This window comes from Janthinobacterium sp. FT14W (assembly GCF_009208755.1).
Classification (GTDB): domain Bacteria; phylum Pseudomonadota; class Gammaproteobacteria; order Burkholderiales; family Burkholderiaceae_D; genus Janthinobacterium; species Janthinobacterium violaceinigrum.
Genome location: NZ_WFLL01000032.1, coordinates 1 through 57,271 on the forward strand (window position 1 = coordinate 1; position 57,271 = coordinate 57,271).

General features: G+C 65.3%; 48 protein-coding genes (1 of these 48 cut by a window edge). 26 read left to right on the forward strand and 22 right to left on the reverse strand.

Annotated elements, in window-relative coordinates; translation table 11 throughout:
• Together GCN74_RS19880 and GCN74_RS19885 are read right to left on the reverse strand one after the other, a co-directional pair.
• The coding region (locus tag GCN74_RS19880) for a DUF6600 domain-containing protein (RefSeq protein ID WP_152258267.1) at window positions 1-1,558 on the reverse strand (1,558 nt) is incomplete at its 3' end.
• Between the two features lie 104 nt (window positions 1,559-1,662).
• Window positions 1,663-2,304 (reverse strand): LysE family transporter, encoded by a 642-nt coding sequence (locus tag GCN74_RS19885; RefSeq protein ID WP_152258268.1) that lies wholly within the window; start codon window positions 2,302-2,304, stop codon window positions 1,663-1,665.
• Between the two features lie 191 nt (window positions 2,305-2,495).
• Here GCN74_RS19885 and GCN74_RS19890 point away from each other — a divergent pair, with 191 nt between their 5' ends.
• The 8 genes from GCN74_RS19890 (at window position 2,496) to ccoS (ending at window position 12,866) form a co-directional block, all read left to right on the forward strand.
• The gene (locus tag GCN74_RS19890) at window positions 2,496-3,443 is read left to right on the forward strand and encodes a DUF808 domain-containing protein (protein WP_152258269.1); all 948 of its coding nucleotides are present in this window, start codon (window positions 2,496-2,498) and stop codon (window positions 3,441-3,443) included.
• 84 nt (window positions 3,444-3,527) lie between these two features.
• Window positions 3,528-3,959, forward strand: a complete 432-nt coding sequence (gene yiaA / locus GCN74_RS19895; RefSeq protein ID WP_152258270.1) for an inner membrane protein YiaA — start codon at window positions 3,528-3,530, stop codon at window positions 3,957-3,959.
• Window positions 3,960-4,004: 45 nt separating this feature from the next.
• Window positions 4,005-6,113 carry an EAL domain-containing protein gene (locus GCN74_RS19900; RefSeq protein ID WP_152258321.1) on the forward strand — a complete coding sequence of 703 codons (2,109 nt, stop codon included), beginning with the start codon at window positions 4,005-4,007 and terminating at the stop codon, window positions 6,111-6,113.
• A 195-nt stretch (window positions 6,114-6,308) separates the two neighbouring features.
• On the forward strand, window positions 6,309-7,970 hold the full coding sequence (locus GCN74_RS19905) for a PAS domain-containing methyl-accepting chemotaxis protein (protein WP_152258271.1): 1,662 nt from the start codon (window positions 6,309-6,311) through the stop codon (window positions 7,968-7,970).
• 24 nt (window positions 7,971-7,994) lie between these two features.
• Entirely contained in the window at window positions 7,995-9,443 is a 1,449-nt protein-coding gene (gene hemN / locus GCN74_RS19910) for an oxygen-independent coproporphyrinogen III oxidase (RefSeq protein ID WP_152258272.1), read from the forward strand.
• A gap of 9 nt (window positions 9,444-9,452) precedes the next feature.
• Complete coding sequence (locus GCN74_RS19915; protein WP_152258273.1) at window positions 9,453-10,220, forward strand: sulfite exporter TauE/SafE family protein; 768 nt, start codon at window positions 9,453-9,455, stop codon at window positions 10,218-10,220.
• A 22-nt stretch (window positions 10,221-10,242) separates the two neighbouring features.
• On the forward strand, window positions 10,243-12,684 hold the full coding sequence (locus GCN74_RS19920) for a heavy metal translocating P-type ATPase (protein WP_152258274.1): 2,442 nt from the start codon (window positions 10,243-10,245) through the stop codon (window positions 12,682-12,684).
• On the forward strand, window positions 12,684-12,866 hold the full coding sequence (ccoS, locus tag GCN74_RS19925; protein WP_100875003.1) for a cbb3-type cytochrome oxidase assembly protein CcoS: 183 nt from the start codon (window positions 12,684-12,686) through the stop codon (window positions 12,864-12,866). The genes GCN74_RS19920 and ccoS overlap by 1 nt, the downstream gene beginning before the upstream one ends.
• Here ccoS and GCN74_RS19930 read toward each other — a convergent pair.
• Together GCN74_RS19930 and GCN74_RS19935 are read right to left on the reverse strand one after the other, a co-directional pair.
• A complete protein-coding gene (locus GCN74_RS19930) occupies window positions 12,854-14,191 on the reverse strand; it encodes a hypothetical protein (RefSeq protein ID WP_319633477.1) in 1,338 nt (445 codons plus the stop codon). The two genes, ccoS and GCN74_RS19930, sit on opposite strands and share 13 nt — an antisense overlap.
• A 134-nt stretch (window positions 14,192-14,325) precedes the next feature.
• Window positions 14,326-16,410 carry a DUF3274 domain-containing protein gene (locus tag GCN74_RS19935; protein WP_193317170.1) on the reverse strand — a complete coding sequence of 695 codons (2,085 nt, stop codon included), beginning with the start codon at window positions 16,408-16,410 and terminating at the stop codon, window positions 14,326-14,328.
• 297 nt (window positions 16,411-16,707) lie between these two features.
• Here GCN74_RS19935 and ccoN point away from each other — a divergent pair, with 297 nt between their 5' ends.
• Genes ccoN through GCN74_RS19965 form a run of 6 tightly spaced genes read left to right on the forward strand, consistent with a single transcriptional unit; the run spans window position 16,708 to window position 21,849 of the window.
• Complete coding sequence (gene ccoN / locus GCN74_RS19940) at window positions 16,708-18,135, forward strand: cytochrome-c oxidase, cbb3-type subunit I (RefSeq protein ID WP_034752511.1); 1,428 nt, start codon at window positions 16,708-16,710, stop codon at window positions 18,133-18,135.
• 15 nt (window positions 18,136-18,150) lie between these two features.
• On the forward strand, window positions 18,151-18,765 hold the full coding sequence (gene ccoO, locus GCN74_RS19945; protein WP_152258276.1) for a cytochrome-c oxidase, cbb3-type subunit II: 615 nt from the start codon (window positions 18,151-18,153) through the stop codon (window positions 18,763-18,765).
• A gap of 1 nt (window position 18,766) precedes the next feature.
• Window positions 18,767-18,970: a cbb3-type cytochrome oxidase subunit 3 gene (locus GCN74_RS19950; protein ID WP_152258277.1), complete on the forward strand. Its 204-nt coding sequence runs from the start codon at window positions 18,767-18,769 to the stop codon at window positions 18,968-18,970.
• Entirely contained in the window at window positions 18,963-19,883 is a 921-nt protein-coding gene (gene ccoP, locus GCN74_RS19955) for a cytochrome-c oxidase, cbb3-type subunit III (RefSeq protein ID WP_152258278.1), read from the forward strand. Before GCN74_RS19950 ends, ccoP begins: the two co-directional genes overlap by 8 nt.
• A gap of 4 nt (window positions 19,884-19,887) precedes the next feature.
• Complete coding sequence (gene ccoG / locus GCN74_RS19960; RefSeq protein WP_152258279.1) at window positions 19,888-21,270, forward strand: cytochrome c oxidase accessory protein CcoG; 1,383 nt, start codon at window positions 19,888-19,890, stop codon at window positions 21,268-21,270.
• A 54-nt stretch (window positions 21,271-21,324) separates the two neighbouring features.
• Entirely contained in the window at window positions 21,325-21,849 is a 525-nt protein-coding gene (locus tag GCN74_RS19965; protein WP_152258280.1) for a FixH family protein, read from the forward strand.
• Between the two features lie 3 nt (window positions 21,850-21,852).
• Here the strand turns inward: GCN74_RS19965 and fnr are convergent, their stop codons facing one another.
• Window positions 21,853-22,611 (reverse strand): fumarate/nitrate reduction transcriptional regulator Fnr, encoded by a 759-nt coding sequence (fnr, locus tag GCN74_RS19970; protein ID WP_152258281.1) that lies wholly within the window; start codon window positions 22,609-22,611, stop codon window positions 21,853-21,855.
• A gap of 240 nt (window positions 22,612-22,851) precedes the next feature.
• Between fnr and GCN74_RS19975 the strand changes: the two genes are divergently transcribed.
• Window positions 22,852-25,926, forward strand: a complete 3,075-nt coding sequence (locus GCN74_RS19975) for a response regulator (protein WP_152258282.1) — start codon at window positions 22,852-22,854, stop codon at window positions 25,924-25,926.
• A 67-nt stretch (window positions 25,927-25,993) separates the two neighbouring features.
• On the opposite strand, the gene GCN74_RS19980 is transcribed toward GCN74_RS19975, so the two are convergent.
• From GCN74_RS19980 to GCN74_RS20020, 9 genes are all read right to left on the reverse strand, one after another.
• Window positions 25,994-26,761, reverse strand: a complete 768-nt coding sequence (locus tag GCN74_RS19980; RefSeq protein WP_152258323.1) for a TOBE domain-containing protein — start codon at window positions 26,759-26,761, stop codon at window positions 25,994-25,996.
• Window positions 26,762-26,801: 40 nt separating this feature from the next.
• Window positions 26,802-27,503 carry a sulfate/molybdate ABC transporter ATP-binding protein gene (locus GCN74_RS19985; RefSeq protein ID WP_152258283.1) on the reverse strand — a complete coding sequence of 234 codons (702 nt, stop codon included), beginning with the start codon at window positions 27,501-27,503 and terminating at the stop codon, window positions 26,802-26,804.
• Between the two features lie 4 nt (window positions 27,504-27,507).
• Window positions 27,508-28,179, reverse strand: coding sequence for a molybdate ABC transporter permease subunit (modB, locus tag GCN74_RS19990; protein ID WP_152258284.1), 672 nt, complete (start codon window positions 28,177-28,179; stop codon window positions 27,508-27,510).
• Window positions 28,180-28,196: 17 nt separating this feature from the next.
• Entirely contained in the window at window positions 28,197-28,955 is a 759-nt protein-coding gene (modA, locus tag GCN74_RS19995; protein WP_152258285.1) for a molybdate ABC transporter substrate-binding protein, read from the reverse strand.
• Window positions 28,956-29,074: 119 nt separating this feature from the next.
• Complete coding sequence (locus GCN74_RS20000) at window positions 29,075-30,088, reverse strand: bile acid:sodium symporter family protein (RefSeq protein WP_152258286.1); 1,014 nt, start codon at window positions 30,086-30,088, stop codon at window positions 29,075-29,077.
• A 214-nt stretch (window positions 30,089-30,302) separates the two neighbouring features.
• Entirely contained in the window at window positions 30,303-30,665 is a 363-nt protein-coding gene (locus tag GCN74_RS20005; RefSeq protein ID WP_034752546.1) for a BON domain-containing protein, read from the reverse strand.
• Between the two features lie 267 nt (window positions 30,666-30,932).
• Window positions 30,933-32,300 carry a sigma 54-interacting transcriptional regulator gene (locus tag GCN74_RS20010; RefSeq protein ID WP_152258287.1) on the reverse strand — a complete coding sequence of 456 codons (1,368 nt, stop codon included), beginning with the start codon at window positions 32,298-32,300 and terminating at the stop codon, window positions 30,933-30,935.
• Window positions 32,297-32,839: a SlyX family protein gene (locus GCN74_RS20015; protein ID WP_226939127.1), complete on the reverse strand. Its 543-nt coding sequence runs from the start codon at window positions 32,837-32,839 to the stop codon at window positions 32,297-32,299. Before GCN74_RS20015 ends, GCN74_RS20010 begins: the two co-directional genes overlap by 4 nt.
• Window positions 32,836-34,248 carry an ATP-binding protein gene (locus tag GCN74_RS20020; RefSeq protein ID WP_152258288.1) on the reverse strand — a complete coding sequence of 471 codons (1,413 nt, stop codon included), beginning with the start codon at window positions 34,246-34,248 and terminating at the stop codon, window positions 32,836-32,838. Before GCN74_RS20020 ends, GCN74_RS20015 begins: the two co-directional genes overlap by 4 nt.
• 294 nt (window positions 34,249-34,542) lie before the next feature.
• On the opposite strand from GCN74_RS20020, the gene GCN74_RS20025 reads away from it, so the two are divergent.
• Window positions 34,543-37,413 (forward strand): insulinase family protein, encoded by a 2,871-nt coding sequence (locus tag GCN74_RS20025; RefSeq protein WP_152258289.1) that lies wholly within the window; start codon window positions 34,543-34,545, stop codon window positions 37,411-37,413.
• A 76-nt stretch (window positions 37,414-37,489) separates the two neighbouring features.
• On the opposite strand, the gene GCN74_RS20030 is transcribed toward GCN74_RS20025, so the two are convergent.
• Together GCN74_RS20030 and GCN74_RS20035 are read right to left on the reverse strand one after the other, a co-directional pair.
• The gene (locus GCN74_RS20030) at window positions 37,490-37,894 is read right to left on the reverse strand and encodes a VOC family protein (RefSeq protein ID WP_152258325.1); all 405 of its coding nucleotides are present in this window, start codon (window positions 37,892-37,894) and stop codon (window positions 37,490-37,492) included.
• A gap of 57 nt (window positions 37,895-37,951) precedes the next feature.
• Window positions 37,952-38,839, reverse strand: coding sequence for a helix-turn-helix transcriptional regulator (locus tag GCN74_RS20035; protein ID WP_152258290.1), 888 nt, complete (start codon window positions 38,837-38,839; stop codon window positions 37,952-37,954).
• Window positions 38,840-38,981: 142 nt separating this feature from the next.
• Here GCN74_RS20035 and GCN74_RS20040 point away from each other — a divergent pair, with 142 nt between their 5' ends.
• Window positions 38,982-40,025: a methyltransferase gene (locus tag GCN74_RS20040; RefSeq protein WP_152258291.1), complete on the forward strand. Its 1,044-nt coding sequence runs from the start codon at window positions 38,982-38,984 to the stop codon at window positions 40,023-40,025.
• Window positions 40,026-40,157: 132 nt separating this feature from the next.
• On the forward strand, window positions 40,158-40,910 hold the full coding sequence (locus GCN74_RS20045) for an SDR family oxidoreductase (RefSeq protein ID WP_152258292.1): 753 nt from the start codon (window positions 40,158-40,160) through the stop codon (window positions 40,908-40,910).
• Here GCN74_RS20045 and GCN74_RS20050 read toward each other — a convergent pair.
• Complete coding sequence (locus GCN74_RS20050; RefSeq protein ID WP_152258293.1) at window positions 40,907-41,806, reverse strand: LysR substrate-binding domain-containing protein; 900 nt, start codon at window positions 41,804-41,806, stop codon at window positions 40,907-40,909. The two genes, GCN74_RS20045 and GCN74_RS20050, sit on opposite strands and share 4 nt — an antisense overlap.
• Before the next feature lie 112 nt (window positions 41,807-41,918).
• Here GCN74_RS20050 and GCN74_RS20055 point away from each other — a divergent pair, with 112 nt between their 5' ends.
• Window positions 41,919-43,196 carry an MFS transporter gene (locus tag GCN74_RS20055; RefSeq protein ID WP_226939128.1) on the forward strand — a complete coding sequence of 426 codons (1,278 nt, stop codon included), beginning with the start codon at window positions 41,919-41,921 and terminating at the stop codon, window positions 43,194-43,196.
• Here GCN74_RS20055 and GCN74_RS20060 read toward each other — a convergent pair.
• Window positions 43,193-43,852, reverse strand: coding sequence for a helix-turn-helix transcriptional regulator (locus GCN74_RS20060; protein ID WP_152258295.1), 660 nt, complete (start codon window positions 43,850-43,852; stop codon window positions 43,193-43,195). The genes GCN74_RS20055 and GCN74_RS20060 overlap by 4 nt on opposite strands.
• Before the next feature lie 125 nt (window positions 43,853-43,977).
• Between GCN74_RS20060 and GCN74_RS20065 the strand changes: the two genes are divergently transcribed.
• The 5 genes from GCN74_RS20065 to GCN74_RS20085 all read left to right on the forward strand — a co-directional run bounded on the left by GCN74_RS20065 (window position 43,978) and on the right by GCN74_RS20085 (window position 50,755).
• Entirely contained in the window at window positions 43,978-44,457 is a 480-nt protein-coding gene (locus GCN74_RS20065) for a DUF2165 family protein (protein WP_152258296.1), read from the forward strand.
• A 75-nt stretch (window positions 44,458-44,532) separates the two neighbouring features.
• Window positions 44,533-45,633, forward strand: a complete 1,101-nt coding sequence (locus tag GCN74_RS20070) for an efflux RND transporter periplasmic adaptor subunit (protein WP_152258297.1) — start codon at window positions 44,533-44,535, stop codon at window positions 45,631-45,633.
• A gap of 15 nt (window positions 45,634-45,648) precedes the next feature.
• Window positions 45,649-48,756, forward strand: a complete 3,108-nt coding sequence (locus GCN74_RS20075) for a MexW/MexI family multidrug efflux RND transporter permease subunit (RefSeq protein ID WP_152258298.1) — start codon at window positions 45,649-45,651, stop codon at window positions 48,754-48,756.
• A gap of 9 nt (window positions 48,757-48,765) precedes the next feature.
• Window positions 48,766-50,154, forward strand: coding sequence for an efflux transporter outer membrane subunit (locus tag GCN74_RS20080; RefSeq protein WP_193317171.1), 1,389 nt, complete (start codon window positions 48,766-48,768; stop codon window positions 50,152-50,154).
• Window positions 50,155-50,179: 25 nt separating this feature from the next.
• Window positions 50,180-50,755: a DUF1349 domain-containing protein gene (locus GCN74_RS20085; protein ID WP_152258300.1), complete on the forward strand. Its 576-nt coding sequence runs from the start codon at window positions 50,180-50,182 to the stop codon at window positions 50,753-50,755.
• Window position 50,756: 1 nt separating this feature from the next.
• Here the strand turns inward: GCN74_RS20085 and GCN74_RS20090 are convergent, their stop codons facing one another.
• Complete coding sequence (locus tag GCN74_RS20090; RefSeq protein WP_152258301.1) at window positions 50,757-51,155, reverse strand: DUF4440 domain-containing protein; 399 nt, start codon at window positions 51,153-51,155, stop codon at window positions 50,757-50,759.
• Entirely contained in the window at window positions 51,152-52,573 is a 1,422-nt protein-coding gene (locus tag GCN74_RS20095) for an MFS transporter (RefSeq protein WP_152258302.1), read from the reverse strand. Before GCN74_RS20095 ends, GCN74_RS20090 begins: the two co-directional genes overlap by 4 nt.
• Before the next feature lie 127 nt (window positions 52,574-52,700).
• On the opposite strand from GCN74_RS20095, the gene GCN74_RS20100 reads away from it, so the two are divergent.
• On the forward strand, window positions 52,701-53,603 hold the full coding sequence (locus GCN74_RS20100; protein ID WP_152258303.1) for a LysR family transcriptional regulator: 903 nt from the start codon (window positions 52,701-52,703) through the stop codon (window positions 53,601-53,603).
• A gap of 139 nt (window positions 53,604-53,742) precedes the next feature.
• Window positions 53,743-54,576 (forward strand): hypothetical protein, encoded by an 834-nt coding sequence (locus tag GCN74_RS20105; RefSeq protein WP_152258304.1) that lies wholly within the window; start codon window positions 53,743-53,745, stop codon window positions 54,574-54,576.
• 36 nt (window positions 54,577-54,612) lie between these two features.
• Here the strand turns inward: GCN74_RS20105 and GCN74_RS20110 are convergent, their stop codons facing one another.
• Together GCN74_RS20110 and GCN74_RS20115 are read right to left on the reverse strand one after the other, a co-directional pair.
• The gene (locus GCN74_RS20110; RefSeq protein ID WP_152258305.1) at window positions 54,613-55,668 is read right to left on the reverse strand and encodes a bifunctional nicotinamide-nucleotide adenylyltransferase/Nudix hydroxylase; all 1,056 of its coding nucleotides are present in this window, start codon (window positions 55,666-55,668) and stop codon (window positions 54,613-54,615) included.
• Window positions 55,665-57,271, reverse strand: the 3' portion of a protein-coding gene (locus GCN74_RS20115) for an NAD+ synthase (protein WP_152258306.1). It continues 109 nt past the right edge of the window; only the last 1,607 of its 1,716 coding nucleotides appear in the window; its start codon lies off the right edge, out of view; its stop codon occupies window positions 55,665-55,667. The genes GCN74_RS20110 and GCN74_RS20115 overlap by 4 nt, the downstream gene beginning before the upstream one ends.

The window sequence follows — 57,271 nt, forward strand, 5'->3', positions numbered from 1 at the left end:
GCTCGGCGCGGGGCCAGTCGGCGCGGGGCCGCTGCTCGGCACGCCAGCCGGGATGCGCCACCGGATCTTGCACGGGCGGCAAGGCCGGCGCCGCCGGCATCACGGGCTGTTGCGGTATCGGCGGCCGTTGCGGTATCGGTGGCTGAAGCGGCTGCAGCGGCTGCAGCGGCTGTTGCGGCACGGGCGGCCGGTTCGGCTGCATGGGGCGCGGCGCCATGTGCGCCTGGCCATCGTCCGTCTGCAAGCGGCCGGGACGGTTGACCCAGTCGCGCCGGAACCCGGTGTCGCCGCGCGGTGCATCGGCGGGACGCTGCCAGTTGCCCGCCGGCGCAGGCGCCGTGCTCAAGGGCAAGCTTTGCATGACGGGCGGCGGCATGCTGGTGCGGTTGCGGCGCGGCACGTCGATCGTGCGCTGCTGGCCAAAACGCTCGCCCGGCAGCATGCTCATGCCTTCGCGGCGTTCGCGCTCGCCCGCCACGGAACGGCGCCCTTCGGCCACGCGGTTGATGCGGCGTTCATAGTCGGCGCTGGCGCGGTAGCCGGGCACGTAGCGGTCGTGCGGCGACAGGGGAAACCAGCCGACGCCGGGCGCGGGCCGCTGGCCATGCTGCTGCCATTGGTTGCCGCCCACCCAGCCCACCAGCGCGGGCGCCCATGGCACGCGGCCGCGTTCGCGGCCCGGCGCCCAGCCCCAGCGGTGGCCCAGCAGCACCCAGCGGCCGTAATGCGAGGGCGCGTAGCCCCACGGCGCATTGTCGATCCAGGTCCAGCCCCACGGCGCGATCCACGTCCAGCGTCCGTCGCTGTACGGCACCCAGCCGGCCGGCACGGCGCTGGGCAGCCACAAGGGGCCGTATTCCGCATCGTCCTGCCAGGCGCCGTAGCGGTCCAGCTCTTCATAGCCGGTGGTATCGTCCGTGACATAGCGCAAGGCCGGCGCGGCGGCGGGCAAGGCTACGGGCCAGTTGTCGAAAGCGACTCTCTGCAGGGCGCCCGTGCGCAATTCCTCGTCCGTCAGCTCGGCGCGCTTGCCGGCACGCAAGGTGACGCTGCCCGTGGCGCCATCCACGTCGGCCGCGCCTTCGAGCACGCTGACGACGCTGGTGCCGGGCTGGCGCCCCGCCTCGATGCGCACCCAGCCCGGCTGGGTGAGGATCACGCGCGCCTGGGCCGTGGTCAGCTCGAAGCCGCGCAGCGCATCGGGATTGCGCACGCGCACGCTGGCCGTGCCATAACTGAGATGCAAGGTGAAACTGTCGTCATCGAGCGCGTTCACTTCCAGCTCGGAATCGCCGTCGAGGCGCACGGCGGCCGCGCCCACGCGAAATTCCGCCAGCGCGCCGCGCAGGGTGGTCAGGCGGTTGTCCGTGGTGACGGGCCAGTTCAGCAAGGCATTTTGCGCCTCGCCGTCGCCCGCGCGCACCAGCACTTGTCCTTCGACGGTGGAAATGCGCCCCACGCGGGCGGGCGGGTCCTGCGCCAGGGCCAGGGTGCACGCCGACGACAGCAGCACGGCGCACACGGCGTTCAACAGGGGGAGAGACAGGATAGGACGCATGGCAGCGCTCCAGGCAGGACTTACAAGGATGACATGCTATCGATTACATCCGCATCGGGCGGGCATCGCAAGCGGGCTTACAAATGTTTGCATGTTGACCTGGCTCAGGATGCCGCCTGGCCACCCCGCTTGACAAAGAACAGGGCCGCGCCGACGGCCATCAGCAAGCCGCCAAAGAAGCGGTTCTGCTTTTTCACGGCGCTGGCGTCGCGGAAGAACCGCTGCATCGAGGATGCGAGGAAGGCGTAGCTGTGCATGACGACCAGGTCGATCGTGCACATGGTGACGGCCAGTATCAGCAGCTGCGGCAGCAGGGGCGACGCAGGGCTGATGAATTGCGGCAATACCGCCACCATAAAAATGATGCCTTTCGGATTCGTCACGTTGGTGAGAAAACCCGTCAGCACGCGCCGGCGGCCCGTCGGCAGCACGGCGGCCGCATGCAGGTCGCCCGTCACGGCCACCCTGGCGCGCCACTGCGACAGGCCCAGGTAGATCAGGTACAGCGCGCCCACCGTCTTGACGATATTGAAGGCTACTTCGGAAGCGAGCAGCAGGGAACCCACGCCGGCGCCCGCGATGCCCAGCACCACCAGCAACCCCAGCTGCAGGCCGAGGATGGTGGCGCTGGCCTTTTTCACCCCGTACGACAGGCCATGCGACATCGACAGCACGGCGCCCGAGCCGGGCGAGACGGCGATGATGGAGGCGGCGATGACAAAGGTGATCCAGGTGGCAAAGTGCATGCGGTGTCCCAAAATGGTGATGAGAGGCAATTTTAACCCGCCCCGTGCGGCCCTGCCGGCCCCGCCTGAGGTAAGATCGGGGTCTAGCCTTAGCCCTATCGTCCCTTGCCGTACAACCAAGAATAACATCATGAAGAAGAACACTTGCCTCGCCCCACGCTTCCCTGCCACCACTGCGGGAGTACGCTGAGATGGCCGGCTCCAGCCTGCTGGCCCTGCTCGACGACATCGCCAGCATCCTCGACGACGTTTCCCTGATGACCAAGGTGGCGGCCAAGAAGACGGCCGGCGTGCTCGGTGACGACCTGGCCCTGAACGCGCAGCAGGTGGCCGGCGTGCGCGCCGAGCGCGAGCTGCCCGTCGTCTGGGCCGTCGCCGTCGGCTCGCTGAAGAACAAGGCCATCCTCGTGCCCGCCGCACTGGCCATCAGCGCGTTCGCGCCGTGGGCCATCACGCCGCTGCTGATGGTGGGCGGCGCCTACCTGTGCTTCGAGGGCTTTGAAAAGATCGCGCACACATATCTGCACCCGGACGACAGCCACAAGGCCGAGCTGGCGCAGGCGCTGCGCGACCCGCAGGTGGACCTGGTGGCGCTGGAAAAGGACAAGATCAAGGGCGCCATCCGCACGGATTTCATCTTGTCGGCAGAAATCATCGTCATCGCCCTGGGCACGGTGGCCGCGGCCACCTTTGCCGAGCAGGTGGCGGTGGTGGTCGGCATCGCCATCATCATGACGGTGGGCGTGTATGGCCTGGTGGCCGGCATCGTCAAGCTCGATGACGCGGGGTTTTATCTGTCCGCGCGCAAGGGCGCGGGCGCGCTGATGCAGGGCGTGCGGGCGTGTGGCCGCATGCTGGTGTCGGCGGCGCCAAAGCTGATGAAATTCCTCTCCGTGGTGGGCACCCTGGCCATGTTCATGGTGGGCGGCGGCATTTTGACGCACGGCTGGCCCTGGGCCAGCGGCATGCTGCACCACGTCGAGGAAGCGGTGGGCAGCGTGGCCGGCATCGGCCCCGTGCTGGCCGCCGTCACGCCCAGCCTGATCAATGCGGTGGCCGGCGTCATCGCCGGCGGCCTGGTGCTGGCCGGCGTCACGGCCGTGTCGGCTTTGTTGCGCATGCTCAAATCGCGCACATGAACTTTCTGGTCTGATGGGGCGGCAGGCGCATCCGTGCCTGCCGCCGCGGCCATGCCGGCGGCGCCCGCTGCCCATGGAGACCTCATGCAGACGTCCCCCGCCCCACGCCCCAGCAGCGCCTTTATCGGCGCGTCCTGGGCGGCCTTGCTGATCGGCATCGTCACTTACCTGTCCGGCCTGTGGAATGCCGGCATGGCCCTCAACGAAAAGGGCTATTACTTCACCATCCTCATGTACGGCCTGTTCGCCGCCATCTCGCTGCAGAAATCCGTGCGCGACCGCAGCGAGGGCATCGCCGTGACGGGCATCTATTTCGGCCTGTGCTGGATTTCCGTGCTGCTGGCCTTGCTGCTGCTCACCGTCGGCCTGTGGAATGCCACTCTGCAAAACAGCGAGAAGGGTTTCTATGCCATGGCATTCCTGCTCAGCCTGTTTGCGGCCGTGGCCGTGCAAAAGAATGTGCGCGACGTGGCGCGCGCCTCGGCCACCGCCCCCGCCGAGCTGCCGGGAACTTAAACACCGGCAGCGCATCTATCCCAGTATCCAAGTCGGGAGAGGATGATGGGCGACCAGCAGAAACGTTTACAGATGGCCCTGGAAGCGGCGCACATGGCGATCTGGGATTCGCGCATCGTCGCAGGCCAGGTCATCGACGGCACGGTCAGCTGGTCGGCCAAGGGCGCCACCTTGCTGGGCCTGGAAGAGCGCGCGCTGACGCAGCCGTTCCGCAGCTTTCTCGACTGCGTGCACGCCAGCGACCGCGACAAGGTGCTTGGCGTGCTGCAGGACGGCGTGCGCCGGCGCGCCGGCTACGCCCTGCAATACCGCGTCGTCTGGCCCGACGGCAGCGAACACTGGCTGGCGGCCAAGGCGCAGGTCTTCATGGACGGCGGCGGCCATCCCGAACGCACCTTGGGCATCATCTGGGATATCACCGAGCACATGGCGCGCGAAATCATGATCGCCGAGCGCAAGGAACTGGCCGAAGTGACGCTCAGCTCCATCGGCGACGGCGTCATCACCACCGATCCGCAGGGCAAGACGCGCTACCTGAACCGCGTGGCCGAGCAATTGACGGGCTGGACCAACGACATGGCGCAGGGCCTGGACATCGGACTGACCCTGCCGCTGGCCGATGAATGCACGGGCGAAGCACGCGAGCACGTGGCCATGCGCTGCCTGCAACAGCGCCAGGCCATCGGCATCTCGCCCCGCTCGCAGCTGATCACGCGCGAAGGGCGGCGCATCGCCGTCGAGGATTCCGCCGCGCCCATCTGGTCGCGCGACGGCGACATCCTCGGCGCCGTCGTCGTCTTCCGCGACGTCAGCCACGAACGCAAGCTGAGCCAGCAACTGTCGTGGCAAGCCACGCACGACACCCTGACGGGCCTGATCAACCGGCGCGAATTCGAGCACCTGGTGGCCAACGCCCTGCGCACGGCCAAACAGGACGGCCACGCGCATGCGCTGCTGTACCTGGACCTGGACCAGTTCAAGGTCATCAACGACACCTGCGGCCACGGCGCCGGCGACGTGCTGCTGCAACTGCTGGCCAAGATGCTGCAGGGGCAGATGCGCGACAGCGACATCCTGGCGCGCCTCGGCGGCGACGAGCTGGGCGTGCTGCTGCCCCACTGTCCCATCGAGCATGCGCGCCTGATCGGGGAACAGCTGCGCCGGTCCGTGCGCGAATTCCATTTCGCCTGGGACGAACGCAGCTTCGAACTGGGCGTGAGCATCGGCATCGTGGAAATCAACCAGGACAGCAAGTCCATGAGCGAGTTGCTGAGCGCCGCCGACCAGGCGTGCTACCTGGCCAAGGAGCAGGGCCGCAACCGCCTGCACGTGTACCAGGAGTCCGACGTCATGCTGGCGCAGCGGCATGGCGAAATGCTGTGGATTTCGCGCCTGAACGAAGCGTTCACGCACGATTACTTCCGCCTGTACGCCATGCCCATCGTGCACCTGCACGACAGCCCGGAACACCACGACGAAGTGCTGATCCGCATCCGCAACAGCCAGGGCGACCTGATCCTGCCCGGCGCCTTCATCCCCGCCGCCGAACGCTACGACATGATGCTGTCCATCGACCGCTGGGTCATCCGCGCCGTCTGCCACCATATCCAGAGCGTGCGCGACAGCCTGCCGCCTTTGGCCGCGCTGGCGGAAAGCCGGCGCCGCGCACCGGCCCTGTATTCCGTCAACCTGTCGGGCATGTCGCTGGCCGACACGGGCTTGCAGGACTACATCACCGAGCAGTTCGTGCAATACGCGATTGCACCCGAGCAAATCTGCTTTGAAATCACGGAAACGGCCGTCATCGCCAACCTGCCCAAGGCGCAAGTGTTCGTGCGCCAGCTCAAGGCCCTGGGCTGCCGCTTTTCGCTCGACGACTTCGGCAGCGGCTTTTCCTCGTTCGGCTACCTGAAGGCGCTGCCCGTCGACTACCTGAAAATCGACGGCGTCTTCGTGCGCGACATCGCCAGCAATGCCATCAACCGCGCCATGGTCAAGGCCATCAATGAAGTGGGCCACGTGATGGGCCTGCAAACGGTGGCCGAGTACGTGGAAAACGCGGAAACCCTGGCCATCATCCGCGAACTGGGCATCGACTACGCGCAAGGCTACGCCGTGGGCAGCTTGCGGCCGCTGACGGCGGGCGTCGATTAGACATCCCCGGCAACCAATACCTTTAAAACAATGCCGCATTGCTATCGCTAAATGCGTCTAAGCACGACCAATCTGGAGGATTTTGATCTACATCAATAAATTTGCGTAGGCGACTCCTTACACTGATCTCCATTCTTGCAATCGTGCAAGTCTTACTCACCAATTACTTATTTAACCGATCAGGAAGCCGCGACCATGCGCCAAAATTTGCCAGTGACTAACCGTGAAGTCCTCGTCTTGGACGATCAGGCCATCGTGTCGAAAACGGATATGAACGGCAATATCGTGTATGTGAATCCGTACTTCAGCCAGGTCAGCGGCTTCAGCGAGGCAGAGCTGCTCGGTTCGCCACAGAACATCGTGCGCCACCCGGACATGCCGGCCGAAGCGTTTGCCGACCTGTGGGCCTCGATTCAGGCGGGCACGCCCTGGACGGGCCTGGTCAAGAACCGCTGCAAGAACGGCGACTTCTACTGGGTGCGCGCCAACGTCACGCCCATCCGCGAAGCGGGCAAGACCATCGGCTACATGTCCGTGCGCGTCAAGGCCGACAAGGACCAGGTGAAAGCGGCCGAGGAAGCGTATGCGGCCATCCGCAACAAGGAAGGCGGCAACATCGTCATCAAGAACGGGCAGATCGTGCGCCCGGGCCTGGCGCACCTGCTGCACAACCTGACGCACATGTCGCTCAACCTGCGCATCTGGGCCGCCACTTCCATCGTCAACTGCCTGCAGCTGCTGGTGTGCGTCATCAGCCTGTTCGCCAGCGGCGGCCAGATCACCAATTACGCCATCTTCGGCGCCACCCTGTTCGGCTTCCTGATCAACGTCTTCCTCTGGTACACCTTGCGCATGTCCGTGCTCAAGCCGCTGGGCAAGGCCCTGAACGGCGCGCGGGCGATTGCCGCCGGCGACCTGTCGGGCAGTTTTGAGACGGAAAGCACGGATGAAGTGGGGCAATTGCTGCGCGCGCTGCAACAGATGAACAGCAACCTGATCGCCACCATCCGCGACGTGCGCATCAACGTGGAAACCATGGCCGTGGCCACCAAGCAAATCGCCGTCGGCAATATGGACTTGTCGGGCCGCACGGAATCGCAGGCGGCCAGCCTGGAAGAGACGGCCTCGAGCATCGAGGAATTCTCGTCGACCGTGAAACAGAACGCGGACAACTCCGTGCAGGCAAACGAACTGGCCGTGGCCGCCTCGAAAGTGGCCGTGCAGGGCGGCGAGATCGTTTCCGACGTGATCACCACCATGGATGAAATCAACACCTCGTCGAAGAAGATCGTCGACATCATCGGCCTGATCGAGGGCATTGCCTTCCAGACCAACATCCTGGCCCTGAACGCGGCCGTGGAAGCGGCCCGCGCGGGCGAGCAGGGCCGCGGCTTTGCCGTGGTGGCGGGCGAAGTGCGCAACCTGGCGCAGCGCTCGTCCGTGGCGGCCAAGGACATCAAGCAACTGATTGAAATTTCCGTCGGCAAGGTGGGCGCCGGCATGCTGCAGGTGAACCGCGCCGGCGCCACCATGGAACAGGTGGTCAGCTCCGTCAAGCAGGTGACGGCAATCATGCAGGAAATTTCCATCGCCTCGCGCGAACAGAGCATCGGCGTCGACCAGGTCAACCAGGCCATCGCCCACATGGACCAGGTGACGCAGCAGAACGCGGCCCTGGTGGAGGAAGCCGCCGCGGCCGCCACGCGCCTGGCGGAAGAAGCCGCCAGCCTGTCGCAAGCCGTGAGCCTGTTCAATTTCGGCAAGATGCCGCCACCGCGCCGCGTCGCCATGCCTGGCGGCAAGAGCGGCGCCGCGAACGCGGGCAAACCCGCCGGCCTGAAACGCCTGGCCGCCTAAACCTTTCAAGACTTTACACACATCATGCCTACACTACTCAGCAGTGCTTCCGCCGACCTGGACGCCGTCGTCGAATTCGACCCGGTCATCATCGGCAAGATGAGCCAGTCCGGCCCCCGCTACACGTCTTACCCGACCGCCGACCGTTTCAATGGAGAATTTGGCTACGGTAACTTCCTCGAAGCGCTGGCCGCCCTGCGCATGCGCGGCGGCCGCCGTCCCCTGTCGCTGTACGTGCACGTGCCGTTCTGCGACACCCTGTGCTACTACTGCGCCTGCAACAAGATCATCACGAAAGACCGCAGCAAGGCCGCCACCTACCTCAGCTATTTAAAGCAGGAAATCGCCATGCAGGGCAAGCTGTTTGCCGGCATGAAGCAGATCGAACAGCTGCATTTCGGCGGCGGCACGCCCACCTACCTGAGCGAAAAACAGATGGACGAACTGATGGCGCACCTGCGCCAGCATTTCGACTTCGCCTCCGATGAAGACGGCGAATATTCGATCGAGATCGACCCCCGCACCGTGTCGCGCGAGCGCGTGTTTTCGCTGCGCGCGCAAGGTTTCAACCGCATCAGCCTGGGCGTGCAGGATTTCGACGCCGACGTGCAGAAGGCCGTCAACCGCATCCAGCCCGAGGCGGAAACGGTGGCCATCATGCAGGCGGCGCGCGACGCGGGTTTCCGCTCGATCAGCATCGACCTGATCTACGGCTTGCCGAAACAGAGCCTGGAGACCATGACGGAAACCCTGCGCAAGGTGATTTCCGCCAGCCCGGACCGCATCGCCCTGTACCACTACGCGCACATGCCGCACCTGTTCAAGCCGCAGCGCCGCATCCTCGACGCGGACATGCCCGACAGCGCCACCAAGCTGGCCATGCTGGGCCTGTGCATCGCGCGCCTGACGGCGGCCGGCTATGTGTACATCGGCATGGACCATTTCGCCAAGCCCACCGATGACCTGGCCGTGGCGCAGCGCCAGGGCCGTCTGCACCGCAACTTCCAGGGCTATTCGACGCGCGCGGAAGCGGACCTGATCGCCTGCGGCGTGTCGGCCATCAGTTCCGTGGGCGCCGTCTACAGCCAGAATGAAAAGACGCTCGACGCGTACTACGAGAAGCTCGACGAAGGCGTGCTGCCGATCGCGCGCGGCATCAAGCTCGATACGGACGATCTGTTGCGCCGTATCATCATCCAGATGCTGATGTGCAATTTCGAATTGTCGATCGCCACCATCGAACAGGCGCATCCCGTGAAGTTCCGCAGCTATTTCGCCGCCGAGCTGGAAAAGCTGCGCGAACTGGCGCGCGACGGCTTGCTCGTCATCGAGGAAGACTGGCTGACGGTGACGCCGAAAGGGCGCTTGCTGATCCGCAATATCTGCATGGTCTTCGACCGCTACCTGACGCTGGCGCGCGCCAATACGGCGCCCGATGCGGTGCAGCCGCTGCGCTACTCGAAAACGGTGTAGCGCAGCGCGATGAATGCCCTGAGCCTCGTGCCCATGTTCCTGGTCGGCCTGGCCGGCAGCGTGCACTGCATCGGCATGTGCGGCGGCATCGTGGGCGCCCTGTCGCTGGGCGGCGCCACGCCCGCACCCGGCCGCCCCGTGATCGCCATCGCCGTGGCGCGCCCGGCGCTGCAGAGCACCTTGCCGGCGAACGTGCTGCGCGTGCTGGCCTACAACGGCGGGCGCATCGCCAGCTACATGCTGGCCGGCGCCCTGGCCGGCAGCCTGGCGGGCGCGGGCATGCTGCACCTGGCGTCGCTGCAAGTGGCCGGCTACTGGCTGGCCAACCTGATGCTCGTCGCCCTGGGCTTGTACCTGATGGATGCCTGGCGCGGCCTGGCCCGCCTGGAAGCGGCCGGCAATGTCGTCTGGCGCCGCGTGCGGCCCCTGCTGAAACCCTTGATGCCCATGGATACGTCCCTGAAAGCGCTGGCCGTGGGCGGCCTGTGGGGCTGGGTGCCGTGCGGCATGGTCTACAGCGCGCTGCTGACGGCCATGATGCAAGGTTCGGCCCTGCAGGGCGCGGCCACCATGGCCGCCTTCGGCCTGGGCACCCTGCCCACCCTGCTGGGCATGGGCTTGCTGGGCACGCGCTTGCGCGCGCAGATGCAGCGCCGCCCCGTGCGCATCGCCAGCGGCTTGCTGGTGCTGGGCTTTGGCTTGCTGGGCCTGCTGCGCGCCGCCAACGGCGTGTCGCTGGGCTGGCTCGACGCCCTGTGCGTCACGGGCCATCCATGAAAAGACGCCTGAAAACAAACCCATGAATGCTGTCCTGAAACCTGCCGCCTGCTTCCATTGCGGCTTGCCCGTGCCCGCCGGCGCCAGCTGGAGCGTCACCATCGACGACGTGCCGCGCGCCATGTGCTGCCCCGGCTGCGAAGCGGTGGCGCAAACCATCGTCGACATCGGCCAGAGCGCGTATTACCGCGACCGCGACGAATACGCCGTCAACGCATTTGACGCCACCCTGATGCCGCCCGAACTGCGCCTGTACAGCAATGACGATGCGCAATTCGCGCGCGACGCCAGCAGCTGCGAAGCGACCCTGTCCGTCGAAGGCATCCGCTGCGCCGCCTGCGTCTGGCTGATCGAGCGCCAGCTGACGCGTTTGCCCGGCGTGCAGGCGGCCAGCCTGAACGTCGCCACGGAGCGCCTGTACGTGCGCTGGAGCCGCGCCGAATGCGAACCGGGCGACATCCTGCAAGCCGTGCGGCAAGTGGGCTACACGGCCTATCCCTACGACGCCGTGCGCCATGGCGAGCGCCTGCAAAAGGCCAGCAAGACCCTGGGCCGCCAGCTGTTCGTGGCGGGCCTGTCGATGATGCAGGTGATGATGTACGTGGCGCCGTCCTACCTGGCCGCCGAGGATGGCACCCTGGACGACAGCATGGCCAGCCTGATGCGCTGGGCCAGCCTGCTGCTGACCTTGCCCGCCATCTGCTATTCGGCCATGCCGTTCTTCCAGGGCGCCTGGGCCAGCCTGCGCGCGCGCACCCTGGGCATGGACGTGCCCGTGGCGCTGGGCATCCTGGCGGCCTTCTTCGGCAGCGTGGTGGCGACGTTGACGGGCCGCGGCGAGGTGTATTACGACTCGGCCACGATGTTCATCTTCCTGCTGCTGTGCAGCCGCTATTTCGAGCTGCAGGCGCGCCGCAAGGCTGCCTCCGCACTCGAACGGCTGCAGCACGCCTTGCCCGCATCCGCCTCGCTGATGGCGGGCTTTCCCGACAGCCGCGCCACCACCCTGGTGTCGGCCGGCAGCCTGGCCGTCGGCGACGTCATCCTCGTGAAACCGGGCGAGGCGATTGCCGCCGACAGCGTCATCGTCGAGGGCACGAGCGCGCTCGATTTATCCTTGCTGACGGGCGAGAGCGCGGCGCAACGCAGAAAAACGGGAGAGCGGGTGCCGGGCGGCGCCATCAATGCCAGCGCGGCGATCATCTTGCGCGTGCTCAAACCGGCGCGCGAAAGCACCCTGTCCGATTTATTGAAACTCATCGAGCGGGCCGGCAGCGGCAAGCCGCAGATTGCGCAGTGGGCCGATAAAGTGGCAGCCTGGTTCGTGCTGGGCCTGCTGCTGTTTGCCGTCGCCGTGTTCGCCTTCTGGAGCTGGCACGACGCGGCGCAGGCCTGGCCCGTGGCGATTGCCGTGCTGGTCGTGTCGTGCCCGTGCGCCCTGTCGCTGGCCACGCCGACGGCGCTGGCGGCCGCCACCGACAGCCTGCTGCGGCGCGGTGTGCTGATCGTCCAGCCCCATGTGCTGGAAACCCTGCACCGCGCCACCCACATCGTCTTCGACAAGACGGGCACCCTGACCCTGGGCCGGCCCGTGCTGCAGCAAGTCGAGGGCCTGGGCAGCATGGGCGAGGACGCGTGCCTGCAGGTGGCCGCCGCGCTGGAAGCGGGCAGCGCCCATCCGCTGGCGCAGGCGATCCTGCATGCGGCCGAAGGCTTGCCAGGACAGCAGCCGCGCGCGCATGCGGAACACTTGCAGGAAGTGCAGGGGCAGGGACTCGAAGGCATCGTCGACGGCGTGCGCTACCGCCTGGGCAATGCCGCGTTCGTGGCCGCCATCGCCGGGCCGCCGCTGGGCGACACGGCCGTCGGCGTGCAGGGCATGACGCCGCTGTACCTGGGCATGCAGGGGCGCTGGCTGACGCGTTTCCTGCTCAGCGATGCGCTGCGTCCGGAAGCGGTGGACGTGGTCGCGTATTTCCACCGGCGGGGCAAGCAAGTCGTGCTGCTGAGCGGCGACCAGGAAGCGCTGACGCAAAGCGTGGCGGCGCAACTGGGCATCACCACGGCCTGCGGCGAATGCCTGCCCGATGAAAAGCTCGATTTCGTGCAGCAGCTGCAGGCCACGGGCGCCGTGGTGGCGATGGTGGGCGACGGCATCAACGACGCCGCCGTGCTGAGCGCGGCCGACGTCTCGTTCGCCATGGGTTCCGGCGCCGCGCTGGCGCAGGCGCATGCGGACACGGTGCTGCTGTCGAGCCAACTGGTTTCCGTGCTCGACACGGCCAGGACGGCCGCGCGCAGCATGCGCATCATCCGCGAGAATCTGGGCTGGGCCACCCTGTACAATCTGACGGCCATCCCGGCCGCCGCGCTGGGCTTCTTGAATCCCTGGCTGTCCGGCGTCGGCATGGCTGCCAGCTCGGCCGTCGTCATCGCCAACGCCCTGCGCCTGCGGAAAGTCTAATGGAAGCTCTCTACCTCCTCATCCCCCTCAGCGTCGTGGTCGTCTTCATCGCCCTGTGGGTGTATTTCACGGCCTCCGACAGCGGCCAGTTCGACGACCTCGTCGGACCTGGCCTGCGCGTGCTGCAGGACGACGATACGCCGCCGGAAGCGGCCGCCCCGCCGGCTCCTCAGCGCGAATAGCCTTGCGACCCCGGCCGCGCGTCGAAGCGCCGGCCCCACCATGGCAGGAACACGGTATTGCCGCCGTGCGCGCGGAACCACGGCTGTTCGTGATCGACGGGCCGCACGACGGCCGGCGGCGCCACCACCAGCGCGGTCAATGTCTGCGCGTCGCTGGTGCCCGCCACCAGGACGGGCCGGCCCACGTGGTTCGCGTGGGCGATGGCCAGCGCCACGTTCGTCAGCGCCGTGCCGGCGCCCGTCTCACCCAGGAGCGCCGGCATGTTGAAGGTTTGACGGTTGAAATCGAAGTCGGGCAATTGCTCCGTCAGGCTTTGCGCCAGCGGGCCAATCCGCTCTGACGAAACAGGATAGGTGCTGCCCGCATCGTGGACGACGTAGCCGATGGCGTCATCGGTCAATTGCGCATTGCGCGCGGCGGCGTCGATGGCGCCGCTCCAGGCCTGCACGGCGCGCGCAGACTGTCCCTTGCCGGCGGTGAAATCGGTGGCGCTGCGCGTGGCGGGAAAGCCCAGCCACGCCAGCGGCGCGCGGTCCGTCTTATAGCTCGGGCCGGCCAGCACCAGCAAGACCATGTTTTCATTGATCTGCTCATCCTTGGGCGGATAGCTGGGCGCGTCCCAGTTCATCACCCACACCGTCTTGTCGGGGTTCGCCTGCAGATACGCCAGCCCCGCCGCCAGGGAAGCAAACCCCGCATTGGCGCCGCCCATCGTCACGCGCACGTCGGGCGGTGTGGCCGTGGTCCAGGAATCGGGAAAGGAGGGGTTGCCGATGCTGAAGGCATCGGTCATCGTTTCAATGACGTATTTTCCCGCCTCGTCTGGATCAAGCCGCCCGGCCGGCAAGGCATATTCGACGTGGATGCCCGCCAATTCGCGGCGCGTGGATTTGTCGGTCAGCGAGTGGGCGTTGTAAAAATATTCTTTGCTGGAAAAATATATGTCATGAAAGAGATAAATCAATTCGGTAATGTATTTGTGATGATATCCTTTGAAGGTCTCGCTACCGTTATTACCGTAGGCAATCATCCCTATTGACTGCACCTTGCCAAAGCGTACGGGATTTTCCTTTACTTTGCTATCGTCCTTGTTCGGCTTGGCCAGCCCCAGCGTCCACAGCAATTGCCATTCGGTCGGATAGTCGCGCCGCTGTAGCGGATTGAGCCACTGCACGCCCACGACTTGCGCCATGTACGGCTGCGCGGGCACAGCGGGTACGGCCGCGGCAACCGGTGCCGCGACGGGCGCCTTGCTGGCGCAGGCCGACGTCAGAAAAAGCACGGCAAGCGCCAGCAGGGCTGGCATCAATAACAGTCGTTTCATCAGCAATCCTTCTTTAAATGGAACATCGATTGGCCCGGTCTGCAATATCGACCAGAGTGCAATACCGGACGCCAGACTGAATACGAGCATGCTCCAGCCCAGCCTGCGCGGTAAGGTAGCAATCAAGTTGCGCATCAGGATGTCTCCGGGCGCTTGTACGTGCGCTCATCCACAATTTCAGAAGGCATGCTTCCCGTACTGCCACAGCTGCGTACCCAATCCAGCAACGAGATTTTTTTGAATTTCCCCCAAAGAAAATATTCATAAAATATCTTTTGACTATCACTATCATCCAAGCCTTTCAGCAAACGCCAATCTGCCGCGATACGCAGTTGTCGCATCGCCTTCTCGCCGATATGGCACACCCCAATCGCCACGTCATACGCCAGCGCCTTTTCCGCGTGCCCGGGATTGCTCAGGATGGTGGAGTGGTCGGTCGCGTGCGTGTCGCAGGTGGCCACCAGCTGTGCGGCGATTTCCTGGCGGCGCCATTGCAGATATTCCGGCGTGGCGGTGGACAGGTCATCTTCCATCATCGCCTTGCCGTCATTGCCGTCGAACTTCTCGCGGCGGGCTTTCATGCGCAGGCGGGCATGGTCTTCGTAGCGCAATGCCGCCTCGGTATCGCGGTTGCCCTGCGGCGCACCGCCCACGCCGTCATCGGCGTACGGGTCGCCTTCCTGGCGCGCCTTGCCCGCATGGCGGTGCGTGCCGGGCGGGTCGATATCCTGGTCGAACTGTGGGCTGGCTACGCCAAAGCGCATGGCCTGCGGTGCAAACACTTCCGGCAAGGCGGGCGCCGTCACGGGGATGCGCCAGTCGTCGGGCGGCACGGCATTGATGGGAGTCTTCAGCATCTTCATGAGGGCCGACATGGCCGCGGCCGTGCGCACGCTCGCCTCCTTGCCGGCCGCGCTGGTGCTGGCGCGCACGCCTTTATTCGGATCGTAGCTGGAGATCGGCGAACGGGGGTGCCAGAAATCGGCGCTGCCCCGCGCGGGCTGGCGATAGTGATTGCTCCAATAGTCATAATCGCCGCGCCGGCCAACGGGAAAGCCCTGCGCAAACACGCGCTGGGTAAACACGCCGTCGCCACGCGTAGCCTTGATCTCTTCGGCGCTGAGACCCAGCCAGCCGATGCCCTGGATGGGCGTGGCGGAAATCACCTGGTCGTGCGGATTGCAATACAGGGTGACGCGGCCGCGCGTGCCTTTCTGCGGGCCGCAGCCATGGCTGGCCTTGTCCTTGTCCACGCTGAAATCATGTGTCTCGTTGTCCGCCATGCGGCGCAGGCAGGGATCGATGGCCGGTTCCGACGCCTGGCCGCGCACGATGTCGAAGAACGCCGCCAGGGTCTGGCGGCGCGCCTTGCCGCTCTGCCGGCCCACATTGCCATCGACATCCCTGACCTGCCCCTGCAGCCAGCCTTCCGTATCGTTTCTGCGCAACAGGCTGTAGGGCGGGTTGCACAAGACATAAGTATCGGCCACGCAACGGCCACTTTTGCCTGCCGCATCCCGCACGTCGGGCATCTTGTTGCCCAGAAACGCGGCCGCCATGCCCACCATATTGCCCTGGCTGTGACAAACCAGGGTGATGGGCGCGTCGGCCTGCTGCCGGCGGATGGCCGCCACCAGGTGCGCCAGGCGCAGCGCGGCCAGCACGAAGTAGGGGCGCGGCGGGCAGGCATACACGATGCGGTCGTTGACGGGATTCAGATGCTCGATATGGATGAACAGGAAAAGGGCGTCGGACAGACCCTCGCCCCACAGGTCCGGCAGCGCAGAGCAGCCATTGGCGAACGGTCCGCCGCCCCAGTAAGCGTGTTCGTTCAGGTAGACGGAATCGCCATATTTCTGCAATTCGGTGTCGCTGGCCTTGTAGCCCCAGCGGAACTGGATCACGGGCGAGAAATGCGCTTGCGGCGCGACGAAGGTGCTGGCCGTGTAGTCGGGATCGACATAGCCGTCATCGCTCAGTTCGCGCCGGTAGCGCAGCGGCGTCAATTGTCCGGCCTCGGGCGTGGCGTGGCACAGGTGCTCGTCGCAACGCTTCATGCGCGCATTCAAGCCCTTGCACAGGCCTTCTTCCGCCGCGCCGTACCACTCGCCTTCGGAATTGACGCCGTGCACGAAGATGACAATGCCCGGCGACGGCATCTGCTGCAGGCAGTCGAGCAGGCTGTGGCAGAACAGGGACGTTCCGCTGAACTTTCCCACAACCAACTTAATATCTTCACCATCCGCTGGCGCGCTATCGGCATGACTCATGGCTAGCCCTCATCATGACTGGACTGGCCACTCTAAGCCCTTGCTCATGCGCACGTTTTACGCCACATCAAGCAAGCTGTTGCAGGGATCTTGCATGGCTTTTTTGATCGAAATATCACTTTATTTCGATGCCAGTTCGCTACGCTTATTTCATCCGGGGAATTTTGATCCACATCAAAGTTTTTTCGCGGTCAAACACTTACTCTCTGGCCACCATCATAAATAGTAATTCCAGGGAGAGTCTTTGTGGATCAATCGCTGAACTATAACTACAAGATCGTGAAGCAATTCGCGGTCGCTACTGTGGTATGGGGCATCATCGGCATGCTGGTTGGCGTTATCATCGCCGCTCAGCTGGCCTGGCCTGCCCTGAACCTCGACATACCTTGGCTGACATACGGACGCTTGCGTCCGCTGCACACGAATGCGGTGATTTTCGCCTTCGGCATCTGCGGCCTGTTCGCTACTTCGTACTACGTGGTGCAACGCACCTGCCAGGTACGCCTGTTTTCCGACAAGCTGGCCGCCTTCACGTTCTGGGGCTGGCAAGCGGTGATCCTGTGCGCCGTCGTCACCCTGCCCATGGGCATGACGCGCGGCAAGGAATACGCGGAACTGGAATGGCCTATCGCCATCCTCATCGCCGTCGTCTGGATCGCGTACGCCATCGTCTTCTTCGGCACCCTGATCAAGCGCAAGGTCAAGCACATCTACGTGGCCAACTGGTTCTTCGGCGCCTACATCCTGGCCGTGACGATTTTGCACGTGGTCAATGGCGCCGTCATGCCAGCCTCGTTCACCAAGTCGTATTCCGCGTATGCGGGCGTGCAGGACGCCATGATCCAGTGGTGGTACGGCCATAACGCGGTGGGCTTCATCCTGACCGCCGGCTACCTGGGCATGGTCTACTACTTCATCCCGAAACAGGCCGAGCGCCCCGTGTACTCGTACCGTCTGTCCATCGTCCACTTCTGGGCGCTGATCTTCACCTACATGTGGGCGGGCCCGCATCACCTGCACTACACGGCATTGCCTGACTGGACGCAATCGATCGGCATGGTCTTCTCGCTGGTCCTGCTGGCACCAAGCTGGGGCGGCATGATCAACGGCATCATGACCCTGTCGGGCGCCTGGCACAAGCTGCGCACCGACCCGATCCTGAAATTCATGATCGTCTCGCTGTCGTTCTACGGCATCGCCACCTTCGAAGGTCCGATGATGTCGATCAAGACCATCAACTCGCTGTCGCACTACACGGACTGGACCGTTGCCCACGTGCATGCGGGCGCCCTGGGCTGGGTGGGCTTCATCACCATGGGTTCCATCTACTACCTGCTGCCGCGCCTGGCCGGCCGCACGCAGATGCACAGCACGCGCCTGGTCGACGTGCACTTCTGGGTGGCCACCATCGGCATCGTGCTGTACATCGCGGCAATGTGGATCGCCGGCGTGATGCAGGGCCTGATGTGGCGCGCGGTCAATCCGGACGGCACCCTGACCTACACCTTTGTCGAGAGCGTGAAAGCGACGTATCCGTACTACGTGGTGCGCGTGGCCGGCGGCCTGCTGTACCTGTCGGGTATGTGCATCATGGGCTACAACACCTGGATGACCTTGCGCGGCAGCAAACTCCCCGTCGCCCGCATTCCGGAACTGAACGCGGCGCACGCCTGATAGGAGCGAAAGCAAATGAAATTTTCACATGCATGGATTGAGAAAAACCCCTGGCTGCTGATCGCCCTGGTCACCGTGGTGATCAGCATCGGCGGCGCCGTCGAGATCGTTCCCCTGTTCTTCCAGAAGAGCACGACGGAACCCGTCGCCGGCCTGAAGCCGTACTCGCCGCTGCGCCTGGCGGGCCGCGACATCTACGTGCGCGAAGGCTGCTACAACTGCCACTCGCAGATGGTGCGTCCGCTGCGCGCGGAAACGGAACGCTACGGCCACTATTCGGTCGCCGGCGAGTTCGTCTACGACCGTCCGTTCCAATGGGGTTCCAAGCGCACGGGGCCCGACCTGGCCCGCGTGGGCGCCCGCTACAGCGACGAATGGCACCGCACGCACTTGAACAACCCGCGCGACGTGGTGCCCGAGTCGAACATGCCGGCCTACCCCTGGCTGGCGAAGACCAAGCTGGTGCCTGACGAGATCATGCCGAAGATGCGCGCCCTGCAACGCCTGGGCCAGCCGTACAGCGATGAAGAGATCGCCGCCGGCCCCGCGCAGCTGCAGGACAAGACGGAAGAAGACGCCCTGGTCGCCTATCTGCAAGGCCTCGGTACATTAATCAAAACAAGGAATTAGCATGGCAATCGAAAACCTGTTTGACAGCGCCAGCAGCGTCATGACGGTGGTTTCCTTTACGACGTTCGTGGGTATCCTGTGGTGGACCTTCAGCCGCAGCAACAGCGACTTCGACGCGGCAGCACGCCTGCCGTTCGCCGACGACGCGCTCGACTATCCGGCCGAGGCCGGGATGAACCTGGCGAAGGAGCATCACCATGGCTGACTTTACCAATGGTTTCTGGAATATCTACATCATCGTGCTGTCCCTGCTGGGCATCATCGGCTGCGGCGTGCTGCTGTACTCGCAGTCGAAAGTGAAAGTGGCCGCCGGCGCCGCCGCCGACGGCACCACGGGCCACGTGTGGGACGAGGACTTGAAGGAACTCAACACGCCGATGCCGCGCTGGTGGATGTGGCTGTTCTACATCACCATCGTCTTCTCCCTCGCATACCTGTTCCTGTATCCGGGCCTGGGCAACTATGCCGGCAGCCTGGGCTGGAAATCGACGGGCCAGTACGAGGAAGAGCTGAAGAAGGCGGAAGCCGACTACGGCCCCCTGTTCAACAAGTACCTGAGCCAGGACCTGAAGACGGTGGCGGCCGATCCGCAGGCGCAAGCCATCGGCCAGCGCCTGTTCCTGACCTACTGCGCGCAATGCCACGGTTCGGATGCGCGCGGCAACAAGGGCTTCCCCAACCTGACGGACAAGGACTGGCTGTATGGCGGCGATCCCGACATCATCAAGACCACCATCATGCACGGCCGTAACGGCCAGATGCCGCCGATGGGCGCCGCCCTGGGCTCCGAAAAGGATGTCGAGAACGTGGCCCATTATGTGCTGAGCCTGTCCGGTTCCACCTCGGACCCCGTCAAGTCCGTGCTGGGCAAGGCCAAGTTCGGCGCCTGCATGGCCTGCCATGGCGCCGATGCGAAGGGTAACCAGATGCTGGGCGCGCCCAACCTGACGGACAAGATCTGGCTGTACGGCGGCAGCGCCGACACCATCATGGAAACCGTACGCAAGGGACGCAACAACACCATGCCGGCCTTCAGCGATTTCCTCGGCGAGTCCAAGGTACACGTGCTGTCGGCGTATGTCTGGAGCCTGTCGAATCCCCAGACGCCCGTGAAATGATGTAATGGAACCTCAAGTCATCAAGATGTATGCGGCCCGCGAGCAAATCTACCCTCGCGAGGCCAAAGGACGCTACGCTACCTGGCGATGGGTATGCGTATGGCTTACCCAGCTCGCGTTCTACGGCTTGCCGTGGTTGACCTGGAATGGCAGGCAAGCCCTGCTGTTCGATTTGACCACGCGCAAGTTCTACATTTTCGGCGTCGTGCTGTGGCCCCAGGATTTCATCTACCTGGCGGCCCTGCTGATCATCTGTGCGTATTTGTTGTTCCTCGTCACGGCCATTGCCGGGCGGGTGTGGTGCGGCTTTTCCTGCCCGCAAACGGTATACACGGAAATCTTCCTGTGGGTGGAACGCAAGATCGAGGGCACGCGCAGCGCGCGCATGGCCCTCGACAAGCAGGGCCCGTCCTTGCGCAAGACGGCCAAGAAGACGGCCAAGCACCTGGTGTGGGGCGCCATCGCCCTGTGGACGGGCTTTACCTTTGTCGGCTACTTCACGCCGATCAAGGAACTGGCGCAGGCGGTGACCACCCTGAACTTCGGTCCCTGGGAATGGTTCTGGGTCTTGTTCTACAGCCTGGCAACCTACGGCAACGCGGGCTGGCTGCGCGAGCAGGTGTGCAAATACATGTGCCCCTACGCGCGTTTCCAGAGCGCCATGTTCGACCAGGACACGCTGATCATCACCTACGATGCCAAGCGGGGCGAACCCCGTGGCGCCATGAGCAAGAAGGCCGGCAACAACGACAAGCTGGGCGACTGCATCGACTGCACCCTGTGCGTGCAGGTGTGTCCGACCGGCATCGATATCCGCAACGGCCTGCAGTATGAATGCATCGGCTGCGCCGCCTGCGTCGATGCCTGCAACAGCGTGATGGACAAGGTCGACCGGCCACGGGGACTGGTACGCTACAGTACCGACCATGCGATGGAAAACAACTTCAATTCGAAGCAGATACGCCAGCGCGCCATGCGCCCGCGCGTCCTGATCTACACTTCCATCCTGGCCCTGATCATCATCGCCGTATGTACCTCGCTGGCCCTGCGCACGCCATTGAAAATGGACGTGATCCGCGACCGCGGTTCGATGGGACGCGAAGTGGAAGACGGCATGATCGAGAACGTCTACCGGCTGCAGATCATGAACACCTCGGAGCAAAGCCAGCATTTTAAAATCAGCGTATCCGGCTTGCCGGGCCTGACCTTGCTGACGCGCGATGAAGTGACCCTGCAGCCGACGGAAACCCTGGGCTGGCCCATCCGCCTGCGCGCGCCGCACGGCGTGGGCGAGAAGGGCTCGAACAAGATTGCGATCGAGCTGCAATCGCTGGACGACCCATCGCTGCACGTGCGTGAAAGCGCGGTCTTCATCGTGCCGCGCTAATGCAGGAAGGCCAATCCCCGCATGGGGATTGGCCGCTTAAACAGGAGAAATATCATGTCCGACAGCCTCAAGCTGCAAGCCCCCGTGGCGCCGTGGTACAAGCATCGCTGGCCATGGCTGCTGATGATCGGCCCCGGCCTGTCCGTCGTCGTCGGCAGCACCATGGGCTATATCGCGTTTACGCAGCCCGACGCGCTGGTGGTGGGCGATTATTACAAGCAGGGCAAGGCGATCAACCAGGACTTGCGGCGCGATACGGTCGCCAGCGACCTGGCCATGTCAAGCAAGCTATCGTACGACGTGGCGGCAGCGCGCCTCAGCGGTTCCGTGCACAGCTTCGGCAAGGCGTATCGGGCGCCGCTGCAGCTGCACCTGGCGCACGCGACCCAGCCGGAAAAAGACATCAAGCTGCTGCTGCAGCCTGATGCGGCCGGCAACTTTTCGGTGGCGCTGCCCATGCTCGAGCGCAGCCGCTGGCAGGTGCTGGTGGAAAACGACAAACGCGAATGGCGCCTGTCCGGCATCTGGACCTGGCCCCTGCAGCGCAGCATCGCGCTGCAGGCGGATGAAGAGCTGTAAATCTTACTTGCAGTTGTCCGTGCCGGCCGTAATGGCCTTCAGCTTGGCCGGCTGCAGGATCTCGATCTCGCGGTTCGAGACGCGCAGCCAGCCTTCCTTCTTGAATTTCGACAATAAGCGGCTGACGCTCTCGATGGTCAGGCCCAGGTAGTTGCCGATTTCCTCGCGCGACATGCGCAGCTGGAAATTGCTGCCCGAATAGCCGCGTGCCTCGTAGCGCGACGCCAGGTTGACGATGAAGGCGGCAAAGCGCTGGGTCGCCTGCATATTGCCCAGCAACAGCATGACGCTTTGCTCGCGCGTGATTTCCTGGCTCATCATGCGGTGGAAATGGCGCAGCAGGGTCGGCATATTGCCCAGCAATTGTTCCAGGCTTGAAAACGGAATTTCACACACTTCGCTGTCTTCCAGCGCCACGGCATTACAGTGGTGGCGGTCGGCGCTGATGGCGTCCATGCCCAGCAGTTCGCCAGCCATCTGGAAACCCGTCACCTGCTCTTCGCCGCCCGGATTGATCTGGTAGGTCTTGAAGTGCCCCAGGCGGATCGCATACAGGTTCTGGAACGAGTCGCCGATGCGGAACAGCGAGGCGCCGCGCGCGATCTTGCGGCGGCGACCGATGATCTGGTCCAGCCGGTCCATATCACCCACATCCAGGCCCATCGGCAGGCACAATTGATGCATGCTGCAGGTCGAGCATCGCGCACGCAACGCCTCCACGTTCACTGTGGGCAAGGTTGGAGTGAGTAACGCTTCAGTCATGTCGGTACCTTTTAGAAAATGCAACAACAAGTTTACTGCATACAGGGTTGCCGTGTGCCAATTTCACGGTAATTTCGGCGAATAAACGACGTCCAGCCTTTAATTATATGGCAACATCGTCAAAAGCCCGTATGGGGCAAGGCAATTTGCGCAGCGGCGCTTGCCAAGCTCGGGCATTGATAGGAAAATTCCTGACAGCATTATCTGCCGCCTGTGCCGCCCGGTACTGAAAAGGAAATCATGAAGCCTCTCGGCATCAAAGCAAAAGTCGCGCTGGCCACCAGCCTGACCTCGATCGCCATGATCGCGCTCGTCACCATGATCCAGGTGCAGCACATGCGCGCCGACTTCACCAAAGTACTGCTGAGCCAGCAGTCTTCCCTGATCAGCCGCACCGCTGCCGAGCTCGACGACAAGCTGGCCATGCTGCTGCAGATCGTCACCCTGACGGCCCGGCAGCAGCCGCCGGAATTGATCGCCCAGCCCGCCAAGCTGCGCGAATACTATGCGCGCCGCTCGATGCTGGTGCTGTTCGACGACGTGCTGGTGCTCGACGCGCAAGGCGCCGTCGTGGCCGACATGCCGCTGGTGACAGGACGCGCCGGCATCAACGTCGCCGAACGCGAGTATTTCCAGACCGTCCTGCGCACGCGCCAGCCCATGATCACCGAACCGATGCTGGGCAAATCGAGCGGCATGCCCATCGTGCAGATGGTGGCGCCCGTGCTGGCTGCCGATGGCCAGGTGGCTGGCGTGGTGATCGGCGTGCTGCGCCTGTACAAGGACAACCTGCTGGGGCGCCTGCGCACGGAAAAGATCGGCAAGAGCGGCTATTACTTCATCCTCACGCGCGGCGACGTGCCGCGCTACGTGCTGCATCCCGATACCAGCCGCTTGCTGCAGCCGCGCAAGCCGAATGCCAACCTGACGACCACGCAGCTGCTGAAGGAAGACGGCGAAGGCAGCATGGTCAGCACCAACAGCCGCGGCGTCACGGCCGTCAACAGCTTCAAGCGCCTGAAGTCCGTGAACTGGCTGCTGGCCGCCTCGCTGCCCGTCGAAGACGCCTTCGAACCGTTCGATGGCGTGCTGTACCGTCTGGTGCTGTGGAGCATCCTCGCCTCGCTGCTGGCCGCTGCCGTTCTGGGCTGGGTGACCGTGCGCCTGCTGTCGCCGCTGGTGCGCCTGCGCGACACCCTGCTGGCCCTGCGTAGCAGCGGCAGCCGTTTTACACCCGTGCCGGTGCAGCAGCGCGACGAGATCGGCGAACTGACGGAAGCGTTCAACGGCCTGATGAGCGAACGCGACCGCCTGCAGCAGGAACTCGAAGCGCGCGCGGCAGAGCTGGAGCGGGAGCGCGACCGGGCCGAGGCGGCCAACCGCGCGAAGAGCGACTTCGTGGCCAACATGAGCCATGAAATCCGCACGCCCCTCAATGCCGTGCTGGGCATGGTGTATTTGCTGGGCAACACCAGACTCGACACGGAACAGCGCAAATACCTGACCATGGTGCGCGTGGCGGGCCAGTCGCTGCTGGGCATCCTCAATGACGTGCTCGATTACTCGAAGATCGAGGCGCGCCGCATGGAATTGTCGCCCGTCGAATTCGACCTCGACGAAGTCATGAATACCCTGGCCACGACGATGACCATGAATGCGGGCGAGAAGGAGCTGGAACTGGCCATCGCCGTCGAGCCCGACGTGCCGCGGCGCCTCGTGGGCGACGCCCAGCGCCTGCAGCAAATCCTCGTCAACCTGGCCGGCAATGCCATCAAGTTCACGGAGAGCGGCGAAGTGGTGGTGGCCGTCAGCCTGGCCGACAGCCAGCAGGGCAGCGCCCGGCTGCGCTTTGAAGTGCGCGACACGGGCATCGGCATGACGGCGCAGCAGCAACAGCAGCTGTTTGCCGCGTTTTCACAGGGCGACCAGAGCATCACGCGGCGCTTCGGCGGCACGGGCCTGGGCCTGGCCATCAGCAAGCAGCTGATCCACATGATGGGCGGCGAAATCGCCGTCGCCAGCAGCGAAGGCAAGGGCAGCCGCTTCTGGTTCAGCGTGCCGTTCGAGATGCTGGCGCAGCCGGCCGAAACGCGGCGCACGCCGGCCCTGGGTCAGCTGCGCCTGCTGGTGGCGGACGATAACCGCACCACGCGCGAACTGATCGTCAAACTGATCGAGGCATGGGGCTGGCTGGCCGACGAAGTGGATTCCGGCTTTGCCGCCATCGAACTGTACCGCGAACGCCTGGCGCAGCAGCAGCCGTACGACGTGGTGCTGGCCGACTGGCACATGCCCGTGATGGACGGCCTGGCCACGGCCAAGGCCATCCGCCAGGCCGCCGCTGGCCAGCGCCAGCCCATCGTGGTGATGGTCAACGCGTTTGCCCGCAACCACCTGGAGGAAATCTCCAGCGCGGCCGAGGCCGACGTCGTGCTGATGAAGCCGATCACGGGCTCGAGCCTGTTCGATGCCCTGCACCAGGCGCTGATCGCCAAGGACGACGGCGGCGAGCAGCGCATCCTGCACCAGCCGCTGGGCACGGAACTGGCCGGCGTGCATTTCCTGCTGGTGGAGGACAACCACCTGAACCAGGCCGTGGCGCGCGGCATCCTCGAACACATGGGCGCCACCCTGGACGTGGTGGGCGACGGCTTGCAGGCCGTGGAACGGCTGCGCACGGAGGCGCTGCGCTACGACATCGTGCTGATGGACATGCAGATGCCCGTCATGGACGGTTTCAGCGCCACCCACATCATCCGCACGGAACTGCGGTTGAACCTGCCCGTGATCGCCATGACGGCCGGCGTGCTGGCGTCCGAACGCGAACGCTGCATGACGGCCGGCATCAGCGATTTCATCGCCAAGCCCGTGGTGGTGGAAGAGATGATGGAAGTCATCCTGCGCCACCTGCCCAAGCGTCCGCAAGTGCAGACGGCGGAGCCGGTGCCCGGTGCCGACGAGGAAGTATTTTCCATGGCGCCCCTGATGCGCGTGATGGGGCGCGATGCAAAGGGGCGCGGCGTGCTGCGGCGCATGGTGGAAGACGCACTGAACAAAGGCATGACGCCCGTGCGCGACGCCGAAACGGCGTTGCAAGCGGGCCGCCACAGCGACGTGGCGCGCATCCTGCACGGCGTGCGCGGTTCCGTGGGCACCCTGGGCACCAAGCGCCTGATCCGCGCCGCGTTTGCCACCGAGGAAGCCATCGATGGGGGCCGCTTCGATGCGGTGCCGGCGCTGCTGGCGCACACGGCGCAGGAACTGGAACTGGCGCTGGCGGCGGCGGCCGATTGGTTGTCGCGGTTGCAGGATTAGGCCTGCAACGTAAAGCTGGGGTCAGACCCGCCGGGTCTGACCCCGGAACTTTGCTCAGCGTCGCCGTTTACGCCGGCACGCCCAGGATCACGCTGGACGCCTTGAAGATGGCCGTCACATTACTGCCGAGCTCGATGGCCAGGTCGCTGCTGCTCTGGTTCGTGATGATGGCGGCTATCGTGCCGCCGCGCGGCAGGTCCAGCACCACTTCCGTGTTGACGGCGCCCGTTTGCACGCGCGTGACGGTGCCGGTCAGCTGGTTGCGGGCGGAAAAGCGCGCCCCTTCGCTGTCGGCCACGAGGATGATGGACGATGCCTTGACCAGCGCGAACGCTTCCGCGCCCGGCACCAGGCCCAGGCTTGCGCTGCTGTCGCGCGTGACGATGGCGACGATGTGCTGGCCGCCTGGCAATTCCAGGGTCACTTCGTCGTTGACGGCGCCCTGTTTTAGTTCAGCAACTTTGCCCAGGAATTGATTGCGTGCCGTGGTTTTCATGGCCATTCTCCGTATGAGTAAAAGATCGTCGGCGATGCCTTCCGCCTGGCTGCCCAGCTGGCGCAGGTAGCGGGCATGCTCGCGCTCGATGATACGGAAATTGTCGACCAGCTGGCGCCCCCGTGGCGTCAGCCGCGTGCCGCCGCCGCCCTTGCCGCCCGTCAGGCGCTCGACCAGCGGCTCGCCGGCCAGGTTGTTCATGGCGTCGATGGCGTCCCAGGCCGCCTTGTAGCTCATCTTCACAAGCTTGGCCGCCTGCGTGATGGAGCCGCACTCGGCGATGGCGCCCAGCAATTCCACCCGGCCGACGCCGCCCAGGTGCTCGCCGCCCACCGTCATCCATACCGAGCCTTGCAGGCCGATTTCCGCTGCCGTTGATTTATCCAATGCGTTCACCCAATGCCCTATGTTCTTCCATGCTGTCAATTTGTCCGTCACGCAAGTAAAGCACATGTTCACCGAGGATGCGCGCATCTTCCGGATCATGGGTGATCAGGATCATGGGCACGTCCAGGCGCTGTTGCCACTGGCTCAGTTCCAAACGCATTTTGACACGCAGGGCCGGATCGAGTGCGGCAAACGGCTCGTCGAGCAGCAGCGCGCTGGGCTCGGCCACCAGTGCCCTCGCCAGCGCCACCCTTTGGCGCTGGCCACCGGACAACTCGTCGGGAAACTGGTGCGCCAGTTCCTGCAAGTGAAACGCATCGAGCCAATGCTCGACTTTCTGCAATTTTTCCCGCGCACGGGGATTGAACCAGCCGCGGCTCAGGCCAAAGCCCACGTTCTGGCGCACCGTCAGGTGCGGGAACAGCGCGTAATCCTGGAACAGATAGGCCACGTTGCGCTGCTGCGGCGGCAGGTTGATGCCGGCGGCGGAATCGAACAGGGTGCGGCCGTTCAGGCGGATATGGCCAGCATCCGGCGTGAAGAGTCCGGCAATGGCTTTCAGGGTCATGCTCTTGCCGGCGCCGGACGGGCCATACAGGGCGATGCGCTGGCTGCCGGACGTGCATTGCACCTGCATGTCGAAACGGCGTTTGCCGGAGCGCAAAGTGGCGCGGAGGTCGAGGTCGAGTTGCATGGCGTTATTTGTGAGCGATGCGCCCGGGCGCCAGGCGGCCAGCCGACAGCAGCACCACGATACACACGGCGGAAGTAATCAGGACCAGCGTATTGGCCACGTCGTCCTGGCCCGCCTGCACGGCTTCATACACGGCGACGGACAGGGTCTGCGTCTTGCCGGGAATGCTGCCGGCCACCATCAGGGTGGCGCCAAACTCGCCCAGCGCGCGCACAAAGCCCAGCAGCACGCCGGCCAGGATGCCGCGCCAGGCCAGCGGCAGGGTCACGCGGAAAAAGATGGCCATTTCCGAGATGCCCAGCACGCGGGCCGCCTGCTCCAGCTGGCCGTCGACGGCCTCGAAGGCGGCGCGCGCGGGCTTGAAGACGAGGGGAAAGGCGACCACCGTGGAAGCGATCACGGCGCCCTGCCACGTAAAGATCAGGTTGATGCCGAAGTTGTCCTGCAACCAGATGCCCATCGTGCCGCGCCGGCCCAGCAGCACCAGCAGGTAATAGCCAAGCACGGTGGGCGGCATCACCATCGGCAGGGTCAGGAGGGCGTCGAGCAGCTCGCGCCCGGGAAAACGCGTGCGCGCCAGCAGATAGCCCGTGCCGATGCCAAGCAACAAATTGAGCGCCGTGGCCCACGCCGCCACCTTCAGCGACAGGGCCAGCGCGGTCCAGGCGATATCCATGCGGGCGCGTACCTAAACTATGGCTTCTTGAAACCGTACTTGGCCAGGATGGCTTGCGCCGGCGCCGTCTGCAGGTAGCTGACGAAGCGCTTCGCTTCGGCCCCATTGCTGCTGCCCTTGATGGTGGCGATCGGGTACAGCACGGGCGCCTCGAGCGGCACGTCCAGCACCACGTTCACTTTATCCTTCATGATGGCCGCGTCGGTGGCGTAGACAAAGCCCGCATCGACTTCGCCGCGCGCCACGTAGTCGAGCGACTGGCGCACGTTCTGCGTGCCGATGGCCTTCGGTTGCACGGCATCCCACAAGTTCGCCTTTTTCAGCGCGCCTTCCGAGTAGCGGCCGACGGGCACGCTGGCCGGGTTGGCGATGGCCACGCGGGTCACGCCCTTGTGCGTCAGGTCGCTCAAGCTCTTGATGCCCAGCTTGCTATCGTGCGGCACGATCAGCACCAGGCTGTTGCTGACGAAGTCCATGCGGTCGGCCGGCAATACCAGGCCCTGCTTTTGCGCCGCATCCATGGTTTCCTGGTCGGCCGAGGCAAACACGTCCACGGGCGCGCCCTTGACGATCTGTTGCAGCAGCACGCCCGAGGCGGCGAAGTTCAAGGATACCTTGCTGCCCGGATACTGCGCCTCGTAGCTTTGCGCCGCATCCTTGAACGCATTCGTCAGGCTGGCCGCGGCCGACACCACCACTTCGCCGGCAAGGGCGGAGGTAGCGGCGGTGGCGAGCAAGGCGGTGCCAAGCAGGCGGGCGAGGGAGGTGAGGCGCATGATCGTATCCTTGTAAAGTGAACGGTGAACAAGGACCGTAATATACACGCATATATAGCGTTCTGCCATGGCGCAAGTCAAGACGGCTGAACTTGCTTCAAGCGGCCCCTGATACGGCTTCAGGCGGCCACCTTTTCGCTGTCCAGGCCATCCTTGCGCCGCGCATATTTCTGCGCGATCACGGCGCAGATCATCAGCTGAATCTGGTGGAACAGCATCAGCGGCAGGATCACCATGCCCAGCGAGCGGGTGGAAAACAGCACCTTGGCCATGGGCACGCCGCTGGCCAGGCTTTTCTTCGAGCCGCAAAAGACGATGGCGATTTCGTCTTCCTTGTTGAAACCCAGGCGGCGGCTGACGAAGGTGGCAATGCCCAGCACCAGCGCCAGCAGCAAGAGGCTGATCAAGCCCAGGGCCACCAGGGTTTCCACCGAGATCGTATGCCACAGGCCTTCGCTGACGGCTTCGCTGAAGGCCGTGTAGACCACCAGCAAGATCGAACCCTGGTCGACGAATTTCAGCGTAGCCTTGTGGCGGTCGACCCAGCGGCCGATCCAGCGGCGCAGGAACTGGCCGGCCAGGAAGGGCAGCAGCAGCTGCATGACGATGGAGAGCACGGCGTCCACCGACGACTTGCCTTCCGCGCCCTTGGCCACCAGCAAGCCGACCAGGATGGGGGCGAGGAAAATGCCGATGAAATTCGAGGCCGAGGCGCTGCAGATGGCGGCCGGCACGTTGCCGCGCGCCATGGCCGTCATGGCGATCGACGATTGCACGGTGGACGGCAGCGCGCACAGGAACAAAATGCCCATGTACAGGTCGGGCGTGAGAAACGTCAGCGCCAACGGACGCAGGGCCAGGCCCAGCAGCGGAAACAGGACAAAGGTGCTGGCCAGCACCAGCAAATGCAGGCGCCAGTGCATGGCGCCGGCCACCACGGCTTCGCGCGACAGCTTGGCGCCGTGCAGGAAGAACAGGGCGCCGATGGCGACGGTGGTGATATTGCCGAAGACCACGGCCGTCGTGCCCGTGCAGGGCAGGAACGTGGCCAGTGCCACGGTGACGAGCAGGGCGATGGTGAAATTATCGGGTTTCAGATTGCGCAGCAGGGCAGCGGGAGAAAAAGAAGACATGCGGTAGCCTGGTAACGGCGCAGCCTTGCAACAGCATGCTGTGCCGGAGATGACAAACAGCGCCGGGAGCGGCGTCAGTGCTGGCTATTCTACTTGTATTTCCCTCCTCCTTGCCTGGCGGCATCAGCATGGCTGGCCGGGTAAAACCGCGCGGACAAAAAAATGCCCTGTCCGCAGACAGGGCAACCCGGAGTAAAGTACAGCGCGAGGGGGATTAACCGGCGGCTTTGACTTTCAGCTCGTTCTTGATTTCTTTCACGCCGCTCACGGAAGCGACGATCTGCACGACGCGGTCACCCGCTTCGGCGCTCGGCACGTCGCCCGACAGGACGACCACACCTTGCTGGGTTGCCACCTTGACGGGCAGGGCAGCGGCTTGCGCATCGGCGCTCAGGGCGGCCTTGGCCGAGGAAGTGATGGTTTCATCAGGGACGGCAGCGGCGGCGTTGGCGGCCACGACAGTGTCAGCAGGAGCTTGTGCTTTTGGTGCGGAGTCAGCTGCATGCGAAGCGGTGATCGAGGCGCCCGACAGTACGATAGCGGCAACCAGGGTATTGAACAGTTTCGATGTTTGCATGGTAGTTCCTCTCAATGAAGTTAAAAGCTTCTTACTTGGTTAAAGCAACACTTTGAAGCGTCACATCTACCCATACAGCAAGCGCCGTGCCAGCTTTTAAATTCCCATTGAAATCAACGACTTATATTCGATCCTGATTTTTCCGGCGGGTTTTCCGGCTATCCGCCCCGAAAAACCGCGCTTTTTGTCGCCTGACAGCGACAACTTGTGGCAAGACCATCAATGTTTTACGCTAAGTCGCTGATTTTCCACGCTTTATTTTTGTCGCTATTCAGCGACAGGGTCGCCGTCGGCGCGGAACAGGGCCGGTGTCAGCTCGTATTTCTGCAATAAACGGTAGAACTCCGTGCGGTTGCGGTCGGCCAGGCGGGCCGCGTCGGCCACGTTGCCGTCCGTCAGGCGCAGCAGCTGGATCAGGTAGTCGCGCTCGAAGCGCTGCTTCGCTTCGTTGTAGCTGAGCGCTTCCAGCGACGGCACGCGCAGCGCGCGCTGCACCAGGCTCAAGGGCACCAGCGGCGCCGTGGCCAGCGCGCACACTTGCTCGACGACATTGACCAGCTGGCGCACATTGCCGGGCCATGGCGCGGCCACCAGGGCCGTCAGGGCGTCGGGCGCGAAGCCGTTCAGGGGTTTTTCGTACTTGGCCGCCAGCTTCTGCAGGAAATGGTTCGCCAGCAGGGCGATGTCTTCGCGGCGCCCGGCCAGCGGCGGCAGGGTCAAGGTCACGACATTGAGCCGGTAATACAGGTCTTCTCGGAATTGCCCTTCCGCCATGGCCACGTCCAGGTCGCGGTGCGTGGCGGACAACAGCCGCACGTCGACGGGACGCGTCTGGTCGGCGCCCACGGGGCGCACGGCCCGCTCCTGCAGCACGCGCAGCAGTTTCACCTGCAGCGGCAGCGGCATGTCGCCGATCTCATCCAAGAACAGGGTGCCGCCGTCGGCCGCCAGGAACAGGCCTTCGCGGTTGCCCACGGCGCCCGTAAACGAACCCTTCACGTGGCCGAACAGTTCCGACTCCAGCAACTGCTCGGGTATGGCGCCGCAGTTGACGGCGATGAACGGCGCCTTGGCGCGGCGGCTGGCGTTGTGCAGGGCCCGCGCCAGCAATTCCTTGCCCGTGCCGCTGGGGCCGCGGATCAGGATGCTGGCATCGGACCCCGCCACCAGCTTGGCTTCGGCCAGCAGCTCGGCCATCTGCGCGCTGCGGCTGATCAACTCGGCACGCCAGCTCTCGTCGCCGGACGCGGGCGCCGGCATGACGGTGGACAGGTTGATCGCATACGCCACCTTTTCCATCAGCAGCTTGCCGTCGAACGGTTTCGTCAGATAGGCAAAGGCGCCGCGCGCCGTCGCCTCGACGGCATCGGGAATGGTGCCGTGGGCCGTCAGCAGGATGACGGGCAGGGCCGCATGCTGGCGGCGGATTTCATCGAACAGGGCCAGGCCGTCGCGGCCCGGCAATTGCACGTCGGTAATGACCAGCGATGGCAATTCCACGGCCAGGCGCGCCAGCGCCGCTTCCGCGCTGCCCACGGCCGTCACGCGGTAGTTGCCCGCCTTCAAGCGTATGGTCAGCAGGCGCAGCAGGTCGGGATCGTCGTCGACCAACAGGATGTGGGCGTGCTCGCTCATTTCGGCGCTCCCGCGGCGGGGCGCACGGACAGGCTGCGCTCGATGTTTTTCAGCGCTTCGAGTTTTTCATTGAGCTGGTCGATGCGGCGCTGGGCGTCGCGCAGCTGCGTGTTGAGCTTGTCGATACTGTCTTCCTGGCGGCGCAGCTCCCCGTACTGGCTGCTGAGCAATTGCACCAGCGGCGCCAGCAGTTGCGCGTCCTTGCCCGTGGCCGTCAGCAGCGGCTCCAGCAGCGCTTGCGCGCGGGCCAGGTCACCCGTGCCGCGCACGGTCGCTTGCAGCATGGCGCGGCGGATGGTGTTGGGCGGCGCGTGATCGGCCTTCGCCAGGTCCAGCTGCGCTTTGCCCAGTTCCGACGGCGTCATCAGGCGCAAGGCGCTTTGATACGCCAGCAGTTCCGTCAGCTGGGGATCGGCCACCACCACCACGCGCGGCGGCGTTTGCACCAGCACGGGCGTCTGGACAGGAGGCTTGGTGGCGCAGGCGCCCAGCAGCAGCGCGCAGGCGGCCATGCCGGCCAGGGGAATTCTCGTCATCATAAGGGCAGTTCTATCCGAAAATGCGCGCCGGCGGAGCGCGGTAAAAGAGTGACGCTGCCATCGTGGGCGGCGATATATTCGCGCACGATGGACAGGCCGATGCCATTGCCGTTGCGCGCGCCGGCCGCCTGGCGCACGCCCTGGTAAAACGGCTCGAAGATGCGTGCCGCATCCTCGGGCGCCACGCCAGCGCCTTCGTCGGTGCAGTCGATGCGCACGCGGCCCCCTTCGCCGGACAGGGCAAAGCGCACGGTGCCGCCTTCCGGGCTGAAGCGCACGGCGTTCGACAGCAGGTTCGCCAGGGCCGTGGCCAGCTTGTCGCGGTCGGCCAGCACGATCAGGGACGCGCCCTGCACCTCGACCGTCAGCCGGCGCGCCAGCCATTGCAGGCGCTGCCCGGCCACCACATCTTGCAGCAGGACCAGCAAATCCACCTTGCTGTGCGCCAGATGCTGGGCGTCGAAAGCGGCAGTATTGTAGCGCAGCAAGTCTTCAATCTGGGTTTGCAGGGACGCCGTGTTTTGCTGCAGGATGCCGGCGATTTCCCGTTGGCCATCGCTGAGCTTGCCCGCCACCTCGTCTTCCAGCAAGGCCACGCCTTCGCGCAGGGCCGCCAGCGGGGTTTTCAGCTCATGCGAGATGTGGCGCAGGAAACGTTCCTTGTCGGCATCGAGGTCCGCCAGGCGCTGGCGCAGCCAGTCCAGCTGCTGGCCCAGGCGGCGCGTGTCGGCCGGGCCGCCGACGACGATGGGCTGGTCGTAGCGCTTGTCGCCCAGGCGTTCGATGGCCGTCTCGATGCGGCGCAGCGGGCGCGACAATAGAAAGCCGAAGCAGGTGGCCAGCACGGCCGCCAGCAGCACGGCGCCGCCCACCAGCATGCCCAGCACGCGGCGCTGGCGTTCCAGCTCGGCCAGCAGGGCGTCGTTGCGGCTGCCGATTTCCGTCTTGCTTTCGCGCGCCAGGCTGTCATTGATCTGCGTCATGCGGGCAAACGCGCGGTACACGACGGCGTGGCCATCGCGCTTGCGGCGCTTACCTGCCTGCAAGACTTCCCAGGCCGCTTGCGCCTGCGCCGTCCATTCGTCGGCCAGCTGAGGTGCGAACTCGGGCGTGGCGCGGTTCAGCACTTGCAGCGCCGCCGCGGCTTCGGCGCGGGCCGCCGCATAGCGCTCGCGGAACACGGGATCATCGAGCACGAGAAACTGGCGCGCGCTGCGCTCCATGGCCAGGGTGCGCTCGGACAGGCGCTGCGACTGTTCCGTCAAGGTAATCGCCTGCGCCGCCGTCTCGCGCCCCAGCCGCGCCAGGTGTTCCAGGGTCAGCAAGGCTTGCACGGAAGTGGCCGTCAAAATACCCGTCGTCAGAATGAAGGCGGCAAATAACAGTTGGCGAAAGGAAAGTCTGGACAAGGTAAGCGCCTTCGGCTCAGTCAGCATGGGGAAAAGGCGCATGGTACGCTAAGCTTTCATCCGGGGGCGCCACCCGTAGGTAAACTATCTGACAACGTTGTTGCTTTTGCGTCCCGTAAGCAAGCCTCGGCGGCGGCGTGCAGATACTCCTAGTACAATAGGGAAAAGCTTCATACAGGCATCAAGCTGGCACCCGCCCTGGCGGGCCGGCTCTGGCATTGCGCCATTTTGGCCCCATATGCCATGCAGCCCTACCGACCATCCGTATCACCTACCGAAGAGATCCCATACCGCATGAGCACATTTGAAAAAGTCAGCAGCAACTTCATTCCAGTCTTGCAGGCAACCATCGAGCAATATGTCGAGCCGGCAACGGGCATGCGTCATATCCATATGCATACCGAGCAGGCTGAGATGGTGTTCCTGGTGGCCTTTCCCACTGTGCCGGAAGTGAGCGACGGACGCGCCCACATCCTCGAACACCTGGCCTTGTGCGGCTCGGCCCGCTACCCGGTGCGCGATCCCTTCTTCTCGATGCTGCGCCGCTCGACGGCCACCTTCATGAATGCGATGACCTATCCGGACCGCACCGTGTACCCGTTCGCCAGCACGGACCGCAAGGATTTCTTCAACCTGCTCGACGTCTACCTCGATGCGGCCTTCTTCCCGAATCTCGATTATCTGAATTTCCGCCAGGAAGGCTGGCGCCATGCGTTCGAAGGCGACAAGCTGGTCTACCAGGGCATCGTCTTCAATGAAATGAAGGGCGCCTTCAACAGCCCCATGCGCGCGCTCGACAGCGGCATCGCCAGCGCCTTGCTCAAGGGCACGACGTACGAAGTGGAATCGGGCGGCGATCCGCTGGTGATCCCCGAACTGACGCATGAAATGCTGAAAGAATTCCACGCCAGCCACTACCATCCTTCGCAAGCCGTCATCATGACGTCCGGCAATATCGAAGCGTCGGCCGTGCAGCAGCAGGTGGCTGAACGCGTGCTGTCCAAGCTCAGCGGCTTTAGCCCGCGTCGCCTGCCGCAGCTGGCGCCCGCATGGACGGCGCCGCAGGAAAACGTGGTCAAGATTCCGTCGCAGGAAGCGCGCGACGATGAATTCGGCCTGCAATTTGCCTGGCTGATGGGCGAGTCCAGCGACCCCATCGCCTACTATCACGCGCATCTGCTGTCGCACGGCTTGCTGGGCGAATCGTCGGCGCCCGTCATGCGCGCCATGGAATCGGCCGGCTATGGCCGCCCATCGGACATGAATGGCCGCGACGCGGGCATCCGCCAGATGGTGTTCCACATCGGCATGGAAGGCTTGACGCAGGAACAGATCGCCGATGCGCACCAGCGCATCTGGGCGGCGCTGGAAGAAACGGCGCAAGACGGTATTCCCGCCGCCGTGCTGCACGCGGCCTTGCGCGACATCAAATACAGCCAGCGCGAAATCAGCAGCGGCCGCATGCCTTACGGCCTGGGCCGCTTGCTGCACGCCTTGCCGCTGGCCATGTACGACGGCAACGTGATGGATGCGTTCGACAATGCAGCCATCCTGGAAACCCTGGAACAGCAGATCGAAGACCCGGAATTCTTCAAGCAGCTGGTGCGCGAGCTGATCGCCAACCCGACCCGCTTGACCACCCACGTGGTGCCCGACAGCGCCTACTTCACGGACCGCGCCGCCCTGGAAGACGCCAGGCTGGCGGCCCTGCAGGCGAAGCTGACGGATGCCGAGCGCGAACACATCGTGGCCGAATCGGCCGCGCTGGAAGCGCATCAGCAACTGCCGTCGAATTCGGAAGTCTTGCCCCGCATCCGCCCCGGCGACGTCAGCGCGCTGCCGCGCCCGGCACTGCCGATTCCCCCGGCCGTCGACGGCGCCGTGGCCTTCAGTATCGCCTCGAACGGCATCAGCTATGCCAACGTGCTGTACGACGTGTCGGGCTTGCCGGAAGCGTCGTGGCCATGGCTGCGCCTGTACACGGACCTGGCGCCGGAACTGGGCGTGGGCGACATGTCGTTCGACGACGCCAGCGCCTGGCGCCAGAGCATGGTGCCCTCGTTCCACATCGGCCTGGAAGCCATTCCCCGCCCGCAACAGGCGATGCGCGTGGAATTGTCATTCTCGGCCAGCGGCTTGCGCGAAGAACACGCAGCCATTGCCGCCGTGCTATCAGCCTGGATCGCCAAGCCCCGCTTCGATGAAGAAGAACGTCTGGCTTTCCTGATCGAAAGCCTGGTGCAAGACAAATTGAGCAGCCTGGCCGAATCGGGCAACCGCTACGCCATGCTGGCCTCGGCCGCGCCCCTGTCGCCTACGCGCCGCTTCGACGACATCGTGGGCGGCCCGGCCGCGCTGCCGTTCTACCGCCGTTTGCAGCAACTGAGCAAGACGTCCGAGGGCTTGCAGGAAATCGCCCGCGAACTCGACACCTTGCACGCGCACATCATCGCCCAGCCGCCAACCGTGCTGTGCGCGGGCCTGGAACAGGATGGCATCACCCTGGCCCGCTTGCTGGAATTGCCGGCAGCCAACACGGATGCCGCAGCAGCGACGGCAACGCCAGCGCCGGCAGCATTGCCGCTGGCCAATACGGCCCTGCATGCGACGAGCCAGATCAACCATTGCTTCGTGTCCTGGGCCGTGCCGGGCGTGCACAATCCGGACGCGTCCGCCCTGGCCGTGGCGGCCGAACTGATGACCAACCAGGTGCTGCATACGGCCCTGCGCGAAAAAGGCGGCGCGTATGGCGGCAGCGCCAGCTATGCGGCCGGCGCCGGCACGTTTACCCTCAGTTCCTACCGCGATCCGCGCCTGGCCGGCACGTACGCCGACTTCGGCACGACCCTGGACCAGATCCTCGACGGCGATTTCTCGCAGGAACAAGTGGAAGAAGCCATCATCTGCGTCATCAAGGGCCTGGACAAGCCCCATTCGCCGTACGCGGAAGCGCTGACGGCGTGGAATATGCAGCAGCGTGGCACGACGGAAGCCGTGCGCCAGCAATTCCGCACGGGCGTATTGACGTGCACCCTGAGCCAGATCAAGGACGTCACGCGCACCTGGCTGAAAAACGGCCAGCCTAGCCGCGCCGCGTTCGCGGGCAACACGACGCAAGACCTGGCGGGCCTGGAAGTGGTCGATTTATTGTCGCTGGCCAGCTAAGCAGGCGGGCGGGCAGGTGGGCAGGTGGGATTAGCGTGGCGTACCGCGGCGGCCCCGCTGATCCCGCCTGCGATGCTTATTGCGGTACAGAATGAGGTTCCATGTACATCAGCTCCCATTGATGGCCATCGGGGTCCTGAAAACTGTGGCCATACATGAAGCCGTAATCGATCGGCTCCTTGTACAGGCTGCCGCCCGCCTGGACGGCCTTCGCCACCAGCGCATCGACTTCGCCCCGGCTCTCGGCCGACAGGCACACCAGCACTTCCGTCGCCACCTTGGTATCGCACAGCTGCTTGGGCGTGAACTGCTTGAATTTGTCATGCGTCAACAGCATCACAAAAATATCATCGGCAACGATCATGCACGTCGCCGTTTCATCCGTGAAATGGGCATTGAAGCTGAAACCCAGCGCCGTGAAAAACGCCACGGAACGCTCAAGCGAATGGACGGGCAGATTGACAAAGATTTTACGGGCCATCATGTCTCCTTGTAGGTCGAATGAATAGATCCTGCCCGCCGATTCTACACCGCCTGTTCAGCCCTTCGCGCGCGCCACGGTCTTGGGCGCGTAACCGAAATAGCGGCTGAACGCGGCGCTGAAATTGGCCGGGTGGCGGTAGCCCGTTTGCCAGCCCGCCTGCGCCACCTGGCAACCATTTTCCAACAGCAACTTTGCCCGCTGCATGCGCAGCGCCAGCAGGGTGCGCTGGGGGCTGTCGTTGTAGCGGTAGCGCCATCCTTGCTTCAACTTGAACAGGCTCAACCCCACTTGCGCGCACAGGTAGTCGAGCGTGAGCTCCTGCGCCATCTGTTCCTGCATCAGCGCGTAGGCGCGCTCCAGTTTGGCGATATCGGTATCGGACCAGCGCGGCACGTGCGGCGATACGGGCCGCAATCCCCGCAACTGCTCCGCCAGCAGGCTGAGTACGCCGATATGCACGGCCAGCGGGTCCGTCGCGCGCAGCAGCGCCCGCGCATGCAGGGCGCTGGCCGCCGTGGTGGCGGCGTGCGCCAGCTGGCGCGCGCCGCCGTTGGGCAGCAGGGACGTCAAACCCTCGGGCCAGTAGCGCGCCAGCGCGTCTTCATCGACCAGCACGCGCAATTGCGCCGCCCGCTGGCCCGCTTCGAAACGGCGCTCGCCGCTCGTGTGGCGAAACACCGTCATGGTCGTATGGCCGCCCTGGAAACGCAATTGCTCGCCATCGCGCGTGGCGTAGCAGGACGCGCCTTCCAGGCCGATGGTGATGACCAGGCCGCCCGCATCGTCATGCTTCGATTGCTCGGCGAGCGCAAGCCGCGGGCGGTAATCGGAATGCACGAGCAGCACGCCCTGGTCGACCTGGCGCTGGTCGGCGCGGCACTCGCCCATCTGCGGGTCCAGCTGGCGCCGCGTCCAGCCTGCCGCTTCCCTGTCCTGTTCCATCCTCGCTCCTCCCAGTCCCTGCGCACCGCTGCGCATACGAAATGCGCCGTGCCGCATACAAATGCAAATGATAATTATTCTCATTGTTGCATAAAATAGCGCTTATGCACACCTCGTGCCCACCACGCCGAAAGGAAGCGCCATGCCGTTCACCACGCAACACACTTTGCAGCCCTACTGGGACCTGGCCGTCGCGCCCGTCCAGGCGGACGGACTGGCCGCCGCCCTGGAACTGGGCATTCTCGACGTGCTGGCCACGCCGCACACGCCGGCGCAACTGGCCGAGGCCCTGTCGCTGCACGCGCCGCACACGGCCCTGCTGCTGGAATTGCTGTGGAGCATGCAGGTGCTCGAACGCGGGGTGGCCCCCAGCGCCGGCGACACGGCGGCCAGCTACCGCTGCACGGCCACCACCTTGCAGTATTTCTGCCGCAACGCTGCATCCTTTTGTGGCGACGCCTGGCTGTACCGGCTGCATGCGCTGCGCCATTTCGCCACGCAACTGACGACCCTGGTGCGCGACGGCGGCACGGTAAAACCCTACAGCACGGCCAATGGCATCAACTGGGCCGCCGCCGCGCAGCAGCAAATCGGCCAGGAACAACGCGCCGTCACCATGCGCGCGGCCCTGTCCGTGATGCAGCGCATCGCCCTGTTTACGGACGGCAGCACGCCGCTGCGCCTGCTCGACGTGGGCGGCGGTCCCGGCTGGGTTGCCATTGCGCTGGCACAAGCCCATGCGGGCTTGCGCGGCTGCGTCTTCGACTGGCCGGAAACGGTGGCCGTGGCAGCTGCGAACATCGCCCATGCGCAACTATCGGACCGCCTTGATACCTTGGGCGGCGACCTGGACAGCGACGACATCGGCAGCGGCTACGACCTCGTCTGGTGCTCGTCCGTGCTGCATTTCGTGCCCGACCTGGCCGGTGCCTTGCGCAAGATACATGCGGCCCTGAAGCCCGGCGGCGTGTTTGTCTGCGTGCAGGCGGAAATCCCCCCCGCGCCCGGCGATGCGGCGCGCGTGCTGCCCTATTATTTGCCGATGCGCATGCTGGGCCGCACGGTGACGCGGCAGGGAGAACTGGCGCAGCTGCTGCGCGACACAGGCTGGCGGCAAGTGGAGCAGTACAGCGCCAGCGATTTTCCCATGGCACCCGTGCAGGTGCTGATTGCACGCTCAAAATAATTATCATTTTTATAGCAAATCAGGGAGCAAATGCGCTAAGCTGTGTCTGCAGCTCGGCCGCTTCCTGGCATGGCGCGCCAGCATTGATCGATGTCAACCGCAGCATTGTGCTGCCCCCACAGGGAATCCATCATGAATCAAGCAATTGCAGGGAAAGTCGTCGTCATCACCGGTGCCAGCAGCGGCCTGGGCGAAGCCACGGCACGCCATCTGGCCGCGCTGGGCGCCTGCGTCGTGCTCGGTGCGCGGCGCATGGATTTGCTCAACACCATCGCCGAAGAAATCACGGCCGCCGGCGGCAAGGCGGCCATTGCCCGCACCGACGTGACCCAGGCGGGCGACCTGACGCGCCTGGTCGAAACGGCGCTGGCCGTGTTCGGCAAGGTCGATGTGCTGATCAACAACGCGGGGCTGATGGCCATCGCTCCCATCGACGCGCTGAAGGTCGAGGAATGGGAGCGCATGATCGATATCAACATCAAGGGCGTGCTGTACGGCATCGCGGCCGCCTTGCCGTATTTCCGCGCGCAAAACAGCGGCCACTTCATCAATATTTCATCGGTGGCGGGCGCGAAAGTGTTCAGCCCCGGTGGCACCGTCTACAGCGGTACCAAGTTTGCCGTCAGCGCCATCTCGGAAGGCTTGCGCCATGAACTGGCCGCCAGCGGCGGGACCATCCGCACCACCACCATCCTGCCGGGCGCCGTCGATACGGAACTGCCCGGCGGCAGCAGCCACGCGGAAAGCGCGGCCGGACTGAAGGAGTTCTACAAGCAAGCCATTCCCGCCGCTGCCGTGGCGCGCGCCGTGGCGTACGCGATCGAGCAGCCCGATGGCGTGGACATCAATGAAATCGTGCTGCGCCCCACGGTGCAGGAGTTTTAGGTAGCCCCTTGCTGCAGCGACTCGATGATCAGGCCGGCCAGCCGCTCGACGGGCGGCCGGGACACGCTGGAGGCGCGCAGCAATTCCAGCGATAGCGGGGGCAGGGCGGGCAAGCCCGCCGCCGCGTGATCGAGCGCGCACACGGACGAAGGCAAGCCCAGGCCGGTGCGCACCGTCACGCCCAGCCCGGCAGCGGCCGCCGCCCACAGGCCGGCCAGGCTGGGGCTGGTAAACGCCGTGCGCCAGGCGATGCCGGCCCCGTCCAGCGCCTGCGTGGCACAGCGCTGGAACAGGCAGTCGCGGTCGAACGTGATCAGCGGCAGGGGCTCGCCCGACTCGGGGCGCCAGTCCAGGCTGGACGAAGCGATCCAGCGCATGGCCGGCTCGGCAATATGCTGGCGCTGCTGCAGCGGATACTCGGCCACGTCGGCGATGCAGGCGCCGCCCCACAGCAGGGCCAGGTCCAGCTGACCCATGGCGAGCCGTTCCATCAATTCCGTGTTGCGCGCCACGTGCGCCTCGATGCGCACTTTCGGGTGCGCGCGGGCAAAGCGCCCCAGCACGTCGGGCAGCAAGGCTTCGCCAAAATCCTCCTGCAAGCCCAGCCTGATCCAGCCCTCCAGTTCCGCGCCGCGCAAGGCGACGGCCGCCTCGTCGTTCAGTTCCAGCAGGCGGCGCGCATAGCCGAGCAGCACTTCGCCGGCCGGCGTCAGCGCCAGGCACCGCCCATCCTTACGAAACAGGGGCATGCCCGCCTGCTCCTCGAGTTTTTTCAGCTGCGCGCTGACGGCCGAGGTGGAGCGGCCCACCTTGTCGGCCGCGCGGGCAAAGCTGCCCAACTCGATGCCAGCCACATAGCTGCGCAAAAAGGCGATGTCGAAATTCAACAGGCTCATGGGGCAAATGCAATCGTCCGGTTTTATGGGATGGTTAATCGTAAATTATCTGATATTCAGAATGATCGTAGCGCGCAACACTGTCAGGGTCAACCACTTTCCCCTCCCTGCCATGACCACCCGCTGCCCAGCCGTTCCCGTTCCCGTCGCCGTCCCCTCGCCCGTGCCGGGCGATGCCCACCGCTGGAAAGTGCTGGCCGTCGGCGTGGCCGCCAATGCCAGCTTTTCCGCCGCCGCCAACGGCATGCCCACGACGGCCATCTGGCTGCGCAGCGGCTATCACCTGAGCAATACGGAATTGGGGGTGGCGCTGGGCGCCATGGGCCTGGGCGTGGCCCTGACTGAATTGCCGTGGGGCATGGCCACCGACCGCTGGGGCGACCGCCCCGTGCTGCTGGCGGGCTTGCTGGGCACCATGCTGGCCTTGCTGGCCCTGCTGCTGTGGATCACGCCCGCTGACGGCGCCGTGCCGCCCCTGTGGGCGCTGGCGGCGGGACTGGCGGCAGTCGGCGTGCTGGGCGGCAGCGTGAATGGCGCCAGCGGGCGCGCCGTGATGCGCTGGTTCGGCACGGGCGAACGGGGTTTCGCCATGAGCATCCGCCAGACGGCCGTGCCCCTCGGTGGCGGCCTCGGCGCCCTCGTCCTGCCCAGCCTGGCGTCACATTACGGCTTCGTGCCCGTGTTTGGCGCCCTGGCCTGCGTATGCGGCCTGTCGGCGTTTTTCACGTGGCGATGGATGCATGAGCCCGATTTCTCTGCCGAGGCCGCCACGAGCCCGCACAACGCGTCCACGGGCCTGCTTGCCGTCAAGCCTGCGCCGCCGTTGCCAGGTCCGCTCAAAAACCGCAGAGTCTGGCGCATGGTGGCGGCCATCGGCTTGCTGTGCGTGCCCCAGTTTGCCGTGCTCAGCTACGCCACCGTCTTCCTGCACGACCATGGCCGCCAGGGCCTGGCTGCCATCACGGCCGTGATGGTGGCCCTGCAGGCGGGCGCCATGGTAATGCGCATCTGGAGCGGACGCCATACGGACCGCCACGCAAACCGGCCCGCCTACCTGCGCGGCTCGGCCCTGGTGGCGCTGGCGTCGTTCATTTTGCTGGGATGCATCGCCTGGCTGGCGGCGCCGGGCTGGCTGTTGATGGCCGCCGTGGTGGCGGCCGGCATCGCCGTGTCCGCCTGGCATGGCGTGGCCTACACGGAACTGGCCACGGAAGCGGGTGGCGCCAACGCGGGCACAGCTCTGGGCATGGCGAACACGGCCGTCTATGTGGGCCTGTTCCTCACGCCGATCGCCATCCCGCACCTGCTGGCGGCCAGCAACTGGCCCGTCGTGTGGTGGCTGGCGGGGCTGGTGGCGCTGGCCGCCCGCCCCCTGTTTCCGAAAGCTTAAGGAAGCGGCGAAATCCGGTAGACGCAGCGCATCGCATTCGCCAGCACATGCTGCTCGCGCACAATGGTCGCGCCCGCTCCCACCACTTCCTGGAACAGCTGCAGTTCGGAGCGGCAAAAGCCCTGGCAGGTGCGCGCGGCAGCGCAGATGGGGCAATGGTCTTCGATCAGCAGCCAGTCCTTGCCATCCGCTTCCACGCGGGCCATATAGCCCTCTTCGTCGCGCACGGTGGCCAGCTGCTGCAGCCGCGTGGGCAAGTCCGGCGCCGAGCACGCCAGCGCATACGCGCTGCGGCTTTCCTCTTCGCGCTGGGTGATCAGTTTATCCAGCCCCGCTTCGCCGAACAGCTGGCGCACGGAACCGATCAGCTTGATCGTCAGCTGCGCATGCGTGTCGGGAAAGCGCGCATTGCCCGCTTCCGTCAAGACCCAGTTCTGGCGCGGCCGGCCCGCGCCCGCCTGCGCTTCCTGGCGCCCCTCGATGAGGCCCGCGGCCACCAGCTTCTGCACTTGCTGGCGCGCCGCCTCGCCCGTCATGTCCAGGGTCTTGGCCAGGGTGGCCGTGGAGACGGGTCCCTTGGTCTTGATGAAATACAGGATGCGCTCCGTCGTTTGCGGCGCCTCCTGATTATCCAAACGTTTACTTGTGTAATTCATTTCGCTCAACTATCATGGGGCCAGTTAACCAACTAATTGCTTGCATAATAGGCCGGTAGTTCCCCGCTGTCGAGGAGTTTCCACGTCCGTATGCCGGCAAGGTACTCTTTTGACAGGATTTTCCCATGCAACTGTCTGACTCGATCTGGCTGTTTCACGCCATCCTCGCCAGCGGCCTGGCCATCTGGCTCAGCCTGGCCACCCTCAACAACCTGCACGCCTTCCACGGCTCCGTCTGGGCCATCGGCAACACCATGCGCATGGACCCGCTGCGCCAGGACCCGACCATCGAGACGCCGCTGCTGCGCCGCGCGCTCACCTCGCTGGCCTTGCACCGGCTATCGCTGGGCGTAGTGCTGGCCTTGCAACTGCTGGCCGCCATCGCCGCCTGGACGGGCGTGGCGCTGTACCTTGGCGCATCGCGGATGGATGCGCTGCCCTGGCTGAACCTGGCCTTGTGCGCCATGGCCGCCTTTTTGCTGCTGATGCACCTGGGCGGCCTGTGGTTCGGCTACTGGATTGCCCAGGAAGGCTTGCAGACGACGCACCTGGTGCTGCTGCTGTGGACCATAGCCCTGTTTTTCCTCTTTAACGTTCGCTTCTGACGCGCAGCGGACCTGACCAGCCTCCGCTGCGCCCCTTCTTCCCGTTATCCCTTTCTTGCAGTAAAGGACTTCATCATGAATACGAAAATCATTGGCGCCTCCGCGCTGGCCATTACCCTGGCCGTCGCGGGCGCCGCGCTCTACCCGCGCGCCGACTCCCATGCGGCCGATGCCGCCGCCTACCCCGCCACCAAGGTGGCGCTGGTGCCCGTCGTGCTGGGCACGCAGGAGCGTTTTTTTGCCGGCGTGGGCGAGCTGGAAGCGGCGCGCCAGGTGCAGGTGGCGGCCGAAACGGGCGGGCGCGTCACGCAGATCCGCTTCGAATCGGGGCAGAGCGTGGCGGCCGGCGCCATCCTCGTGCAGCTGAATGACGCCCAGGAACAGGCGGCCCTGCTGCGCCAGCGCGCGCAGCTGAAAAACGCGGAGAGCAGCCATGCCCGCACGGCGCAGATGGCCAGGGAAAAAGCGGCTACGCAGGAGCAGCTCGATGCGGCCCTGGCCGCGCGCGATGCGGCCCTGGGCGACGTGCGCCAGACGGAGGCGCTGATCGCGCAAAAGACCATCCGCGCGCCGTTCGCGGGGCAGCTTGGCATCCGCAAGGTGCACGCGGGCCAGTACCTGAACGCGGCCGACACGGTGGCCAGCCTGATCGACACAAGGTCGCTGCTGGTGAACTTCGCCCTCGATGAACAGAGCAGCGCGGCACTGGCGCCGGGCCAGGCCGTGCAAGTGCTGGTGGACGCCTATCCGAATCAGGTCTTCACGGCGAAGATCAACGCCATCGACCCCTTGATCGCCCGCTCGCGCATGGTGCAGGTGCAGGCGGCGCTGAGCGATCCCCGTGGCGTGCTCAAGGCGGGCATGTACGCGAATGTGCGCGTGGCCCGCGAGGCTGGCCGGCAGCTGACGGTACCGGAAACGGCGGTGACCTACAGCGCGTATGGCGACACGGTCTTCGTCGCGCAGCAGGAAGGCAGGCAGCCGCTCACCGTCAAGCGCGTGGGCGTGAAACTGGGCGAGCGGGCAGGGGGAAGGGTGGCCATCCTCGACGGCTTGCGCGAGGGCCAGCGCGTGGTCGCCTCGGGCCAGCTGAAACTGGCCGACGGCATGGCCGTGCAGGCCGTGGCCAATACCCTCGATGAAGTCAAGCGCGCCGCGCCCAAAGCCGGTTCTTAAGGGAAGGCCACCACCATGAAATTGACCGATTTATTCGTGCGCCGCCCCGTGCTGGCGCTGGTGATCAGCACCTTGATTCTGATGCTGGGCGTGATCGCCATCAAGCAGCTGCCGATCCGCCAATACCCGATGCTCGAATCGTCCACCATCACGGTGACGACCACGTATCCGGGCGCCTCGGCGGAACTGATGCAGGGTTTTGTCACGCAGCCGATCGCGCAAGCCGTGTCGTCCGTGGAAGGCATCGATTACCTGACGTCGTCGTCCGTGCAGGGCAGCAGCACGGTCACCGTGCGCATGGAACTGAACCGCGATTCCACGCAGGCGCTGACGGAAGTCATGGCCAAGGTCAACCAGGTGCGCTACAAGCTGCCCGAAGGCGCTTTCGACCCCGTGATCGAGCGCGCGGCCGGCGATTCCTCGGCCGTCGCCTATGTGGGCTTTGCCAGCGAGAGCGTGTCCGCGCCCGCGCTGACGGATTACCTGGCGCGCGTGGTGCAGCCGATGTTCGCCACCATCGACGGCGTGGCCAAAGTCGACGTGTATGGCGGCCAGCAGCTGGCCATGCGTTTGTGGATCGACCCGGCAAAACTGGCCGCGCGGGGCTTGACGGCGGCCGACGTGGCCGATGCCGTGCGGCGCAATAACTACCAGGCGGCGCCCGGCAAGGTGAAGGGGCAGTTCGTCGTCGCCAACATCAGCGTCAACACGGACCTGACCAGCGTGGCGGAATTCCGCGACATGGTCATCCGCAAGGGCGGCGATGAAAAGGATAGCGCCGCCCTCGTGCGTTTGAAGGACGTGGGCACGGTGGAACTGGGCGCGGCGGCGACGGAAACAAGCGGCATCATGGACGGCGTGCCGGCCGTGTATCTGGGCCTGTCGCCCACGCCCGGCGGCAACCCGCTGGTGATCGTCGACGGCATCAAGAAACTGCTGCCCGAGATCCAGAAAACCCTGCCGCCGGGCGTGAAAGTCGAGCTGGCGTTCGAGACGGCGCGCTTCATCCAGTCCTCCATCGACGAAGTGGCGCACACCCTGCTCGAAGCGCTGCTCATCGTCGTCATCGTCATCTACCTGTGCATGGGTTCCCTGCGCTCCGTGCTCATTCCCGTCGTGACGATCCCCCTGTCGATGCTGGGCGCGGCGGCGCTGATGCTGGCCTTCGGCTTCAGCATCAATTTGCTGACCCTGCTGGCGATGGTGCTGGCCGTGGGCCTGGTGGTCGACGACGCCATCGTCGTGGTGGAAAACGTGCACCGGCACATCGAGGAAGGCAAGACGCCCGTGGCGGCCGCCCTGGTGGGTGCGCGCGAAGTGGCCGGCCCCGTCGTCGCCATGACCATCACGCTGGCGGCCGTGTATGCGCCCATCGGCATGATGGGGGGATTGACGGGCGCGCTGTTCAAGGAATTCGCGCTGACCCTGGCCGGCGCCGTGGTGGTATCGGGCGTGGTGGCGCTGACCTTGTCTCCCGTGATGAGCTCCTTGCTGCTGCAGCCGAAACAGACGGAAGGGCGCATGGCGCGCGCCGCCGAGCATTTCTTCGACGGCTTGACCACGCGCTATGCGCGCCTGCTGGACCGCTCGCTGCACCACCGCTGGCTGAGTGCCGGTTTCGCCGCGCTGGTGATGGTCAGCTTGCCGTTCCTGTACCTGCTGCCGCAGCGCGAACTGGCGCCCGCGGAAGACCAGGCCAGCGTCTTGACGGCGATCAAGGCGCCGCAGCATGCCAACCTCGATTATGTGGAACGCTTCTCGTACAAGCTCGATGAGATCTACAAAAATATCCCCGAAACGGACTCGCGCTGGATCATCAACGGCGGCGAAGGCCCGGCGTCGAGCATCGGCGGCATCAACCTGACGCCGTGGGCCGGACGTTCGCGCAATGCGGCCGTCATCCAGGCCGAATTGCAGCACGCCGTGGGCGATGTGGAAGGCACCAGCATCTTCGCCTTCCAGCTGGCGCCCTTGCCGGGATCGAGCGGCGGCTTGCCCGTGCAGATGGTGCTGCGCAGCGCGCAGGATTACGCCACCCTGTTCCGCACGATGGAAGACGTCAAGCAGCGGGCGCGCGCCAGCGGCCTGTTTGCCGTCGTCGACAGCGACCTCGACTACAACAACCCCGTCGTCAAGGTGCGCGTGGACCGCTCGAAGGCGAACAGCCTGGGCATCCGCATGCAGGACATCGGTGTATCGCTGGCCGTGCTGGTGGGCGAGAATTATCTGAACCGCTTCGGCATGGACGGCCGCGCGTACGACGTCATCGCGCAAAGCCCGCACGAGCAGCGGCTCACGGCGCAAGCCCTGACGCAGCAGTACGTGCGCGCCGACGACGGCAGCCTGCTGCCCCTGTCCGCCGTCGTGTCGGTGACGGAACAGATCGAGCCGAACATGCTGACCCAGTTCAACCAGCAAAATGCGGCCACCTTCCAGGGCGTGCCGGCGCCCGGCGTGACCCTGGGCGACGCCGTGGCCTTCCTCGATGGCGTGGCGAAAACCCTGCCGCCCGGCTTCAGCTACGACTGGCAATCGGACGCGCGCCAGTTCGCCACGGAAGGCAATGCCCTGCTGCTGGCCTTCCTGGCGGCTGTCGTCGTTATTTACCTGGTGCTGGCGGCGCAGTATGAAAGCCTGACGGACCCGCTGATCATCCTGATCACGGTACCGCTGTCGATCTGCGGCGCCCTGATCCCGCTGGCCCTCGGCTACGCCACCGTCAACATCTACACGCAGATCGGCCTCGTGACCCTGATCGGCTTGATCAGCAAGCACGGGATCCTGATGGTGGAATTTGCCAATGAATTGCAGGTGCATGAACGGCTGGACCGCCTCGGCGCCATCCGCAAGGCAGCGCAGATCCGCCTGCGTCCGATTTTGATGACGACGGCCGCCATGGTGGTGGGCCTGGTGCCGCTGCTGTTCGCGTCCGGCGCGGGCGCCAACAGCCGTTTCGGCCTGGGCGTGGTGATCGTGTCGGGCATGTTGATCGGCACCTTTTTTACCCTGTTCGTGCTGCCCACCGTGTACACCTTCCTGGCCCGCCGTCACGCGGCCGACGATGCCACGCCGCGCGCACGCGATCTGTCGCAGGCACTGGCGCAAGACGCTGCGCCGCACTAAGGAATCCACATGAAAAAACGACTGTTTCCCCTTGCTGTCATTGCTCTGCTGGCCGGCTGCGCCGTCAGCCCCGCCTACGTCGCGCCGGGCACGCCCGACATCCATCTGGCCAGCCCGCAGCAGGCGCAGTTTGCGCCTGGCCAGGCCGCTGCCGGCGCCACCGCCTGGTGGACGTTTTTCGACGATGCGCGCCTGTCGCAGCTGATCGCCAGCGCCTTGGCGCACAACCTCGATATCGCGCAGGCGCAGGCGAACCTGCTGGCCGCGCGCGCCGTCTTCGACGAGCGCCGCCTCGATGAACTGCCCGCCGTCACGGGCCAGGCGGGCTGGCGGCGCAGCGTGCAGCAGGATGCGCCAGACAGCCGCGCCGCCAGCGCCAGCACGCGCGCGGGTTTCGATGCGCAATGGGAGATCGACCTGTTCGGCCGCCTCGCGCACCTCACCCGCTCGGCGCAGGCGCGCGCCGACGCGGCGCAGGCGGACTTGCGGCAAGTGCAGCTGACGATAGCCGCCGAGGTGGCGCGCAATTACTACGAGGCGCTCGGTTACCAGCAAAACCTGGCGCTGACGCAGGCGCAGATACAAAGCTGGCGCGACACGGTGGCCTTGACCGACGCGCGCATCCGCGCGGGCAGCGGCTTGCCGGAAGAGCGCCACAACGCGCTGGCCAACCTGGCGCGCAGCGAGGCGGCCTTGCCGCCGTTGCAGGCGGGCTTGCGCCAGGCGCAGTACCGGCTCGACGTCTTGAGCGGACAGGCGCCGGGCGCCATCGCGCTGGCCACCACGCCGCGGCAACAGGCGCCGCTGGCGGGCCAGCTGCCGCTGGGCGACGTGAACCAGCTGATCAAGCACCGTCCCGATGTGGCGCGCGCCGAACGCCTGCTGGCCGCCTCCAGCGAAGACCTGGGGGCCGCCACGGCGGACCTGTATCCGCGCCTCAGCCTCGGTGGTTTTCTAGGCTTCTTTGCGCTGCGCGGCAGCAGCCTGTTCGACGGCGGCGCGCGCGCCTTCGAGGTGGCGCCCTCCGTCAGCTATCCGGCCTTCCGCCTGGGCAGCGTGAAGGCACGCTTGCGCGGCACGCAGGCCGAGGCGCAAGGCGCGCTGGCGCGCTATGCACAGGCGCTGTTGGTCGCGCAGGAAGACGTGGAAAACGCCGTCACGCAGCTGGCGGAAAACCAGGCACGATTAGCCTCGCTGCTGGAATCGGCGCGCCACGGCAATGCGGCGCTCGATATCGCCAGCACGCGCTATCGGGGCGGCGCCGGCAGCTACCAGGCAGTGCTGGAAAACCAGCGCGCCTTGTACGATATCCGGCGCGAGGCGCTGCTGGCGGAAACGGCGTCCTACATCGACGCGATTGCCCTGTACAAGGCGCTGGGATGGGGGCAAACTATGTAGCATTTTTTGCTCAGGAGGAGACGCGATGTTCACGCAAGGCAGCTGGCTGAATCAGCCGGCAACATGGTCCGCCGACGGCGCGCAGCTGCGCGTGACAACGGATGCCAACACGGATTTCTGGCGCAAGACTTCGTATGGTTTTATCCGCGACAGCGGCCACTTTTTCGGCACGGCCGTCGACGGCGATTTTACGGCGCAGCTGCACGTGGCGGCGCCGTATGCCGCACTGTACGACCAGGCCGGCTTGATGGTGCGCATCGACGAGCAGAACTGGATCAAATGCGGCGTCGAATTTTCCGACGGCCAGCTCTTATTGAGCACGGTATTGACGCAGGACAAATCCGACTGGGCCGTCAGCAGCGCGCCCGCCATGCCCGACGGTTTCTGGCTGCGCGTGACGGTGGCGCAAGGCGCCATCCGCGTGCAGTATTCGACCGATGGCCAGCGCTGGCCGCTGCTGCGCCTGGCGCCGTTTCCCGCTGCATCGCGCTACCGCGTCGGGCCCATGTGCTGCACGCCGGAACGCGGTGGCCTGGAAGTGGTGTTTTCGCGGTTTTCCATCGGTCCGGCGCAGCAAAAACACTTGCACGATTTGAGTTAGATCAAGCGGTCCACGTCTCATGCAGATGGCGCCACAGCAGCGTCCCAGCCGGTGTTTTGTCATACACGACGGTCGACAGCCGCGCCGTGCTGTCGCCGCCGGGCAGCGATTGATACTCGCGGTAAGCCACGCTGGCGCCGGTGGCGCTGTCCTGGATCAATGTCAGGTCGAAAATACGCATGAGGAGGCCCGGACGGCTGCCGCCGGCGCCCTGGAAAAACGCCGTCAAGCCAGCATGGTCGAGCGGCTTGCCGCCCGGTGACACCATCGTAAAGTCAGGTGAAAAACGCGCCAGCAATGCGGCGCAATGTTCGGGCGCCGTGGCTTCGCCGGAGAGCCACTCGCGGATCAGCACATGCGTGGATAAAACGTCGTCAAAACAGGGGTGAGAGGCATTCATTTTTTGCTTGCTCCATGGTGATGTAAAAGGTCGAGAATGGCGCGGTTATCGATGCGCGCGCACAGCGCCAAAGGCAGCACGCACGAGGCGGCGGCCAGCGCAAAACACCAGTGAAACACCTGCGCCGCGCGCGCATGCTGGGCCGGGTCGTCCAGCGTGGCGATACCGCGCGCCGCCAGCAGGCTGTTGAGCAGCACGCTGAGCAGCGCCACGCCCAGGCAAAAGCCCAGCTGGCGGTTGATGTTCCACACGGCGCTGGCCTGGCTCAGCTGCCCATCCGGCGTGCGCAGGAACGCCGTGCTTTGCGCCGTGCTGCTGCACAAGCCGCCGCCAAAGCCCATCACGGCATACGCGCCGGCCAGCCAGAACAACTGGCCCGCCGAGTCCACCCGCAGCAGCATCAGCATGCCCGCCGCCTGCAGCAGCGCACCAAAGATGAACAGCGGTTGCGGCCCCACGCGGCGGTAGCTTTTCCCCGTCAGCGAAATGGCCGCAAACGAGGCCAGCGCCCACGGCAGCATCAGCGCGCCCGCCGTGGACGCGGGCATGCCCAGCACGCCCTGCAGGTACAGCATGGCCAGCAGGCTCACGCCCATGAACACGCCCGGCACCAGCAGGTACATCAGCATGGACACGCGCAGCAGGGGTTCCGTGGCCAGGCGCAGGTTGAGCAGCGGCGTGGATGTGCGCAGCGCGCCGCGCACATAGCCCCAGGCGCAGGCGGCGCCCAGCGCCAGCACGCCGGCGCCGGCCAGCCACTCGCCCGGCGTGCCCAGCATGGTCAGGCCCAGCAGCAGCAGCAAAATCGCCGTGCTGCCCGCCAGCAGGCCGCCCGTGTCGAGACGGGGAACGGCCGCGCGCGGGGGATCGGGACGCAGCCAGCAGACGGCCAGCAACAGCGTCAGCACGGCAAACGGCACGTTCAGATAAAAGATCGCCCGCCACGACAGGCTGTCGACGATCACGCCACCGAAGGCTGGCGACAGGGCGGGCGCCAGCAAGCCCACCAGCATGATGACGGAGGACAGGCCGGGGCGCTCGGCGGGCTGGTACAGCTGGTAGGTCATGCTTTGCCCCAGCGGGATCAGCAAGCCGCCGCCGAGGCCCTGCACGCAGCGCCAGGCGATCAGCGCCTCGATCGACTGCGCCAGGCCGGCGCCGATGCTGGCGCACAAAAAGATTAGCAAAGAAGACACAAACACCGTTTTGCTGCCATAATAGGCAGCCAGCCAGGCGCTGGCGGGGATGACGATGGTCAGGCCGAGGATGTAGGCGGTGCTGATCCAGGCCAGCTGCGCCACCGAGGCGTGCAAGGCATGGCCGATGTCGGGGTAGGCGACGCTGGTGATGAACATGTTGATCAGGTCGACGAAAAACCCCAGCAGATAGATGGCCGCGACCTTTTTGCGATAGTCCATGGTGCTCCGAATGGCAAACGGCCAGCTTAAGCGCCGCAGGCCATTTGCGTAACGGGCCAGGCCCGATTACACTGTCAAACAAATTTTGACAAACCTCGGAAAACCGCATGTTTACTCATTTTTATTTATGATCAGTCTTGACCGCCTGGGTATTTTCATCGCCATCGTCGACGCCGGTTCGCTGACAGCCGCCGCCGCCGTGCTGGGCCAGAGCAAGGCCGTCGTCAGTTTCAATTTGAAACAGCTGGAAGCGGAGCTGGGCGTGTCGCTGCTCACGCGCAGCACGCGCAGCCTGGCGCTGACGGACGTGGGGCGACGTTTTTACGAGGATTGCCAGCGCGTGCTCAGCGAAGCGCACGGCGCCATCGAGACGGCACGCCAGGGCCACCAGGGCTTGCGCGGCACCCTGCGCCTGACCACCACCGTGGAATACGGCAGCCGCACGGTGGTCCCCGCGCTGATCGCCTTTGCCGCCGCCCATCCGCAACTGCAGATCCAGCATTCCTCGTCCTCCTCGCACGAAGACCTGATTTCAGGCGGCTATGACCTGGCCATCCGCATGGGTTCCCTCAACGATTCGAGCTACCGCGCCGCGCTGATCGAGCCGTACGCGATCTGGCCCGTCGCCTCGCCCGCCTACCTGGCCAGCCTGCCCGGCCGCGACATCGCCACCGTGCCCGACCTGCAGCGCGCGCGCTGGCTGGCGCACAGCCGCCTCGCGTCGCCCCTGCGCTGGGACGTGCAGACGCCGGACGGCCCCGCCGTCTTCTCCGCGCAGGACGACGCCGCCATCCATTCCGATTCCGCCTCGGCCCTGCTGGGCTTTGCCCTGGGCGGCTGCGGCGTGGCGCTGCTGCCCGAATGGCTGGTGGCCGCCGAGGTGCGCGCGGGTCGCCTGCGCCGCCTGCTGCCCGATGTCGTCTTCCCGGAGCAGGGCGTATATGCCGTGTATCCGAACACGCAGCATATTGCGGAAAAAGTGCGCGCCTTTATCGACTTTTTGCGCGCGTTCGTGGGCACGCCCGCCTGAGGTTTCACGTGGCGCCACGGCGCCCCTATCACGTCGCCAACACTTGTCGAACGCAACGATTTCCAAAGGGCAAACGAGCGCCCCTTTCGTTTTTCACGGCCTACACTGAAAGGACGTTGTTCACCGATTGGAGACCATCATGGCACATACATTGGCAGCAGTTTTCGTCCTGCGCGATATGGCCGAGCGCGCCCGGCACGACCTGATCACGGCTGGCTTTCCCAGCGCCAACATCCGCCTGCACGATGCGGGCGGTGACGACATTTCCGCCGAGGAAAACACCGGCCGCGACGACAGCGACAACCTGCTCGACAACATCAGGCATTTCTTTACGGACCTGTTCGGCAGCCACGCCGACCGCCACATCTATGCGGAAGCCGTACGGCGCGGGCATGTCGTGCTGACCCTGGAAGGGGCGAGCGACGCCGATATCCAGCGCGCCACCGACCTCGTCGAGCGCTACGCGCCGCTCGACATCGATGCGCACGCCGAGCACTGGCGCGCCGGCGGCTGGCAAGGCGCGCCCACCGGCGACAGCGCGATGCGCCAGGGTGCCAGCATGCAGTCAGGCGCGCCATCGCAGCAGGGCACGCCGGCCGGCAACGTGAACGCGGCGGCATCGACATCGCAGCAATTTGCGGGCGGCATGGCAGCGCCGCCGCCGTCCGGCGCAGGCGCCAACGTGCGCCGCTATCCCGGCGCCGACAACCTGCCCGGCAGCAGCTACGACGACGAGCAGTACTACCGCAACCACTGGAGCAGCCAGTACGCCTCCAGCGGCGGGCGCTTCGACGACTACGATCCCGCCTACCGCTATGGCCATTCGATGGCGGGCAGCGACAGCTACCGGGGACAAAGCTGGGAGCAGGTCGAGCCCGAGCTGCGCAGCAACTGGGAACATACGTATCCCCAGTCCGCGTGGGACGACTTCAAGGCGGCCGTCAGGCATGGCTGGGAACGCGTGACGTCCTGACGGGCGGCGCGGGGAAAAGCGCGCCGCGGCGCCCCCTCAGCGCCCCTCGTGCGTGAGCTTGAGGAAGTGGTTCAGGATATGGAAGTGGTCTTCGAAGAACTGCTCTTCCATGGCCGGCAGGGCGCTCACCGGCACCCACTGCGCCAGCGCCGCGTCGTCGGCCGCCGTCACGGCAGGCAGCTGGCGCGTCTTCAAGTCAAAATAGTGCGCATGCGTGATGGTGCGCCCCCGCTGGCTGCGGTCCGGGTGGTCGAACACGGCCACGCCGACCAGCGCCTCGACGAGGGTGGGCGCCAGCACGCCCAGCTGGGTTTCTTCCGCCAGCTCGCGCAGGGCGCCCTGCAGCAGCCGTTCGCGCGGCTCCAGGAAACCGCCGGGCAAGGCCCACAAGTCCTTGCCCGGATAGCCGCCGCGGCGCACGAGCAGCACGTGGCCGCCCGTCTGCACCAGCGCATCCACGGTGCAAAAGATGGGCGCATACGGCGCCGCGCGCCAGCGCGCTTTATAGGCTTCGATGGCGCGGTATTCCTGCACCAGCGGCGCGTACCACGGCAGCAGGGTCCACGCTTTTACATACTGGCCGATGGCCGCCGGCAGCAGCTGCGCCACGGCGCTCAGCGACACGTCCACGTCCTCCGCCTCGAACAGCACGTTGCGGATGGCCGTCGCGCCGATGGGCGCGCCCGCGTCGATTTCCAGGTTCAGCAGCTGCCAGTGGGGGAAGTGGTGCAGATAATAGCTGGTGGCGTCCTTGAAGCAGGCCACCAGGGTCACGCGCTGCGCCGCGGGCAGGGCGCCCGCCACGGCGTGCCGCACGGCGTCGGCCCACAGGCCATCGTCGTAGTAATCGCGCACGGCCACGTAATGCACGCGCGCGCGCTGCGCCTCGGGCAGGGTGGCGGCGATCATGGCGGCCCGTTCCTGCCACGTAAACGGGTTCTTCGGACTGCGCGCATGGAAGGCGGAACCGAGCACCACCACCACGCTGGACGCGGTGGCCAGCGCCTTCTGCAGCAGGCCGGCATGGCCATTGTGAAAAGGCTGGAAGCGGCCGATCAGGATGGCCGCGTCGGCGGGATAGGCGAGGGTCATGCGTCGTCTCCGGTGGGGTAGTGGGCGGCAATCGGCAATTGGCGCCCGCTGCCAAAGGCGCGCGAACGCACGCGGATGATGGGCGCCGCCTGGCGCCGCTTGTATTCGTTGCGGGCGACCATGCCGAGGATGCGCGTCACCAGCGCGCGCCCGTCGTCCGTCTGGCGCAGCTGGCCGACAAAGGCCGACGCTTGCGCGCTGTCGGCCGCCGGCAGGCGCCTGCCCTCGATATGCCACTTCAAAATTTCATCGAGCACGGGATACGGCGGCAAACTGTCCGTGTCGCGCTGGCCCGGCGCCAGTTCCGCCGACGGGGGTTTGTCGAGCACGGCGACGGGAATCAGCTCGCGCCCCGCGCTGGCATTGACGTGGAGCGACAGGGCGAAGACCTCCGTTTTATACAGGTCGCCGATCAGCCCCAGTCCCCCGTTCGTGTCGCCGTACAGGGTGCAGTAGCCAACCGAGATTTCGCTCTTGTTGCCGGTGGTGAGCAGCAGGGCGCCGAACGCGTTCGAGTATTCCATCAGGATCGTGCCGCGCACGCGCGCCTGCAGGTTTTCCAGCGGCAGCCCCTGCAGCTTGCCGTCGAAAGCGGCAGCGTATCCGGCTTCGTATTGCGCCACGATGTCGCGGATCGGGTGCGTGTACAGCGCGATGCCCAGGTTGGCGCACAGGGCCACGGAATCGGTGACGGACCCGGCGCTGGAAAACACGGACGGCATGGTGATGGCCACCACGTTGTCCGCGCCCAGCGCCTCGACGGCCAGGGCCAGGGTCAGCGCCGAATCGATGCCGCCCGAGCAGCCGACCACCACTTTCGTGAAGCGGCAGCGGCGCGCATAGTCGCGCAAGCCGAGCACGATCTGGCGCCGCGCAAATTCGACGGCGGGAATGCCGTCCGGGTCGGGCACGGGGAAGGGCTGGCCATCGGTGCGGGTAAAACGGCCGCCGGCAAAGCGCAGCAACTGAAAATCCTCGACGAAGCGGGCCGCCTCGAATTGCACGCCGTCGCGCGGGGAAACGGCAAACGAGGCGCCGTCGAACACCAGCTGGTCCTGGCCGCCCACCTGGTTGACGAACAGCAAGGGCAAGTTCACGCGCGCGCAGGCGGCGCCAAACACGGCGTGGCGCTGCGCGCGCTTGCCGATGTCGGACGGGCTGGCGTTGATGCTGACGATCAGGTCCGGCTCCGCCGCATGCAGGGCGTCGAAGGGGTTGACGGCGTAGGCACGGCCATCGTCGTTCCAGCCATCCTCGCAGATCATGAAACCCACCTTGCAGCCGGCAATCGTCAGGGTGCAGGCGCCGGGCGGGCCCGGTTCGAAATGCCGGCCCTCGTCGAAGATGCCGTACGTGGGCAGCAGCTGCTTGTAGTATTCGGCCACGATGCGCCCGTCGCGCATCGCCAGCAAGGCGTTATACAGGGGCTTGCCGATGCCGGGATTGGGCCGCGCCGCGCCGATGACGGTGACCAGCGCGGGCCAGCGCGTGGAGGCCTGCAGCAAGGTGCCGAGCGCCTGCCGCATGCCGCGCAGAAAGGCGGCATCCTCGAACAGGTCGCCCGGGTAGTACGCGCACAGCGACAGTTCGGGGCACACCAGCA

Excerpts from the sequence above, each read along its gene's own strand:
- GCN74_RS20025 (WP_152258289.1), top strand. The coding sequence starts at position 34,543 with ATGAGCACATTTGAAAAAGTCAGCAGCAACTTCATTCCAGTCTTGCAG.
- hemN (WP_152258272.1), top strand. The coding sequence starts at position 7,995 with ATGCCTACACTACTCAGCAGTGCTTCCGCCGACCTGGACGCCGTCGTC.
- GCN74_RS20045 (WP_152258292.1), top strand. The coding sequence starts at position 40,158 with ATGAATCAAGCAATTGCAGGGAAAGTCGTCGTCATCACCGGTGCCAGC.
- GCN74_RS20050 (WP_152258293.1), bottom strand. The coding sequence starts at position 41,806 with ATGAGCCTGTTGAATTTCGACATCGCCTTTTTGCGCAGCTATGTGGCT.
- GCN74_RS20055 (WP_226939128.1), top strand. The coding sequence starts at position 41,919 with ATGACCACCCGCTGCCCAGCCGTTCCCGTTCCCGTCGCCGTCCCCTCG.
- GCN74_RS20070 (WP_152258297.1), top strand. The coding sequence starts at position 44,533 with ATGAATACGAAAATCATTGGCGCCTCCGCGCTGGCCATTACCCTGGCC.
- ccoP (WP_152258278.1), top strand. The coding sequence starts at position 18,963 with ATGGCTGACTTTACCAATGGTTTCTGGAATATCTACATCATCGTGCTG.
- GCN74_RS19980 (WP_152258323.1), bottom strand. The coding sequence starts at position 26,761 with ATGACGGTGGGCGGCGAGCACCTGGGCGGCGTCGGCCGGGTGGAATTG.
- fnr (WP_152258281.1), bottom strand. The coding sequence starts at position 22,611 with ATGACTGAAGCGTTACTCACTCCAACCTTGCCCACAGTGAACGTGGAG.
- GCN74_RS19920 (WP_152258274.1), top strand. The coding sequence starts at position 10,243 with ATGAATGCTGTCCTGAAACCTGCCGCCTGCTTCCATTGCGGCTTGCCC.
- ccoS (WP_100875003.1), top strand. The coding sequence starts at position 12,684 with ATGGAAGCTCTCTACCTCCTCATCCCCCTCAGCGTCGTGGTCGTCTTC.
- GCN74_RS19885 (WP_152258268.1), bottom strand. The coding sequence starts at position 2,304 with ATGCACTTTGCCACCTGGATCACCTTTGTCATCGCCGCCTCCATCATC.
- GCN74_RS19890 (WP_152258269.1), top strand. The coding sequence starts at position 2,496 with ATGGCCGGCTCCAGCCTGCTGGCCCTGCTCGACGACATCGCCAGCATC.
- GCN74_RS19900 (WP_152258321.1), top strand. The coding sequence starts at position 4,005 with ATGGGCGACCAGCAGAAACGTTTACAGATGGCCCTGGAAGCGGCGCAC.
- GCN74_RS20005 (WP_034752546.1), bottom strand. The coding sequence starts at position 30,665 with ATGCAAACATCGAAACTGTTCAATACCCTGGTTGCCGCTATCGTACTG.
- GCN74_RS20080 (WP_193317171.1), top strand. The coding sequence starts at position 48,766 with ATGAAAAAACGACTGTTTCCCCTTGCTGTCATTGCTCTGCTGGCCGGC.
- GCN74_RS19930 (WP_319633477.1), bottom strand. The coding sequence starts at position 14,191 with ATGAAACGACTGTTATTGATGCCAGCCCTGCTGGCGCTTGCCGTGCTT.
- GCN74_RS20060 (WP_152258295.1), bottom strand. The coding sequence starts at position 43,852 with ATGAATTACACAAGTAAACGTTTGGATAATCAGGAGGCGCCGCAAACG.
- GCN74_RS20065 (WP_152258296.1), top strand. The coding sequence starts at position 43,978 with ATGCAACTGTCTGACTCGATCTGGCTGTTTCACGCCATCCTCGCCAGC.
- GCN74_RS20000 (WP_152258286.1), bottom strand. The coding sequence starts at position 30,088 with ATGTCTTCTTTTTCTCCCGCTGCCCTGCTGCGCAATCTGAAACCCGAT.
- modA (WP_152258285.1), bottom strand. The coding sequence starts at position 28,955 with ATGCGCCTCACCTCCCTCGCCCGCCTGCTTGGCACCGCCTTGCTCGCC.
- GCN74_RS19985 (WP_152258283.1), bottom strand. The coding sequence starts at position 27,503 with ATGCAACTCGACCTCGACCTCCGCGCCACTTTGCGCTCCGGCAAACGC.
- GCN74_RS20105 (WP_152258304.1), top strand. The coding sequence starts at position 53,743 with ATGGCACATACATTGGCAGCAGTTTTCGTCCTGCGCGATATGGCCGAG.
- modB (WP_152258284.1), bottom strand. The coding sequence starts at position 28,179 with ATGGATATCGCCTGGACCGCGCTGGCCCTGTCGCTGAAGGTGGCGGCG.
- GCN74_RS19950 (WP_152258277.1), top strand. The coding sequence starts at position 18,767 with ATGGCAATCGAAAACCTGTTTGACAGCGCCAGCAGCGTCATGACGGTG.
- GCN74_RS20040 (WP_152258291.1), top strand. The coding sequence starts at position 38,982 with ATGCCGTTCACCACGCAACACACTTTGCAGCCCTACTGGGACCTGGCC.
- GCN74_RS20090 (WP_152258301.1), bottom strand. The coding sequence starts at position 51,155 with ATGAATGCCTCTCACCCCTGTTTTGACGACGTTTTATCCACGCATGTG.
- GCN74_RS19965 (WP_152258280.1), top strand. The coding sequence starts at position 21,325 with ATGTCCGACAGCCTCAAGCTGCAAGCCCCCGTGGCGCCGTGGTACAAG.
- GCN74_RS20035 (WP_152258290.1), bottom strand. The coding sequence starts at position 38,839 with ATGGAACAGGACAGGGAAGCGGCAGGCTGGACGCGGCGCCAGCTGGAC.
- ccoG (WP_152258279.1), top strand. The coding sequence starts at position 19,888 with ATGGAACCTCAAGTCATCAAGATGTATGCGGCCCGCGAGCAAATCTAC.
- GCN74_RS19915 (WP_152258273.1), top strand. The coding sequence starts at position 9,453 with ATGAATGCCCTGAGCCTCGTGCCCATGTTCCTGGTCGGCCTGGCCGGC.
- GCN74_RS19905 (WP_152258271.1), top strand. The coding sequence starts at position 6,309 with ATGCGCCAAAATTTGCCAGTGACTAACCGTGAAGTCCTCGTCTTGGAC.
- ccoO (WP_152258276.1), top strand. The coding sequence starts at position 18,151 with ATGAAATTTTCACATGCATGGATTGAGAAAAACCCCTGGCTGCTGATC.
- GCN74_RS20015 (WP_226939127.1), bottom strand. The coding sequence starts at position 32,839 with ATGATGACGAGAATTCCCCTGGCCGGCATGGCCGCCTGCGCGCTGCTG.
- GCN74_RS19975 (WP_152258282.1), top strand. The coding sequence starts at position 22,852 with ATGAAGCCTCTCGGCATCAAAGCAAAAGTCGCGCTGGCCACCAGCCTG.
- GCN74_RS20010 (WP_152258287.1), bottom strand. The coding sequence starts at position 32,300 with ATGAGCGAGCACGCCCACATCCTGTTGGTCGACGACGATCCCGACCTG.
- GCN74_RS20075 (WP_152258298.1), top strand. The coding sequence starts at position 45,649 with ATGAAATTGACCGATTTATTCGTGCGCCGCCCCGTGCTGGCGCTGGTG.
- GCN74_RS20085 (WP_152258300.1), top strand. The coding sequence starts at position 50,180 with ATGTTCACGCAAGGCAGCTGGCTGAATCAGCCGGCAACATGGTCCGCC.
- yiaA (WP_152258270.1), top strand. The coding sequence starts at position 3,528 with ATGCAGACGTCCCCCGCCCCACGCCCCAGCAGCGCCTTTATCGGCGCG.
- GCN74_RS20110 (WP_152258305.1), bottom strand. The coding sequence starts at position 55,668 with ATGACCCTCGCCTATCCCGCCGACGCGGCCATCCTGATCGGCCGCTTC.
- GCN74_RS20095 (WP_152258302.1), bottom strand. The coding sequence starts at position 52,573 with ATGGACTATCGCAAAAAGGTCGCGGCCATCTATCTGCTGGGGTTTTTC.
- GCN74_RS20100 (WP_152258303.1), top strand. The coding sequence starts at position 52,701 with ATGATCAGTCTTGACCGCCTGGGTATTTTCATCGCCATCGTCGACGCC.
- GCN74_RS20030 (WP_152258325.1), bottom strand. The coding sequence starts at position 37,894 with ATGGCCCGTAAAATCTTTGTCAATCTGCCCGTCCATTCGCTTGAGCGT.